Raw genomic sequence first — 57,417 nt, forward strand, 5'->3', positions numbered from 1 at the left:
TCCCGGCGCCGCTGCCCCGGCGACCCAGCGTACACCACCCCGATCATAACACCCGCTCCCCCTCGGGGGGGGGCCCCCCCCGCCCGCGGGGCCCCCACCACCTGCGGTCCCCCGTACCCACCCACCCGGGAGTACGCCGTGATCTTCGGAGGATTCAGTACCACCTCCACCGAGCAACCCCTGCCCGTCGGCGCGGCTCTGCTGGCGCCCGGATCGGCGGCCTGGCGACTCGGCGACGGCCCGGCCGCCGTGCTGGCGACCGCCGGCGGGTACCGCCGGGTCCTGGTGCTCGGCCACTGTGGGGCCAGAGACTTCGAGCTGTCGTTACTGGCCGAGGCCGGCCCACCCCCGGACGTCACCTGGCGCTGGCCCGGCACCTACACCGTGGTCGAGGAGACCCCGGCAGGGGCGGTGGTGCACACCGACCCGGCGTCCGCCCAGCCCGTATACGCCACCCGCTGGAGGGGTGGCTGGGCCTGGTCGACCTCCTCCCGGCTGCTGGCCTCCCTGATCGGGGCCGCCATCGACACCCAGCGCCTGGCGTGCGCGGTGTTCCTGCCATCGGTGCCCGCCCTGGCTGCAGGCCGCTCGTTCTTCGACGGCGTGGACCAGCTTGCGCCAGGTGCCCGGACCGAACTGCCCGCCGACGGCACCGCCTGGCGCGTCACCACCAGTTGGCGGCCCGAGCCCGTGCCCGGTTGGCCGGCCGACATCCGGCTTCGCGAAGCCCTGGCCGCCGCGGTCGCCCTGCGGACGGCTGCCGACCCGGCCCTGTCGAGCGACCTGTCCGGCGGTCTGGACTCCACCAGCATCACGGTGCTCGCCGCCACGGCCCTGCCTGCCGGGCACCGGCTGAACGCCGTCACCGTCCACCCCGACGGCGACCTCGGCGGAGCCGACCTGCACCACGCCCGCCTGGCCGCGGCCAGCCACCCGTCCCGGATCGCCCACCATCTGCTGCCGCTCACCGACGAGCACTTGCCGTACACCGCCATCACCCACATCCCAGTGACCGACGAACCGGCGCCCTCCACGCTCGCCCGGGCCCGGCTGACGGGCCAGCTGGAGTGGATGCGCGACGCGCTGGGCACCCGCACCCACCTGACCGGCGACGGCGGTGACAGCATCCTGTTCCAGCCCCCGATTCACCTCGCCGACCTGATCCGCCACCACCGCTTCCGCCGCGCGGCGGGCGAGGCGTTCGGCTGGGCGAGGCTCCGCCACACCCGGGTCGGCCCGCTGCTGCGGGACGCGGCCTGCACCGCCCGCACCACCCGCGACCAGGCCTTGGCCGCTCTCGCCCACGCGGTTGGGACACCCGGGCGCAACGACCACGGAAAGGTCGCCTGGTTTCCCCTGCTGCCGCACCCCGCCTGGGCCGGCGACCAAGCCGCCGGGCTGCTGACCGAGGCAGCCCGGCAGGCCGCTGCCGTTTCCGATCAGCTCCCGGGCCTGGACTTCGCGGTGCGGGTGCTGGTGGACGAGATCCGCGAGGTTGCCCGCACCGCCGCCGCCGACGCCCAGCTCGCCGCCGCCTCGGGTGTCGCCCTGTACAACCCGTTCCTCGACCCGCTGGTGGTGGACGCGGTGCTGGCCACCCCGCTGGGGCGCCGCCCGCCGCTGCACGTCTACAAGCCCGTCCTGGCCCGCGCGATGTCCGGCCTTCTGCCGCCGGAGACCGCCGCCCGCGCCACCAAGGGCAGCTTCGACGCCGACCACTACACCGGTCTGCGGGTGAACCAGAGCGACCTGTCCGCCTTGGCCGACAACTACCTCGCCGCCCTCGGCCTGCTCCAACCCGGCCCGTTCCGCAGGCACCTGGTCCAGGCCGCCGCCGGGCTGCCGATGCCGCTCGCCACCCTCGAACAGGCCCTCACTGTCGAAGCGTGGCTGACCGCCCATCACCGCGACCCCGCCCCCACATGGACTGTCCCCGCAGGGAGTGAGTTCCGTGGCTGATCTGCCCGCCTTCGCCGCCCCGCCGCCGCACGTCCGCGCCGCCGACTTCGGCCACGTCCTGGTCCTCGTCGACTATCGCACCGGCCACGTCCAGGGCCTGCTGCCCGCCACCGCCGAGCGCTTCCGCGACGCCGCCCGCACCGGCGGCACCGGCCACCTGAACGAACGGCTTGCCACCCAGCTCCTGACCGCCGGGCTCCTCGCCCCAGCACCAGCCGCCACCCAGTGGCCGGTGATCCGCGCAGCCACCACCAGTGCGAGCTGGGGCACCACCGAACACCTCGCCGGCATCACCCGCCCCGCCTCCGTCCCGGCCCGGGCTCTGCTCGGCGCCGCAGCAGCCCTCACCGCGATCACCGTCGTCGAGGCCGCCGGCGAGCGCCGCACCGCGATGTTCCGGGTGATCAATGTCGTCCACCGGGCCGCGTCAAGCTGCCGCCGCCCGGCCACCCCCGAACAGGCGGCGGCCGCCGTCCTCGCCGTCCGAGCGGCTGGATGGCACTCCCCAGCCCGAACTGCCTGCCTGGAGGAGTCCGCCGCCACCGCATTGTTGCTGGCCTCCCGCCGCCTCGCCGTTACCTGGTGTCACGGAATCGCCGCCGACCCCGTACGGCTGCACGCCTGGGTGCAGACTGAGGACGGCGCCCCGGTCGCCGAGCCACCGTCCACCGGGGCCTACACGCCCGTCCTCACCCTCGGAGCCCGCCATCACCGCCAGCCCTGAGCCGACCATCTGGGTCCGCGACGACACCTGCGGCCTCGGTCCCTACCGCGCCGACCTTGTGGAGACCTACTGGCGCTGGGAACAGGATCCCGCGCTGCTCGTCGGCTACGGACGCCAGCAGCCCGAGTCGCTGGAGGTCCGCACCGAGGGCATCGCCCGTCAGCTTCGCGGCGACAACATCCGTTTCACCGTCTACGACCTCACCGGCGAACAGCCGGTCCCGACCGGAGTCACCACCCTGCTGCCCGATCCGTCCGTCCGCACGGCCGAGTACGTCGTAATGCTCGCGCCCGAAGCCCGCGGTAAGGGCCTGGGCACCGCCGCCACCCGCCTCACCCTCGACTACGCCTTCCACATCACCAATCTGCGGATGGTCTGGCTCAAGGTGCTGGCCCCCAACAAAGCCGGCATCCGCGCCTACGAAAAGGCCGGATTCCACACCGTTGGCGCCCTGCGCGCGGCCGGGTACTGGCTCGGCGAGATCTGCGACGAACTGATCATGGACGCGCTCGCCAGCGAGTTCACCGGCCCCTCGGTGATCACGCGCCTGCTGCCGGAGTAATCACTCGGGGGGCGTGATCACGTTCCCCGGGCAGCGCCAGACCTACGCTGTTTCGCCCTCTGCGCGACGCGTGCCCGCTGGCGGGGCGTCTGCCGCCGGGCCGCGGCGGAGCGAGCCCCCGCGCGCCATGTGTACTTCTCCCCAAAGGATTTGACGGGCGGCATCCGGTTGCCGATAGTCGTCGGGGCGGCCGGCCGCCCGACGTGGCGGTCCGGGCCGGGGCGGCAAGTGCCACGAGGGGAGGGCGTCGTGAACGTCGGGGGTTGGATACCACTGCTCGTGCTGGTAGCCGCAGTGGCGGTCGGCTGGCAGCTCCACCGGTATCCGGGCGGCTGGAAGTACGCCTTCGGCAACGAGCACGATGCTGCGCGTCGCGATCTCCAGACCGCCCGAGGTGCCCTACGCGGTCTGGAACGGACCGCGCAGAAGGAACTGTCGGGCGCACGGGCCGCCGTCGAAGCCGCCACCGCCTCCCACCGGCGCCGGGTCCGCGACGCCGAACTGCACGTCGCCCACCTCCGGGAGCCCGGCCGCGGGGGGTACCGCGCCGAACTCGGCCCTCTCGCCCTCTACGAGTACGTCCTCGACGTGCAGACCGACGAGTGGCGCGCCGATCTTCCCCTGCACGAGATCGCCGTTCGCGCCGAGCACTCCCCGACGGCCGGCCACGTCTACCTGGTCGGTCCGGACGGACGTCAGCACCTGATGACCTACCCGGTCGCCGAGGTCGGCGAGGAGCAGGTCCGCACGTTCGTCGTCGACGTCCACAACGCCATCGCCGGCGCCAAGGCGTTCCAGCGGGAACGGCCTTCCCTACTCCGGCAGGCCGAGGCCGACCTCCGGCGTGTTCGGACCGACACCACCGAGCAGACGAAGGCCCGGCTCCACCTCGACGCGGTCACCGCTCGGCAGAGCGGCGACACCCGCATCCCGCAGGCACGGCAAGCCCTCGACGCCGCACACGACCGCTGGCACGCACTCACCGGTAGCCGTCCCAGCTGAACCGGCCGATCTTGTCGCCCGGCCCAGGCCATCGCGATGTCGACCGCGCCCTGTCGTCCGGGCTTGCCTCGGTGGCGCCGAGGCAAGCCTGACAGCGCGTACGGCAGTCAGGTCAGCCGCTGGGCGGTCGAGGCGGCAGGGTTGCCTCGGGTCTGCGCTCGTGGTGCCGAGGCTGGGCGGGGCGGCCGGGTGAGGTAGGTCTCGAAGCCGGAGACCCGGCCTGTGTGGGTGAAGCCGGCCTTCACAAGGACGCGGCCCGAGGCCGGGTTGTCCGGGTGGTGCTTGGCGTGGACGATGGGCAGCCCGAGCTGTCCGAAGGCCAGGGCGAGGAGTCGCCGCAACCCCTCGGTGGCGTAACCGCGTCCCCATGCGTCCGGCCGCAGGATATAGCTGACCGTGGCCGGTGGGCGCTCCAGGTGGAGCTTGACCACCCCCAGCAGGTCGCCGGCCGCAGTGAGACCGAGCATGTAGAGCGTTCGCGGGCTCTGGTCTGCGGACGCCGCGGCATTGCCTGCGTGGAACCGGGCCTCGGGGGCGTCCATCGGGGCTCGACCGAGGTACTTGGTCGACTCCGGGCTGTAGATGAGCTGAAGGGCCTGGGCGTCGATCGGGGTCAGCTCCCGTAGTTCGATCACCCGCCGACCTCCCCGACGAGGTCGGCCAGTTCACCGGCGGTGGGGCGGTCGGCGTCCTCCGCGAGGAGGACCCGGCGCAGGACGGTCTGGAACTCGGGCCAGGGCGTCTTGGCCGCGACGGGTACGACTCGGGCGGCGATGGCCTCGCGGATCGGCGCCACGCCGTCCGTACGGTCGATGCCGGCGGCCTCGTAGTCGAGGGGCCAGTCACCGGTGGTGCAGGTCCACAGGGTGCCCGCGAGGGCGTAGACATCGGCGGTCTGCGTCGTCTGCACCGGCTGGGGGCCGGTGGAGATCCGGGCGGCCAGTTCGGGGGCGGTGAGGTGGATCATCGTTCCGTCGAACGTGACCCACGGCGTGCTGCCGAGCCGGCGGGACCACGCGAAGTCGAGGAGCCGGACGCCGTCCTCGGTGTGGACACCGTGTTGGGGCTGGAGGTCGCCGTGAATCCACCCGTCGTCGTGGAGGTCGGCCACCGCGCGGCACAGGTCGACCGCTGCGGCCCGCGGCCGGGTTCGGTCCAGCGCGCCCCTGCGGAGCGGCTGGAACACCTTCCAGGTGGACGGACCGGCCAGCCACGGGGTGACGCACCAGACGCCGTTCACGCAGCGGCCGGCGGTCACGGTGTAGCCCGGGAGCTGGTCCAGCACGGCGGCTTCCCGGGCGGTGACCTCGGCGGCCTCCCCGGTGCCCAGCTTGATGCTGACGGTGGGCGCGTACTGGTGGGTGCCGGGCGCGACCGCGTAGACGGTCCACCCCGTCATTGCGCGATCCGTGGACGGGGCGAGGAAGGGACAGTGCTCGTTCAGCCCGGCGAGGTAGCCGCCCACGTCGACGCCGGTCGGGTTATCCGACCGGCCCTCGGTGAGACGGAGCGCCCCGGCGGTCGGCCGAGACGCTCCGTCAGATGGGACGGTGATCACCGGGTGGACTTCTCCGGCACCATGTCGTCGCCGTCACCGGGGCCGGGCCTGGGACCACAGTCCCATTCGGCGACGACGATGCCGCTCTCCCGGTACCTCGCGAGGGCCTCGGCGTTCACGGTGCCGTCGATGTCGGTGAACCAGATCTCCGGGAGCGGCCCGTACGCCGCCTCGTACGCGGCCACCCAGGTGATGGGTCCGTGGCCCGCCATTTCGACGTGGGCCAACTCCCTGCCGGCGTGCTGCAGGCCGAAGGCGCGGTGGGCCGCGGGGTCCGCGGCGAGGGTGTGCCACGCGGTGTCGATCGCGGTGGAGAACATCTCGGGCGCGGCCTGACCGGCGTCGAACCGGCGCGCGGCGATGGTGAAGAATTTGCCCAGCTCGTCCAGTTCGACGTCGGGCTTGGTGGCGGTGCTCATCGGCTCCTCCAAACAGGGTTGGCGATGCTCGGCCGGGCGGCTGGGCAGTGGTGCCAGGTGGTGCCGGCCCGGCCCGGGAACGTGGCGGGGTGGCGAGTGAGACCGTAGGAGTTGCGATCAGTCTCTCTCCAGTGAGTTCTACCGAGTTGCACACCGATCACCCGAGCGTGTCGAGGGCTCTCGTGATCAGGTCCCGAGCGGCGGCACCGTACACGGCGGACTCGGCCAGATCGCGGAACCGGCCGGCGTACAACGAGACCTCGGACGGCTGTGTGATGGTGAGGTAGCCGGAAACCAACTCGACGTTGACCTGGGTGTTGTCGAAGATCCAGAAACCCTCTACCTGCATCGATACACGGTTCCGCCGGTGCGGGACGATCCCCAGGCTCAGGCTGGCCAGGGATGAAACGACGACCAGGTGGTTGAGCTGATCCGCGGCCACCTGAGGGCCGGCCAGCCCGGAGAGCAGGACCGCTTCCTCGATCAGGAACGCGAAGGTTCGTCCGGGATCGTGGAGGAGCTGCTGCCGCTCCATCCGGACCTGTACGGCAGCGTCCACGTCGTCCACTGCCACGCGGCGCTTCTGGGTGGCGCGGAGCATCGCTGTCGTGTAGGCCCTAGTCTGCAACAGGCCGGGAACGATGCCCGGTTGGTAGCAGCGAAAGCGAGCCGTTCGTTCGAACAGCGGCAGGACGGCCTCCTGCGCGTGCTTGAGACCGGTGCGCTCCATGCGCTTCCACTCCACGAACATGCCTTCGACGGACCTGAGACTCGCCGCCAGGTCGTCGGCCTGCCCCTCCGCGTCGCAGGCGCGGCACCATGCGCGGACGTCCGGCTCTGACGGTGCGGTGACCGCGTTCTCGATCCGGGAGACCTTCGACTTGTGCCAGCCGCAGAGCGCCGCGAGGGCATGCCCGGTCAGCCCGGCTTGCCGGCGGAGTTCGCGCAGCCGATCAGCCAACACCTTCCGGGCCTGCTGGATGCTCGATGAGCGAGATGTACGCATGCCACTCTGCTACTTGGGCTCGTACTCCTGATGCGGAGTGCCGAGTTCCCAGAGTGGGTCGAAGGCCGTGTGGAGGAATCCGACCGTCTCCGGCTCCGCGGTCGCATCAAACGCTTCCCGGTGGTCGATCTCGCCATCGCCGGTGAAGTGGTTGAGAACGGCGAACGCGCCGTCGAACAGCCAGAAGTCGTTCGCGGGGAGCGGAGTGCTCCTGATCCGGGCACGCCGAAGCCAGCGGACCTGTTCGCCAGCGGCCAGATTCAGATATGTGACGTGGTGTTCGTACTTGATGTAGTCGGTGACCGGTTCGGAGACGATGCGGAGCCGCCGCACGACGACGCCGCGCGACACGGCGTCCCGAACGGCGTCGGCCCAGCCCTGGAACCAGTCCGGCCGGTCCTCGGGGGCGTAGCGGTGCCCCTGCTGCCATCGGACGAACTCCGGGTCACTCGCGCCGTAGGCGTCGCGCAACTCCAGGTGGACGGCCGATCGAACTGCCTTGGCCAGCCCTTCACGGGTGGGCGATGTCACGTCACTCCTTCGCGTCCTTGCCCAGGGCAAGGACGAACTTGATCATGACCTCGGGGAGCCTGATCACGGTCTCGTGCGGGGGGACCTCAGTGGAGTGGCCGGGAATCGAGCCGACCTCCTCGCAGCGCCTCAGATCCTCTTCGCTGGCCTTGTACGACTGAATGAGCAGGTCCCCGTTCTCGGGGTCTCGCCAGATGGTCGGCGAGTCTTCGGTCGGGGTGTTCGGGATGATCCCCAGAAACTGTAGAGGCTGCACGATGCTCCCTGTGAACGCGGTGCCGCGCAGGTGCGGACCGGTGGGCTCCATCGTGGCGTGTGTACGACCGACCTGTCAGGGTTTTGCCTTTTGACGAATCATCAGCTCCAAGGTGGGTGTGAGAGGTTCCGGCCCGGCCAGGTCCCGGGCGGTGGGTGGGATCCTGTCAAGCACGCGACCGGGCCGGGCTCCTGGGGAGCCCGGCCCGGGGTCGGTGGTGCGGGGTGGGACCGGTGTATCAGTCGGTCACGGCGACGAGGCGCAGCTCCGAGGTGTAGCGCCGGCCCTGGTCGTCGGTGAGCCAGGCCTGTTCGGGGGTGGGGAACATCTCGGTGACGGTCAGTCGGGCGTCCGGGTCCTTGCGGGCCAGTCGGCGGGCGGCCTTGGCGAGGATGTTGACGTAGACCGGGCTGTCGAAGTCGACGAAGAACGGCCGCGGTTCGGTGGGCGAGACCACGAAGACGAAGCGGGGCAGCTCGTGGGCGTCCCGCCAGTGCCGGGCCCGGACGAACCGGCGGGGCTCGGTCTTCTCGTCCGCGAAGTCCAGCGTCGAGCCGACGAACCGCCAGGTCTCCCGGGCCACCACCATGCGGTCGATGGTGATCCGGGGGGAGTGGTCGGCCTCCGGCAGGAGCCGGAAGCGGTCCATCACCAGGGTGGTCAGCACGTGCGAGAACACCTCGATCGCCGGGAACACGGCGCCGTCGGGCAGCACCACGACCAGCCGGCCGTCCCGCTGCTCCACCACGGTGTCGGCGCTCGGCGTCGTCCGGTCGCGGTGCGGGTCGGCGGTGTTGTCGAGCAGGGCGACCTGGTAGTCCTGCGGGCGGACCAGCGCGTGCCGGATCCGGGCGGAGAGCCGGGCCTTGTGCTCCTTCGGCAGCAGCGGCATCAGCCGCGGCGCCGGGTGGTCGCGGTCGGTCCGGTCGAACAGCTCCCCGGGCTCGGGGTGCTGGTTGACGAACAGCTCGTTGCCGAGCGTGTTCGAGGCCAGGTGCAGCTCGCCCAGCGCGAGTTCGAACTCGCCGCGGTCGATCGCCGCGGTGTCCTCCGCCGCGATCATCATGTCCGGGCTGATGTACCGCGCCGCCGTCCAGCCCGCGGCGGCGGCCGGGCCGAAGGCCTCCGCGACCCGGTCGGCGAGGTCCGCGGCCGCGACGTTGACCCGGCGCACCCCGTCCGAGGAGGGCAGGATCCGCTGCCAGTGGCGCTCGAACTCGGCCTGGAGCTCGGCGGCGTCGGCGCCCGCGGCACCGTGCAGGACGGGCATGCAGGCGAACCAGAAGGTGGCGAGGTCCACCGGGCGGCCGGGGTCGGTCTCGGCGCGCAGCTTCTCGTACACCTCGGCGACGCGGCCGGCCACCCGGGCGGCCAGGGCGGAGGCGAGCCAGGCGGCGCCGTCCATCAGCAGGTCGAGCGGGGCGAGCGCTGCCAGGACGTCGCTGCCGAGCGTCACCCGGGCCGCGCGGCGGCAGTCCTGGTAGACCACGGCGCGGCCGGGCGCGGTGGTGCCGCTCTTCTCGCGCTTGGCGGCCGCGTCGGTCACCCGTTGGAAGGTCTGCTCGACCTCGGTGAGGGCGGCCACCAGGCGCTCGGGGTCCTCGGCCGCGGCCCGGACGGCGTCGCGGGCGCGCTCCAGCTCGTCGAGCCGGGCGAGGGCGGCGGCGCGCACGGTGGGCTCACCGATCCGCTCCAGGGCGGTGCGGAGCCGGCGGTCGGGGCGGATGTCGGCGGGGACGTCGAGTTGCCAGGTGATCCAGCGCAGCCGGACGAGTTCGTCGAGCAGCGCGGGCACGTCGGTGTCCGGGCCGATCTCCTGCTGGACGGCGTGCGCCGAGCGGGTGCCGTCGCAGAGCCGCAGCACCCGCAGGGTGTGCGCCGGTACCGGGCGCGCCGGGCGGCCGGGGAGGCGTACGGCGTCCTCCTCCAGCCGGACGAACGGCACCCGGCGGGGGGCCGTCCAGGCGCGCACCGCCGGATCGGCGCCGATCTCGCGGGCCAGCGCGTCCATCGACCAGCTGGACCAGAAGACCTCCGAGGAGGAGGTCAGCCCGGTGCCCGGGTCCACGGTGATGCCGGGCCGGGTGGTGTCGAAGGTGCCCCAGCCGACCGGGCCGAAGAAGCCGATGGTGTCGTTCTTGACGCAGAACCGCTGCCAGTAGTGGGCGACGAACTCCTCGCGCTGGCGCTGCTTGAAGGTCCGGCCCTCGGTCGCGGGCGACCAGTTGAGGAACGGTCGGATCGCCGAGTCGAGCACACTGCGGTTCTGCCAGGCGACGGCGGCCCGGAACGACCCGGAGGCGGCGATCTCCTGCGCGTTCCCGGCCGCCCGCACGGCGGCCTGCGCGAACTCCTCCTCGAAGGCCTGCCAGGCGGCTCCGGAGAGCTTGTCCCGGGCTCCGAACTTGTCCGCGGCCGCGCCCAGGCCCTCCGGCGCCAGCCGGAGCACCCCATCGGCCGGGAACCCCGGGCCGCGCACCGCGACCTGGTCCCACAGCCGCCACCGGCCGCTCAGGGAGACGGATTCCTCGTGCATTCCGGTGCCCCCTAGGCCGACGCGGAGGCGAGGGACAGGTCGTCGACGACGACCTCCGCGAGCTCCGCGGGGGACGGGTAGGTGAAGACCAGGGCGACGGCGATCTCGGCGCCGAGCAGCTCCTGGAGCCGGTCGACGATCTGGAAGGCGGCGAGCGAGTCGCCGCCGGCCTCGAAGAAGTCGCTGTCGGTGTCGAGGCCGTCGTCGCCGAGCGTCTCGCGGTAGAACCCGGTGATCCGCGCGGTGAGTTCGGCGGTGTCGATGGTGGTCATGGTCGGTCCTTCCGAAGGGGTGGGTAGAGGGGAGAGGAGGGGCGCTCAGCGCTTCGCGGCGGCGGCCAGGACCGCGGCGGAGTTGCCGCCGGAGACGACGACCGCGCTCCGGCCCGCAGCGCCGGACCGCAGCGCCCCGGCGAGGGCCGCGGCGCCGCTGGGTTCGGCCGCGATGCCGGCGCGGTGCAGCAGGTCCATCGCGCGCAGGACCGCCGCGTCGTCGACGCCGATCAGCTCGTCGACCCGGTGCCGGACGATCGGGAGGGTCAGCTCACCGGGCCGCTGGCCGCGCAGTCCGTCCGCGACCGTGTCGCTGGGCGGGAGTTCGACCGGCCGGCCGGCGGCGATCGAGTGGGCGTAGCGCCGGGCCTGTTCGGGTTCCACGCCGATGACGCGGACCGGCCTGGGCAGGTGCGCGGCCGCGAGGCAGACGCCGGCCAGCAGGCCGCCGCCGCCGACCGGGACGAAGATCGTGTCGAGTTCGGGGGCGTCCCGGAACACCTCCAGGCCGACGGTGCCCTGTCCGGCGATCACCAGCGCGTGGTCGGAGGAGGGCACCAGTGCCGCTCCGGTGCGGGTGGCGAACTCCTTGGCGTACCGGTCGCGTTCGGCGACCCCGCCGGGCACCCGCAGGACCCGGCCGCCGAGCGCCCGGATCGCCAGCTCCTTGGCCTCGGCGGCGCCGGCCGCCATCACCACGGTGACCCGGACGCCGAGGGTGCGGCCGAGGGTGGCGACCGCGATGCCGTGGTTGCCGGAGGAGCCGGCGACGACCTCGTCGGCGCCGAGGGCGAGCATCGCGTTGGCCGCGCCGCGCAGCTTGAACGACCCGCTGTGCTGGAGGTGTTCGGCCTTGACGAGCAGGCCGGGCAGACCGGGCACACCGGGACGACCGGGCAGCCCGGGCAGGGTGTCGCAGCGCAGCAGCGGGGTGTGCCGCACGTGCGGGGCGATCCGCTCGGCGGCGGCCAGCACGTCGGCCGGCCCGACGGGCGTGTCCGTGGCGGTCGCGAGGCGGGTGTCGGCGGCGCTCACGCGACGGCCTCCGGCACGGGCGCGCGCAGGGCCCGCCGGTCGGCCTTGCCGCTGTGCGTCACGGGCAGCCGCTCCAGCCGGGTGAACCGCCTGGGCATCATGTGCGGCGGCAGGGTCCGCGCGAGGTGGGCCCGCAGCCGGGCGTCGGTGGTGCCGTCGAGCGGGCCGGTGACGTGGGCGTCGAGCCAGGTCCGGCCCCGGTCGTCGGTCTCGGCGGTCACCACGGCGCCGGTGACGTCGGGGTGGGTGAGCAGGGCGCCCTCGATCTCGGCCGGGTCCACCCGGTGGCCGCGGATCTTGATCTGGCGGTCCGCCCGGCCGAGGTAGTCGAGGGTCCCGTCGGTGCTGCGCCGGGCGAGGTCGCCGGTCCGGTAGAGCCGGGTGCCGGGCGGGCCGTACGGGTCGGGCGGGAAGCGGTCGGCCGTCAGGCCGGGCAGCCCGCCGTAGCCGCGGGCCACTCCGGCGCCGCCGATGTGCACCTCGCCGACCTGCCCGGCAGGGACGTCACGCCCCTGCGGGTCGAGCAGCCGCACGACGGTGCCCGCGATCGGGGTGCCGACGGTGTCGGTGGCGGTGTCCGGCTCGGCCGGCACCTCGTACCGGGTGGAGGTCATGGTGCACTCGGTGGGCCCGTACTGGTTGACCAGGCGGCCGCCGACCAGGGCGCGGCCGCCGGAGGCGAGGAAGGGGCGCAGCGACTCGCCGCTGGAGCAGAGCAGGCGCAGGGTGCGCAGCCGTTCGGCCGCGCGGGGGTGCTGGGCGAGGAAGGTGAGGAAGGAGGGGGTGGTGCTGAGGACGGTGTCGACGCCGTACTCGGCGACGGTGTCGGCGAAGGCGTCGGCGCGCAGCAGGCGCGAGCGTTCGACCAGGACGACGCAGCCGCCGGCGGCGAGCGGTGCGAAGGTGTCCCGGATGGACGCGTCGTAGCCGGGCGGGGCGAGTTGGAGGGTCACGGTGCCGGGACCGAGGTCGTTGTCGCGGGCGACGGCGCGCAGGTAGGTGTCCAGGCCGCGGTGTTCGATCAGGACGGGGTTGGGCGTGCCGGTCGAGCCGGAGGTGTGGCTGACGTAGGCGAGCGAGCGCGGGTGCGGGGCGGGGTACGCGGGGGCCGGCGGTGCCTCGGCGGGCAGCCGGTCGAGCAGGAGGGCGGGCGCGTCGACGAGCGGGCCGAGGCGGTCGGCCAGGGCCGCGGTGGTGAGCAGGTGCGCCGCGCCGCCGCCGGCGGCCAGGACGGAGAGCCGTCCGTCGGGCAGTTCGGTGTCCAGGGCGAGGAACGCCCCGCCGGTCCGGACGACCGCGGCGGTCGCGACCACGGCGTCGGTGCCGGGGGGCAGTGCCAGGGCGCAGACCCGTTCCGGTCCGAGGCCGTGGGCGGCGAGGTGGGCGGCGAGCCGGTCGATCCGGGCGGCGAGTTCGCCGTAGCCGACCGGGCCGTCGGCGGTCAGCAGGGCGGGGGCGTGCGGTGCGCGGTCGGCGTGGGCGCGGATGGCGTCGACGAAGGTGGCCCCGGCGGGGGTGCTCATGCCGGCTCCTCCGTCCCGGTCGTCCGGTCGACGGCGACGAGGCGCAGTTCGGAGGTGTAGCGCCGGCCCTGGTCGTCGGTGAGCCAGGCCTGTTCGGGCGTGGGGAGCATCTCGCTGACGGTCAGTCGGGCGTCCGGGTCCTTGCGGGCCAGCCGGCGGGCGGCCTTGGCGAGGATGGTGACGTACACGGGGCTGTCGAAGTCGACGAAGAACGGCCGCGGTTCGGTGGGGGAGACGACGAAGACGAAGCGGGGCAGCTCGTGGGCGTCCCGCCACTGCCGGGCCCGGACGAACCGCCGGGCCTCGGTCTTCTCGTCGGCGAAGTCGAGGGCGGCGCCGGCGAACCGCCAGGTCTCCCGGGCCACCACGGTGGAGTCGATGGTGATCCGCGGCGAGTGGTCGCCGTCCGAGCGCAGGGTGAAGCGGTCCATCACGCGGTTGGTGAGCGCGTGGCAGAAGACGTCGAGCAGTTCGAAGGCCGAGCCGTCGGGCAGCACCGCCGCCAGTCGGCCGTCGCGCTCCTCGACCAGGACGTCGCCGGAGCGGACGGTGCGCGGGCGGTGCGGGTCGGCGGTGTGGTCGGTGAGGGCGACGTAGTGGTCCTGCGGTCGGGAGAGCGCCTGCCGGCTGCGGGCGGACCACTTGAGCGGTAGCTCCTTGGGCAGCATGGGGAGCAGGCGCGGGCCGGGGAAGTCGCGGGTGGTCTCGTCGATCAGCTGCTCGCGGTCGGGGTGCTGGTGGACGAAGAGGGACTGGCCGAGGGTGTTCATCGCGATGTGCAGCTCGCCGATGACGAGCTCGAACTCGCCGCGTTCGACGGCGCCCAGGTCCTCGGCGATGATCATCAGGTCGGGGCTGATGTACCGGCTGAGCGACCAGCCCCGGCCCTCGTCCGGGAACGCCTCGTGGACCTGCTCGGCGATGTCGGCCGAAGCGAGGGTGACCCGCCGGGCGCCGGCCGGCGCGTCGATGATCCGCCGCCAGCGCTCGCGCAGGTCGGCCTGGATCCGGTCGGCGTCGGCGATCGACTCCGGGTGCGGGGCGGGCAGGCAGGCGAACCAGAGCGAGCCGAGGTCGACCGGGCCGCCGCCGGCGCGCTCGCGCAGGGCGAGGTAGGCCGCGTGGATGCGCGCGCCGACGGACTCCGCGTACCGGTTGGTCAGCCAGCGCGCGGCGGTCATGCACAGCTCCAGCGGCGCGAGCTGCTCCAGGACGGCGGTGCCCACGGTCGCGGTGGCGGACCGGCGGGTGTCGGAGTAGACCAGGGCGCGGTTGGGCGCCGTCCGGGCACCCTTCTCGCGGACCGCCGCGACCTCGGTGATCCCGGCGAAGTCGGCCTCCAGCGCGGCGAGGGCGGCGGTCAGCTCCTCGGGGTCGGTGCCGGCCCGCTGCACCCGGTCGCGGCCCTGTTCGAGCACGGCCAGCCGGGCCAGCGCGGGTTCGCGCACGTCGGCGTCGCCGATGCGCTCCAGCATCGCCCGCAGTTCCTGCTCGGGGTAGGTGCCGGCGGGTACGTCGAGCCTCCACAGCACCAGCCGGCGGGCGACCAGCCACTCCAGGGCGGCGGTGACCTCCGCGGCGGGCAGCGGCCGGCCCAGCTCCCGGGCGGCCAGTTCGGTGATCTCGGCCGGGGTCCGGCGGCCGTCACAGAGCCGGAACACGGTGAGCGCGGGCTCGGCGGCCGGCTGCGGCGGGCGGCCGGGCAGGTGCACCGTGCCCTCGGCGGCCCGGACGAACGGCACCGGGCGCGGCGGCGTCCAGGCGCGGACCCGGGGGTCGCGGTCGATCGCCTTCGCCAGCGCGTCCATGGACCAACTGGAGAAGTACACCCGGGAGTCGGCGACCAGGCCGGTGCCGGGGTGGACGTCGACGCCGCGTCGGGCGGTGTCGAAGGTGCCCCAGCCGACCGGGCCGAAGAAGCCGATGGTGTCGTTCTTGACGCAGAACCGCTGCCAGTAGTGGGCGACGAGCTCCTCGCGCTGGCGCGGCATGCTGGTGCGGCCTTCGGCGGACGGCGTCCAGTCGAGGAACGACTTGATGCCGGTGCCGAGCACCGCGCGGTTCTGCCAGGCCACCGCGGCCCGGAACGGCGCCGAGGCGGCGATCTCCTGGAGGTCCCGCGCGGTCTGCACGGCGGCGGCGGTGAAGGTCTCCTCGAAGGCCTCCCAGTCCGCCGCGGCCGGGGTCTCCCCGGGGGTGAACTTGTCGGCGGCCGCGGCCAGGCCCTCCGGCGCCAGCCGGAGCACCCCGGCGGCGGGGAAGCCCGGCCCGCGGAGCGCGAAGTGCGGCCACAGGCGCCACCCACCGCCGGGCATTCGTATGGTGTCGGACATTGCTGAGGTACCTCCCTGGGAAACGTGCGCCGGGTCGTCCGCCGGTGGCCGGCCGACCGTCTGGCCTGTTCGACCGTCAGGCCTGTTCGACCGTCAGGCCTGTTCGACCGTCAGGCCTGCTCGGCCGGGATGCCGCCGAGGCACCACTCCAGGACCGCGCGGGCACTGTGGTACTTGTTCTCGGCCTGCTGGAACGCGATGCTCGCGGGGCCGTCCAGCACGTCGGCGGTCACCTCGTCGCCGCGGTGCGCCGGCAGGTCGTGCATGAAGACGGCGCCGGGGCAGGCCGCGAGCACGGAGGCGTCCACCCGGAACGGCTCGAAGGAGCGCCGCCAGTCGGGGTCGGCCTTGGCCGTGCCGGTGGTCTGCCAGCGCGTGGTGTAGACGACGTCGGCCTCCGGCAGGTCGGCCATGTCGTGCCGCTCCTCGACCAGGGCGCCGGACTCCTTGGCGAGGGTGCGGGCGCGGTCGAGGTAGACCGGGTCGAGCCCGTAGCCGGCCGGGGTCCGCAGGTGCAGCTCGGTGCCGGGGAAGCGGGCCAGTGCGAGGGCCAGCGCCGAGGCGGTGTTGTTGCCCTCGCCGGCGTACAGCACGCTCAGCCCCTCGATCCGCCCGAAGCGGCCGAGCATGGTGGTGAGGTCGGTGAGCGCCTGGGTGGGGTGCTCGGCGGCGCTCATCGCGTTGACGACGGCCATCCGCTGCTGGGCGGCGTAGGCGCGGAGCTCCTCGGTGCTGCCGGCGGTGCGGGCCACCAGCACGTCGAGCATCCTGGAGAGGACGTCGCCGGTGTCCTCGGCGCTCTCGCCGGTGTTCTCCTGGAGGTCGCCGGGGCCGTAGGTGATCAGCTTCGCGCCGAGCCGGAGCGCGCCCGCGGAGAACGCCGTCCTGGTGCGGGTGGACGTCTTGCGGAACAGCACGCCGACGACGGCGTCGGCGAGCGGCCGGGCGCTCTCGCACTCCCCGGCGGCGTACTGGGCGCCGCGGTGCGCGATCCAGCGCAGCTCGCGGTCGGTGAGGTCGTCGACGGAGACCAGGTGGCGGCGGGGCGGTCGGGGCATCGGGGGTTCCTCCTCGGGCGGCGGGTGACAGGCGGCGAGTGGCGGGTGACGGGCCGTCAGCCCGCGCGCAGGGCGTCGTGCAGGATGCCGAGGCCCTCGTCGAGCAGCTCGGGCCCGATGGTCAGCGGGGGCATCACCTTGAGGACCTCGTCGTACCGGCCGCAGCGCTCGACGATCAGGCCGTGGTCGAAGGCGTACCGCTGGACGCGCTCGGCCCGGTCGGGGCCGCCGGTCCGGGCGGTGTCGATGCCCAGCACCATGCCCCGGCCGCGCAGCACGAGCTCCGGGTCGAGCGCGGCGAGGTCCGCCCGGAACCGGTCGAGCCGGGCCGAGTTCTGCCGCAGGCCGGTCAGGAAGGCGTCCTGCTGCCAGAGTTCGCACGCGGCGGTGGCCGCGACGAAGGCCAGCTGGTTGCCGCGGAACGTCCCGGTGTGCTCGCCGGGCTGCCACAGGTCGAGCTCGCGGCGGAACAGCGTGAGCGAGAGCGGCAGGCCGTAGCCGCTGAGCGACTTGGAGACGGTGACGATGTCCGGCACGATCCCGGCGTCCTCGAAGCCGAAGAAGGTGCCGGTGCGGCCGCAGCCGGACTGGATCTCGTCGAGGACCAGCAGCACGCCGTACCGCTCGGTGACCGCGCGCAGGCGGCGCAGCCACTCCCGGCCGGCCGGGTAGACGCCGCCCTCCATCTGCACCGGCTCGACGACGACCGCCGCCGGCGGCTCGGTGCCGGAGGACGGGTCGGCCCAGAGCCGCTCGATCAGGTCGATCGAGTCGAACGGGCCGAGCGGGCCGTCCTCGAAGGGCACGAAGGTCACGTCGCCGCCGGCGACCCCGCCGGCCCGGCGGGCGCGGCGGCTGCCGGTGATCTCCAGCGAGCCGCGCGACATGCCGTGGTAGCCGCCGGTGAAGGCGGTCAGCCCGGTGCGGCCGGTGGCCCGGCGGGCCAGCTTGAGGGCGGCCTCCACCGCGTCGGTGCCGGTCGGGCCGGTGAACTGCACCTTGAAGTCGAGTCCGCGCGGCTGCAGGACGACCTCGTTGAACCGGGTGAGGAACTCGCGCTTGGCGACGGTGTGCATGTCCAGGCCGTGCATCACGCCGTCGGCGGCGAGGTAGTCCAGCACGCGCTGCTTGACCGCGTCGTTGTTGTGCCCGTAGTTGAGGCTGCCGGCGCCGCAGAAGAAGTCGATGAAGGCCCGGCCGTCGTCGGTGTGCAGCAGCGCGCCCTTGGCACGCTCGAACACCACGGGGAAGGTGCGGCAGTACATCCGCACCTCGGATTCGAGCTTCTCGAAGACGGAGGTGTCGGTGGTGGTGGCGGTGGTCATGGCGCTTCCTTGGGGCGAGGAGGGCGAGGAGGGCGAGGAGGGCGGGTTCGGGCCGGTCAGCGGCCGGCGGTCGCGCGGTCGCCGCGCGGGCGGGCGGTCAGCCGGGGCAGCGGGCCGGCCGCGGCCAGCCGCGGGTAGGCGTCCAGGGCCGCGGCGAGGGCGGCGACGGTGGGGTGGTCGAAGAGTGCCCGCACCGGCACGTCCACGCCGAGGGCGGCCCGCAGGCGGACGGACACCCGGGTGGCGAGCAGCGAGTGCCCGCCGAGCCGGAAGAAGTCGTCGTGGGCGCCGATCCCGGTGGCGCCGAGGACCTCCTCCCAGACCGCGGCCACGGCCCGCTCCTGCGGGGTGCGCGGGGCGGCGGTGGCCGGGGCGGCCGTGCGGGGCTCCGGCACCGGCAGCGCGTGCCGGTCGACCTTGCCGCTGACCGCGGTCGGGATCGCGTCCAGCAGGACGAACGCGGCCGGGACGAGGTGCTGGGGCAGCGAGTCGAGCAGCGCGGCGCGCAGGCCCTCGGGCGTGGGCGGCCGGTCGGCGTCCTCCGCGACCAGGTACCCGGTGAGCTGCCGGCCGCCCACGCCGTCCGGGGTGGGGTGGACGACCGCGGCGCGCACGCCGTCCAGGGCGAGCAGCGCGGCCTCGATCTCGCCCGGTTCGATCCGGTGGCCGCGGATCTTCACCTGGTGGTCGCTGCGGCCGAGGATCTCCAGCGAGCCGTCCGGGCGGAGCCGGCCGAGGTCGCCGGTGGTGTAGAGCCGGCCGCCGGGCGTGGTGGCGTGCGGGTCGGGGAGGAAGGCGCCGGCGCTCTGGCCGGGCCGCCCCCGGTAGCCCCAGGCGAGGCCGTCGCCACCGATGCAGACCTGCCCGGTGCCGCCCTCGGCCACCGGCTCCAGCCGGTCGTCGAGCACCCGGACGCTGGTGTTGTCCACCGCGGCCCAGGTCAGCACGTGTCCGTCGGCACCGTGGCGGGCCACGCTCGTCCAGATGGTGGCCTCGGTCGGACCGTAGAGGTCCCACACCGGGGCGCCGCCGGCGGCGAGGGTCGCGGCCAGTTCGGTGTGCAGCTTCTCGCCGCCGGAGAGCACGGTGAGGTCGGGGCCGGGCGTCCAGCCGGTGTCGGTCAGCATCCGCAGCATCGAGGGGGTGGCCTGGATCACCTGCGGGCGGGCCTCGCCGATCAGGCGGATCAGGCGCTCCGGGTCGCGGGCCTGTTCGGTGTCGGCCAGCACCAGGCGGGCGCCGGTCAGCAACGGCAGGCACAGCTCCAGCATCGAGGGGTCGAAGGAGGCGGTGGTCAGCCCGAGGACGGTGGCGCCGGGCGGCAGCTCCAACCGGGCGGCCATCGAGTGGAGGAAGTTGGTCAGCGCCCGGTGCGGGATCTGGACGCCCTTGGGCATGCCGGTCGAGCCGGAGGTGTGGAAGACGTAGGCGAGGTCGTCCTGGCCGGTGGTCCGGGCGGGCCGGGTCGGCGGGTCGGCCGGGGCGCCGGCCGGTTCGCCGCCGTCGAGCAGCAGGGTCGTCGCCGCGGTGCCCGCCACCCGTGCGGCCAGCGGCCCGGAGGTGACCACCACGGCGGCCCCGGTGTCCTCGACCAGGTAGCCGATCCGCTTCACCGGGTGCATCGGGTCGAGCGGGACGTAGCCGCCGCCCGCCTTGAGGACGGCGAGCAGGGCGGTGAGCAGGCCGGTGCCGCGCTCCAGCAGGACGCCGACCCGCACGCCCCGGTCGACGCCGAGACCGCGCAGCCGCTGCGCCAGCCGGTCGGCCCGGGCGTCGAGTTCGGCGTAGCTCAGCTCGCCGTCCGAGGACCGGACGGCGGGGGCGTCCGGGGTGCGGCGCGCCTGCTGCTCGAAGAGGTCGGTGACGGTGGGGGAGGGCACCGCGCGGGCGGCGCCGAGGCCCAGCGCGAGCCGGCGGCGGCGCTCACCGGAGGGCAGCGGTGCGATCTGCGCGGTGGCGAGCGCCAGCGGCTCGTCCGGGGCGGCCAGCACGGTGCGCAGCAGCCGGACGTAGTCCTCGGTGAGGCGGGCCGCCGTCTCGGGGGCGAACAGCGCGGTGGCGTACTGCAGGCGCAGGCCCAGGCTGCCGTCGGGGCGTCCGAGCAGGTCCAGCGCCAGGTCGAACGGCGTCCCCGCGACGGGGGTGGGCACCAGCTCGACGTCCAGACCGGCCAGGGCGGGCGGTTCGGCCTGCGCGTCGAGGGTCAGGAAGGAGACCTGGAAGAGCGGGTTGCGGCTGAGGTCGCGCTCCGGGGCCAGCTCGGTGACGACGCGTTCGAACGGCGTCTCGGCGTGCGAGAGGTCGGCGAGGGAGCTGCTCCGGACCCGGTCGACCAGCTCGCCGAAGCTCGGCCGGCCCGACAGGTCGGCGCGCAGCACCACGGTGTTGACGAAGGGGCCGATGAGCTCCCGGGTGGCGGCCTGGCCCCGGCCGGCGACCGGCGTGCCGACGGCGAAGTCGCGCTGCCCGCTGTACCGGCCCAGTTGGGCCTGGAAGGCCGCCAGCAGCACCATGAAGCGGGTGGCGCGCCGGGACCGGGCCAGCCGGTCGGCCTGCGCCACCAGGTCGGCCGGGAGGGTGAACCGGGCCACCGCGGCGGCGCCGTCCCACTCGGCGGGCCGGGCGCGGTCGGTGGGCAGCTCCAGGGGCGGCAGGCCGGCCAGCCGGGAGCCCCAGTAGCCGAGCTGGCGGGCGAGCCGGTGGCCGGTGGTCCGCTCCTGCTGGCGGGCCGCGAAGTCGGCGTACTGCGACGGGAGGTCCGGCAGGCCGGCGGGGCCGCCGGTGCTCGCCGCGCGGTAGGCCGCCGCCAGGTCGCGGGTGAAGACGTTCCAGGAGGAGAAGTCGAAGGCGATGTGGTGCACCACGACGACCAGCAGGTGGTCGTCGGCCGCCAGCCGGGCCAGGGTGGCGCGCAGCGGCGGCGCGGTCGACAGCTCGATCGGCCGGCCCAGCACCCGGTCGAGGACCGCGGCGATGCCGGCCTCGCCGGGGGCGGGCGCCTCGACGGTGTCCAGCGGGACCTCGACGGAGGGCGCCACCCGGGCCACCGGTTCGCCGTCGGCGGCCGTGTACCGGGTGCGCAGCACCTCGTGCCGCTCGACCACGGCGGTCAGCGCGGCGGCGAGGGCGGCGGCGTCGAGGCCGCCGCGCAGGCGCAGGGCCAGCGGCAGCAGATGATCCGCCGTACCGGGCCGCAGCTGGTCGAGGAACCACAGCCGCTGCTGCGAGAAGGATGTCGTCCGGACGTCACCGCGGTCCACCGGCTCACCTCCAAGGGGTAGTCGATACGTCGCGCGCCCCGGGTGGTCGGGGCACAACCGGAGCTTGCCGGTCGGGTGCGGCGGGGCAGTAGGGAAGGAGCGGCAGCGCGGGGCGCCGCTTTTGCTGCGTCAATGTCTCTGGTCGGCGGCGGGCCTCGGCGGCGCCGTCGCGGCGGCCCTGCGCGGGCCCGCGCGGGGCGGTGCCGGGTCAGATCAGCCCGGTGCGGACGGCGTGGGCCACCGCGTGCGCCCGGTTGCGGACCTGGAGCCGGGCCATCAGGTCGTAGATGACGTTCTTCACGGTGTGCTCGGAGCAGGAGAGTTCGCGGGCGATGGCCGCGTTGCCGTGCCCCTCGGCGACCAGGCCGAGCACGGCGGTCTGCCGGGCCGTCAGCGGCGAGTCGGGGGCGGGTCGGTGCGGGGCCGGGCCGTCGTCCCGCGCCGGTCCGAGCAGGCCGACCAGGACGCCGTAGGGCATCCGGCCCTCCCCGTGCCGGGCGCAGCGGACGGCGGTGAGCAGGCGTTCCGGGGTGGCCTCGGTGGACTGCAGCATGGCCACCGCCCCGGCCCGGACGGCCCGCCGGACCCCGGCGGCCGTGAAGGTGTCGGCGACCAGCAGCAGCGGGCCGCCGTCGGGCTCCGGCCAGCCGTCGAGCGCGGCGCCGGGGGTCGGTCCGGCGGCCACCCGGACGGTGGCCCCGGAGCGGGCGGCCGCGAGTTCGATGCCGGCCCGGCGCAGGTTGGCGGCCACCGCTTCGCGGGCCGGTCCGCCGGCCGGGCCGAGGTGGACGCGCAGTCCGCCCGGCCGTCTCCCGGTCTCGGGCCTGGTCCCGAGGGCGAGGGCGCTCACAGCAGGCCCGCCCGGAGCGCGTAGGCCACCGCGTGGGCGCGGTTGCGGAGCCGGAACCGCTGGGTGATGTCGCGGACCACGGTGGTGACGGTCCGTGCGGAGTAGCAGAGCTCCCGGGCGATCTCGTCGGTCTCGTGGCCGTCGGCCACCAGCCGCAGGACGGCGCGCTCGCGTTCGTCCAGGCCCCAGCCGGGTCCGTGGCCCCGGGCGCCGGGGTGCGGATCGAGTTCCGTGCCGTGGTCGAGGAGTCCGTCGATCAGGTCGGGCGGCACCGTGCAGTCGCCGCCGGCCACCGTGAGCACCGTCCGCGCCAGGCGGTCGGCGTTGACCTCGCGCCGGCGCAGCAGGCCGCGGGCCCCGGCGTTGATGGCGTCCGCGGCCTCGGCCGGGGACAGGTCGGCGGCGATCACGACGATGGCGGGCCGGTGCGGGCCGGTACGCGTCGCGGTCACCAGGTCGAGCTCCTGGCGGTCCACCCGGTCGACCAGGACGACGGCGACGTCGGCCTTCTCCTCGGGCTGGACCAGGGCGATGTCCGGGTTGCCGGACAGGGCGCTGACGGCGCCGGCTTCGAGCACCGGGTCCAGGGCCACGACGCAAAGCGGCAGGGGGTTGCCCATGTGCACTCCTCGGTCAGCGTGGGGGTGAACCTCTCGGTGAGGAGTCTTCGGGTCCGGCGTGCCGTGCCGCATGGGGCGCGATCACCCGCTTTCCCCGCCGCGCGGGGCCGTACCCGGCCGTGCCACGGCCCCCGCCCGCGGCGTGGCCGGATCCGGCCACGGCCCCCGGGCACCCCGGAGCCCGCTCCGCCGCAGCTCCGCGCCCCTGCGGCGGCCCTCGCGGCCGACCCCCGCCACCCGTCGGACCACCCGGTCCCGCAAACCTGGGGCACGGCGGGTACGGCGTCTGGGTAGTCCGCGACGAAATCTACGGGTGGTGCTCCCCTGTACGGACGGGTCGTGCCGCTGGAAGGGTGGCGGACGTGACCACAACCGACACCGCCTCCCACGCCTCCGGGCCGGCGCCCTCCTGGTGGGCGCCGGCGGCGACGCTGCGCGAACGGCTGTCGGCCCCGCACCTTCCGGCGGCGCCGACGGCGGGCCCGACGGCCGGGGCCCGCACCCGCTCGGCGGTCGAGCGGGCCTGCGAGTCCGTCCGGCTGGCCCGGCTGGGCGTCGACGCCGGGCAGGCCGCGGCGCTCGCCGCCGAGGCACCGGAGCGCCTGGCCGGCCGGCTGGCCAAGCCGTCGTGGGCGGAGTTCGCGGAGCAGGCCCTCGCCGCGGCGCCGGAGCTGCCCGGCGACGTCCCCGCCGAAGCGGCCGAGGGGGCGGCGGTGTTCGCGCCGCTGCTGCGCCCGCTGGTGACGGCCGCCGTCGGCGAGCTGACGGAGCGGGCCCGGGCGGGCGGCGCCGAGCCGGGCGACGTGGCGGTCTTCGTCTCCGAGTACGCACGCAGCCTGGCGGAGCGCCTCGCCGGTGAGGCGGCCCGGACGCTGGTGGTGGAACTCGCCGCCGCCCGGGCCGCGGGCGGCCTGGCCGGCGCCACCGGCGCGGCCCGGTTCGCCGACTTCGCCGCCCGGACGGGCACCCGCGCCGGGCTGGCCCGGCTCTTCACCCGGTACCCGGTGCTCGCCCGGGTGCTGGCCCGGATGTGCCGGAACACCGCGCGGTCCGGCGCGGAGCTGCTGACCCGGCTCGCCGCCGACCGGCCGGCGCTCACCGCGGAGCTGTTCGGCGGGCGCGACCAGGGCCCGCTGGCCGCCGTCGAGTTGGGCCACGGGGACTTCCACCAGCAGGGCCGGTCGGTGGCGGTGCTGCGGTTCGCCGGCGGCGTCGGCGTGGTCTACAAGCCCCGGCCGATCGGCCAGCACGCGCTGCTGGACGAGATGGCCGGCTGGCTGGACACCAAGGCGCCGGGCCTGGGGCTGCGCACCCCGCGCTGGGTCGCCGGGGACGGCTACGGCTGGCTGGAGTACATCGACCACCGGGCCTGCCGCTCGCTGACCGAGATCGACCGGTTCCACCGGCGCCAGGGCGCGCTGCTCGCCCTGGCCTACACCCTCGAAGGCGTGGACCTGCACTGCGAGAACCTCCTCGCGCACGGCGACCAGCCGGTGGTCGTCGACGTCGAGACGCTGCTGCACCCCGTCCTGGGCGAGGGCAGCACCACCCTGCCGGACCCGGCGGCCGCGGCGCACGCCGCCTCGGTGCACCGGACCTGCCTGCTGCCCCAGCTGCTGGTGGGCGAGCTCGGCGCGGTCGACGTCTCCGCCCTGGGCGCCGCACCGGGCGGGGAGTTCCCCAACTCCCGGATGGTCTGGGAGGCCGCCGGTACGGACGAGATGCGTCTGGTGCGCCGGCCGGCACCGTTCACCGGCGCGCAGAACCGGCCGTACGGCACCGTGCCGGGGGCCGCCTGCGCGGACCGGCTGTCCGCGACCCTGGCCGGCTTCCGCGCCGGGTACGACGCCGTCGTCCGGCACCGGGCGGAACTGGCCGACCCGGCCGGGCTGTTGGCCACCGGCGCGGAGGCCGTCGGCCGGCTCGTGATCCGCCCGACGATGCTGTACGCCACCCTGCTGGCGGAGGCCACCCACCCGCAGCTGCTGAGCGACGGGCTCGACCGGGACGCCCTGTTCGCGGTGCTCTGGGCCGAGTCGCAGGGCGACCCGGCCCGGCAGGCCCTGATCGAGTACGAGATCGCCGACCTGTGGGACGGCGACACCCCGGTCTTCTTCCACCGGCCTGGCGCGGCCGAGGTGTTCGCCTCGGACGGCAGCCCGGTGCCCGGTGTCCTGGACACCTCCGGCCTCGCGACCGCCCGGGCGAAGCTCGACGGCATGAACACCGTCGACCGCCACGACCAGGAGTGGATCATCGCGGCCACGCTGGCCTCGGTCGGGCCGGACGCCGCGGGCCCCCGGCACCGGTCCGGCGGCCGCACCCGCCCCTCGCCCGCCGCCGTCCCGGAGCCGTCCGCGCTGCTCGCCGCCGCCACCGGGATCGCCGACGAGATCGCGGGCCGTTCCGTCGAGGGGCACGGGCGGGTCAACTGGATCGGCCTGGAGGCCGTCGACGAGCACTGGACGGTGCTCCCGATGGGCGCCGGGCTGGCCCAGGGCTACAGCGGAGTGGCCCTGTTCCTGGCCCAGCTCGGGGCGCTCACCGGCTCCGCCCGGCACACCGGGCTGGCGCGGGCGGCGATCGCCCCGCTGCCCGAACTCGTCGCCGCGATGGCCGCCGACCCGGCGCTGAGCCGGGCCGTGGGCCCCGGCGGCTTCGAAGGCCTGGGCGGCCTCTGTTACGCCCTCGCCCGGCTGGCCGGCCTGGTCGACGACGGCCTCGCCGGATGCCTGCCGGTCGCACTGGACGCGCTGGCACTGGCGGCGCTCGACGAGGACGCCCCGGTCGGCGTCTCGACCGGCCTGGCCGGCGCGCTCGCCGCCCTGCACGCGGTGCACCGCGAGCGCGGGCTGGCGCGGGCCGCCGAACTCGCGGACCGGATCGCCGAGCGGCTGCTCCGCCTGCCGCCGCCCGGACCGCTCGGCGGGGCGACCCCGGAGCAGGCCGGCTTCGCCTTCGGGGAGGCCGGCATCGGCTGGGCGCTCGCCCGGCACGCCCGGTTCACCGGCGGCCCGGAGGGCGCGCGGTTCGCCGCCGCCGGCCGGGCCCGGCTGACCGCCGCGCTGGCCGCGGACCGGCGCACCGCCGGCTGGTGCTCCGGCACGGCCGGCACCGTGCTGGCGGCGGCCGACGCGGGCCTGTCCGCCGGGCCGGACGACAGTCCGCTCGGGGACGCCGTCCGCCGGCTCACCGGGCAGCCGCCGGTGGCCGACCTCAGCCTCTGCCACGGCGAGTCGGGCACCGCGGAGGCGCTGGCGGCGCTCGCCGAGCGCGGCCACGGCGGTGCGCGGATCAGCCTGACCGGCCGGGCCGGGATGATCCTCGGACAGCTCCATGACTGGGGGCCCCGCTGCGGGACGCCCGGGCAGGTGTCGACGCCCGGAATGCTCACCGGGCTGTCCGGTATCGGCTACGCCCTGCTCCGGCTGGGCTTCGCCGACACCGTGCCCGCCGTCCTGCTGCTGGACCCGGCCCCGGGCAGCGGGCGGGCCGACCGCGCCTGAACCCCTGCCCCACCCTCCGACCCCCCGAACACAACCGAATAGAACAGAAACACCCTGTAACACCCGTAACACGCGCAACACCTGAAACAGAATCAAACAGCAGAGAACAGCAGAGAACAGCGCGCGACTTATCACCACGCATCGCTTCCCGAATGGAAAGGAAAGCCCCATGTCCCACTCCCTGCACAACGGTGCTGTCCGCAGCGAGGCCGTCGACCAGGCCGCGACGATCCCGGACCCGGCCGGCGAGATCCGACTGGTCCGCTGGAACGGGGCCTGCGCCCGGACCCGTGCGCTGGCCGGAATGACCCTCGGCAGTGGTGTTGTCGTGGGCCTCGGCTCCATCACCACCACTGTCTCGGTCCCCTTCTGACCTGCGCTCACACAGAGGCCGCCCGAACAGGAGCGCGACGCTCCGTTGGGATAGCGACTACTATCCGGGGCTATGCGTGTGCGGGCAGCCCATCTCATCGGCCGTGATGCCGAAGTCGCCAAACTCGGCGAATCACTGCGGGATCTCCGCCGGTCATTCGGCTGTACCACATTTCTGGTCGGCGAGGGCGGTATCGGCAAATCCCGGCTGGTGGCCGAGCTGATCGGCGAGGCCGTCGACGCCGGAGTCCGCGTCCTGCGGGGCCGGAGCAGCACCATCGGACCGATGGTGCCGCTCCGGCCGCTCACCGAGGCGCTGATGCCGCTCTCGCGCGGCGGGGAGTCACCGGACGAGGCGAGCCTCGGCCCGTACCGCCCGGTGCTCGGCCGGCTCATACCGGACTGGGGCACCGGCACCCCGGACCAGGGGTCGACGGTGGTGCTCGCCGAGGCCGTCCTGCGGCTGCTCGCCTCCGCCGGCCGCGACCAGGGCTGCCTGCTGGTCCTGGAGGACCTGCACGACGCCGACACCGAGACGCTGGCCGTCGTCGAGTACCTGGTCGACAACCTCGAACAGCAGCCGGTCATGCTGGTGGCGACCGTCCGGTCGGAGCCGGGCGAGGCCCTCCTGCTCGCCGAGTCCGCCGGGCGACGCCGCAGCGGAACGGTCTTCCGGCTGGCACCGCTGGACGGCGGCGAGGTGGACCGCCTGATCGCCTCCTGCCTGGACACCGAACCCGGCCTGGTGCCCGCCGAGGTGCTGACCCAGATCCGCGAGGACAGCGCGGGCATCCCGTTCCTGGTCGAGGAACTCCTCCAGGGCGCGGTCACCGGCGGCGCGCTGGTCCGCGAGAACGCCGTCTGGCGGGTGGCCGGCAACCTCCGCCGCAACGTGCCGAGGGCGCTCCTCGAAGGCGCCATCCACCGCATCGACGAACTCGGCCCGCAGGGGCGGACCCTGCTCTCCGCCGCCGCCGTGCTCGGCCGGCGCTTCCCCCTGTCGGTGCTCCAGCTGATGACCGGCGCCGACGACCGGAGCCTGCTGAGCCACCTGCACGCGAGCGTGACGGCCCGTCTGGTCGCGTCCGACGAACCCGCCCCCGACTGGTACGCCTTCCAGCACCCGCTGACCGCCGAGGCGCTGCTCGCCCAGCTCACCCCGACGGCCCGGGCCGCCCTGTCCCACCAGGCCGCCGACGCGATCGAGGCCCTCCACCCCGACCTGCGGGGCGACTGGTGCCCGCTGGCCGCGACCCTGCGCGCCGACGCGGGCGACCCGGTCCGGGCCGGCCGGCTGTTCACCGAGGCCGGCCGCCGCGCCCTCGCCAACGGCACGGTCGGCTCGGCGGTGGCGCTGCTCGACCGGGCCGAGCACCTGCTGGCGGCGGGCACCGACTCCGCCGCCCGCGCCGAGGCCCTGGAGGCCCTGCTGCCCGCGCTCGCCGAGACCGGTGAGCTGACCCGCGCGCTCAGCCTGGCCGGCAGCCTGCGGGAGCTCGTCGGCGCCGGCCTGGGCGCCCCCCGGCTGGCGGCCCTGCACACCCGCCTCGCCCAGGTCGCCTACATGGCCGGCCGCTGGGCCGACGGCAACAACCAGATCGAACGGGCCCGCGCCCTGCTCGGACCGGACCCGGACGAGGCGCACACCGCCCTGACCGACGTGGTGGAGGCCTACCTGTGCCTCGACACGCCCGGCCAGGACCGCACCCAGCGGGCCGAACGGCTGGCCCGCGCCGCGATCGACACCGCCGAGCGGCACGACCAGCCCCTGGTGGCCTGTCAGGCCTGGGAGCTGCTGGGCGTCGTCGCCCGCGAGCGCGACCCGGCGGAGGCGATCACCTACCTGGAGCGGGCGATGAGCACCGCCGAGCGGCACAGCCTGCCGCTCCAGCGGATGTACGCGCTCACCCGCCTCGGCGGCAGCCGCTGGCTGGCCGACGGCAGCACCGCCACCCTGGACGAGGCCCGCATCGAGGCCCGCCGCCTGGGCGCCGTCACCGTCGTCTACACCCTCGACGGGATCCTCGCCCTGCACGACGTCCTGCGCGGCCGGTTCGCCGAGGCCCGCACGCTGGGCGACGAGGCGCTGACCATGGCGGCACGGCTGCGGCTGACACCGGTGGCCCGCTACCTGCTGATGACCCGTTCGGTGCTGGCGGCCCACCAGGGCGACCGGGCCGCCATGGAGGAGGCGCTGACCGAGTTCGGCCGCTGGGGCGGCAGCGGCTCGCCCGAGGAGCCGCTGGCCCTCGGCCTGGCCCGGGTGTTCTGCGCCCTCCTGGAGGAGGACCGCGACCGGGCCGCCCGGGACATGGCCGGCCTCCAGGCCCTGGAGGACGAGAACCCGAGCACCTTCCACCTCGGCGGCCGGCACGGGCTCGGCCTGCTGCTCGACCTCCTCGACGGGCGGGCCGACCGCGACCGCCTCGACCGGGTGGCCGCCAGCTCGGCCGGCCGGATGCGGTGGAACCGGCACTTCGTCCTGCTCGCCGAGGCCGTGCTGCTCGGCCGGGAGGGGGAGCCCGCGGCGGCCGACCGGGCGGCCCTGCTCGCCCAGGAGGCCGGCGCGCCCTACCCCACCGCCCGCCACCTCGGGCGGCGACTGATCGCCGAGGAGGCCCACGCCCTGGGCTGGGGCGACCCGGAGGGGTGGCTGCGGGAGGCCGAGCACCACTTCCGCGAGACCTCCGCCACCGCCGTCGTCGGCGCCTGCCGCACCCTGCTCCGCGCGATCGGTGCGCCCGTCCGCCAGCACCGCACCGGCAGCAACCGGATCCCGGCGCAGCTGCGCCTCAAGGGCATGACGGTCCGCGAGTACGAGATCTTCCAGCTCCTGGCCGACCGGCTCAGCAACAAGGACATCGCCGCCCGGCTCTACATCTCGCCGCGCACCGTCGAGAAGCACGTCGCCAGCCTGATCGCCAAGACCGGCCTGCCGAACCGGGCGCAGCTCTGCGCGTTGGCGGCGGAGCAGTCCTGACGGAGGGGCCGTCCGGCGCGCGCCGTGCCCCGGGCGTCCCCGTCCGTGGTGCGCCCCGCCGGGTCCGGGGCCGCCACCGGCGGCCGGCTCCCGCGCGGTGCGGTAGCCGACCGGGGTGCCGACCGCAAGCGGTCAGTTGCTGCCGCCGGTTCCGGCGGGTCCCGGCGGGGCGGAAGCGGCCGGGTCGACCGGCGGGGGCCGGTTCGTGCCGGTGCAGCTTTCGGCCACCGGCCGACCCGGGACAGCGGCCCGTCCGGAGCAGGACACTGGCTGTCAGCCGGCTCCCACCGGGATCCGCCCGCCGAGCCTGCGCAGCGCGGGCACCACGACGGCACTGAGGAAGGGCCCGACGCCGATGACGAAACCCGCCGCCTGGCCGGAGCGGAACATGTGGACGGACTCCGCGCAGGAGCGGGCCCACGCCTACCTCGACCACGCGCGGGGCATCCGCGGCGAGGTCCGGTTCCAGCTCGTCACCCGCGCGCTGGCCCGGCACCTGCCGCAGCGCCCCTGCCGGGTCGTCGACATCGGCGGCGGCTTCGGCCGGCAGGCGATCCTGCTGGCGCGGGCCGGGCACTCGGTGACGGTGGTGGACAACGACGAGACGCTGCTCCGGGCCGCCGCCGACCTCGTCGCCGCGGAGCCCGCCGAGGTCGGCCGCCGGGTCCGCCTGGTCCAGGGGCTCGGGGAGGAGGCACCCGAGCTGGTCGGGACGGGATTCGACCTCGTCTGCTGCCACAGCGTCCTGCTCTACCTCGCCGATCCGGACCCGATGCTGGACGCGCTGGTGCGGCTGGCCGCGCCCGGCGGCCTGGTCTCGCTGCTCACCGTCAACCGGGACTCCCAGGCCATGCGGGACGGGCTGCAGGGCGACTGGCGCGGCGCGCTGGCGACCCTGCTGGAGTCCAGCGAGCAGGGCGGCCAGTACCTGCCGACCCGGCCGGACACCCCGCAGGACCTGGGCCGGCGACTGGCCGCGCTCGGGGCGCCGACGGTGGAGTGGCTCGGTGTGCGGGTCTTCTCCGACCACCGGTCCGGCGAGCCGTCGCCGGAGGAGTTCGCGGACCTGTGCGAGCTGGAGTGGCAGGCCGGACTGCGCGACCCCTACCGCGGGCTCGCCCGCCTCTTCCACCTCGTCGCCCGGCGCGGGGTCGGGCCCCGGTAGGGCCGTCCGCCGGGGGCCCGGGAGGGCGTCGACCGGCGGGTGGTGCCCGTGTCCCGGTCCCGGCCGTCCCGACCGTCCCGGCACGGCCCCGGTGCCCGCGGCCGCTGCGGCGCCGACCGCCGGTGCTGCGGCCGTGCGCCGGTTGCACAGGCGTGCGCCGGAGCGCGGGCGGCTGCGCCGGGCTCCGGCCGTGCGCCGCGGTCCGGCAGGATCCTGCCAATGCGAGCACGGCACCCACCCGGCCGCGCCGTGTCGAGGACGGGCCCCGACGGCACCGGGGCCGCCCGCGGAGGCCGCGCGACCACGGTGGCCGGGCGATACCTGGTCCGGCGCGGCCCGTGAGAGGACCCGCCGGCGGCCCGGAGGCCGGTGTCGGCGCCGCTGACCGGACTCCGCAGGCCCGCTTGTGGGGGGCCACGTCAAGTGCCAATCTGTGAGCGTCAATTGCCGGATCAGTGTGTGCATGGCGAAAACAGGCAGGAGTTGTTCGCCGACGTACGTCAGCCGCCGGGCCGATGCAGGGGGAGTGGTCAATGTTCGAAGGCCTTGGGCTGAGCAGCCTCGCCGAGTCCGTCTATCTCGCGATGCTCCAGCACCCGGACGAGAGCCTCGACGTCCTCGCCCGCCGGCTCGACGTGGACCACGCCCAGATCAGGGTCGCGCTCGACGAGCTCACCGGCATCTCGCTGCTCCAGGTGTTCCCGGGCCGGCCGGCGCCGAGAGCCGTCCGGCCGGAGATCGGGCTCTCCGCGCTGGTGGCCCGTCAGCAGGCCGAGATGGCCCGCCGGCACCAGCAGATCGAGGAGGGCACCGCCGCGCTGTCCACCCTGCTGGCCGAGCGCGCCGAGAGCCGGCCGGCCGAGACCGAACCGGGCATCGAGCGGCTGTCCGGCATCGAGGCGATCCGCGACCGGCTGAGCGAACTCGCCCGCAGCTGCGAGTGGGAGGCCAGCTCCTTCATGCCGGGCGGCGCCCAGTCCGAGGAGAACATCAGCGCCAGCCGGGAGCTGGACGCGGAGGCGATCGACCGCGGAGTGCGGCTGCGCACCGTCTACCAGGACAGCGTCCGCAACCACCGGCCGACCCTGGAGTACGCCCAGTGGCTCAGCGGGCTCGGCAGCGAGGTGCGCACCACCGCGTCGCTGCCCCTGCGGATGCTGATCGTCGACCGGCGGGTGGCCGTGGTGCCGCTCGACACGGCCGAACAGGAGGGCACCGCGGCGGTGGTGATCTCCAGCGTCGGGATCATCACGGCACTGACCGCGCTGTTCAACTCGGTCTGGCGGTCCGCGACGGTGCTCGGCGCCGCCCGCCGCCGTGACGACGACGGGCTGTCGAGCCAGGAGCGGCAGGTGCTCAGGCTGCTGGCGGCGGGCCTGACCGACGAGGCGATCGCCCGTCAGCTCGGCGTCTCGGTCCGCACGGCCCGCCGGGTCGCGTCGGACCTGCACACCAGGCTCGGCGCGCGCAGCAGGTTCCAGGCCGGGGCGCAGGCCGTCTCGCGGGCCTGGATCACCCCGGACGACCTGGAGTAGGGTGCTTCGCCAGGCGGCTCAGGGCCCCACCTCCGTGGAGCGGACGGCCCACCCGGGGCAGGTGCCGGCGCCGGCCATGGTCCGGCGGCAGAGCTGGACGGCGACCCGCGCCGCGTCCAGCAGGTCGCGGGCCTGCACGTAGAGGTTGAACACCACGAAGCCCTCGTGGACCTCGATCCGCGCGTGCTGGAGGCAGTCGGTGCCCGCCCTGCTGCACAGCAGGTGCCGGTGCAGCTCCCGCGCGGACTGCGGCGCGGCTCCGGGGGTGTCAACCGTGGTCTTGGTCAGGTACACGAGTCGACCTGCTCCCGGCCGGGGCGTGCGTTCCGGTCCGGGGGGCGCGGGCGCCGTCGCGCCCGTGTCCCGTCCCGGCCGGCTGGTCGGACTTCACCCGTTGCGCATTCACGCTGAACCCTTCGCTTTCCTCGTTGCGGGCCCGTCCCGAACCGGTGGCGCCGCTCGGCCGCCGCGGCTCCGGTGAGCGGGAGCCGCGGTGTGCGGGAGGCCTGGCCCGGTCCTCGGGGCAGGTGTCCGGGGGCCGCCGGTCAGGGCCCGGCGCCCGGGAGGGCCGGTCAGACGGTGATCGGCGGGTCCGGTGCCCACCGGGTCAGGGCCCAGCGGACGAGTTGCGGGCCGAGCGCGGCGGCCATCACCGCGAACGCGGCGATCATCGCCCACCGCGTCCCGAACGCGATGGCCAGCGCTCCGCCGACCGGCACCCCGATCAGGCTGGCGGCCTGCAACAGCACGAACGCCATGGCCATCACCTGGGCGATCCGGTCCTTCGGCGCCGCGGCCTGGAGGTTCCCGAAGACGGTGGCGACCAGCAGCGTCCCCCCGAAGCTGCCCGCGAGTTCCAGCAGGACCAGCCCGGCCATCGCGCTCGGACCGGCGGTGGTGAAGGGCAGCAGGGCCAGCGACAGCAGGCTGACGGCGGTGCCCAGGGCGAGCGTCCGGCCCGGGCCGAGCCGCTTCTGCGCCCGGCCGACCAGCATGCCGCCGGTCACGCCGCCGACCGCGCCGAGCGCCAGCAGCGTGCCGATCAGCGAGGGCCGCATGTGCACCGACCGCACGAGGAAGAGCACGAGCACCGGCGAGGTGACGCCGTTGACGAAGGCCACCGCGACCATCGCCCGGACGCCGGACTGCCGCGCCATCGCGAGCGCCAGCCGCAGGTTGGCGGCGGCGCCGAGCCGTTGCTTCGGGGGTTTCGAGGTGCCGCCGGTCGCTTCTTCGGTGCCGGTGCCGGCGTTGGCGGCGTTGGTCTTGGCGGCGTCGTCCTGATCGGCCGTCAGGCCCGCCTTCGTGCCGGCCCGGTCGTCGGTTCGGTCGTCGGCCCGGTCGTCGGTCGTCCCGGGCCGGACCCGGGTGAGCAGCGCCGCGGAGGCCAGGAACGACAGCGCGTCGACCAGGACGACGTAGGGCGCCGCGACCCGGGCCAGGAGCGCCCCGCCGAGCGCGGGCCCGCTGATGTCCGCGATGCTGCGGGTCGCCGAGATCTTCCCGTTGGCCTCCACCAGGTGCGCCTTCGGGACGATCTGCACCAGCAGCGGACTGGCCAGCGCGGAGTACACCCCCAGCGCGGCCGAGGCCACCGCGGCCAGCACCAGCAGCAGCACGATGTGCAGCACCCCGAACCACCAGAGCAGCGGGACGGCGCCCATGATGGCGGCCTGCACCAGGTTGCAGGCCGCCATCATCGGCGCGCGCGGGCGGCGCAGCCCGTCGGACCACGCCGCCGCCGGGAGCCTGATCAGCAGGGACGGCAGCACCTCGACCACCGCCAGCGAGGTCATCTCCAGGGCCGAGGCGCCCAGCGTGACCGCCGCGCACATCGGGATCGTGACGTTGCTGACCGCCGAACCGACCTGGGACAGGCCGGTGGCGGCCCACAGGGCCCGGAACGGGCGATCGGGGAACACCGGCGACGCCGAGGTCTGCTCACCCCCGCCGGCCAGGGTCGTCGATGTCACGTCGATCGTCCTTTCACAGGGTGACGATGCGGACGGCCGCGTCGGCGGCCTCCTGGGCGAACCAGGCCGGGAAGCTCTCCGGGTACCGCATGCGGGCGATCTCGGCCAGCCGGGGGATGAGCCGGGAGACGCCGTTCATCGTGCGCATCGAGTCCACGGCGATCTGGCTCAGGAACCGGTGGTTGTCGCGCACGTGGGTGCGGGCGTAGCTGAAGAAGACCCCGAACTTCTCCCGGCCCGGGTCCCGCAGGACGGTGGTGCTGGTGTGCATCAGACGAGCGTTCCACACCACGACGTCGCCCGCCCGGGTATCGACGCGTTCGCGGAGGTCGGACTCGCCCACCGTCCGCGCCGGGATGTCGAACTCCGGTTCGGTGGTGCCGTATCCGTCGAAGGACATCAGGTGGGAGGCGCGCACCACGTCGATCCCGCCCCCGCCGACCGGGTCGTTGTCCTGCAGGTACAGCCCGCACTGGACGTGTGCGAACCCCGGCTCCCACACGTACGCGGCGGTCGGTCCGACGAACGTCGCGTCGACGTGCCAGGGGACGTACACGTTCTTGCGCGCGGTGCAGTTCGGGTACAGCACCGGGTGGTCGTCGCCCAGCAGCTCCTTGACGGCGCGCACCACGCGCTCGCGCAGCACGATGCCGGCCAGGAAGTCGTCGGCCAGGAAGTCGCTGGTGAGCATCTCCTGCGAGCCGGTGCCCGTGAGGTAGCCGGAGCACAGGGCCCGGGCCCGCTCCACCTCCTCGGCGTCCAGGATCCCGCGCAGGATCACGTACCCGCGCCGGGCGAAGTCCTCGGCGGAGACCGAGGCCTCGGGGGCGGCCGTCGCGGTGCCGTTCGCCGCCGTCATCGCTGGACCCTCACCGGGCTGCCGGGGACGACGCAGGCGGCCAGGCCTTCGAGCTGGCCGTAGCCCAGGCCGCAGCAGTCGCCGGTGATGTCCTCGTCCAGGGCGTCCGCCGGGTGTTCGGCGTCGGTGGCGGTGAAGGTCTCCAGGTCGATCGGCTCCGGGTCGTCGTCGACCCAGACCAGCGCGCCGGCGGTGATCAGGTCGAGGTGGACGTCCGCGATGTACGGGACCTTGCTCACCCGCTGGTTGTGCTGGCCGAACCCCAGGTGGACGCCGCAACGCCGCTCGTTGATGTGCGAGTTGGCGGTGATGAACTCGTCGATGCCGCGGTTGGTGCCGAGACCGAACTCCCCGACGTTGCGGCCGTAGGGGCTGTTCAGGCAGAGCTGGAACATCGCGTCGAGCTGCGGGTCGGCGCAGGTCAGGTCGACCGCCTGGCCGTTCTCGATCTCCACCCGGACGGGGTTGGCGGCCAGGCTGGCGTTCAGCGGGGTGATGATGTTGGCGTTGAACGCCCCGTCCGCCACCAGTACGCCGTTCACCGTGACCGGGTAGGTCGCGACCTCGCCGGCCGGCAGGATGGTGAAGCCGCCGGGCCGCCAGACGCCCCGGTTGCTGATCCAGTGGTACTTGTCCGCGTCGAGCTCGACCGTCAGGTCGGTGCCGCCGCGGCTGGTGACCCGCACCTTGCGGGCCGGCTTCACCCGCTCCAGCAGCGTCGCGTTGAACCGGGTCAGCTGCGCGGGGGCCAGGTTGAGGGACTTGGTGAAGAACGCGGTGGAGGCGCTGATGATCCGCAGGATCATCGTGCGGTCGCCGCCGAACCTCTTCAGCGCGTTCTCGAAGACGTTGAAGTGCGACATGGTGTCGCGCTCCAGCGTGAGGACGACCAGGCGGCCCGGCAGCGTCTCCGGGTCGGGGAGCACCGCCTCCAGGCGCCCGGCGAACTCCGGGTCCTCCAGCTTGCGCATCGGGACGATCGGCGTCGCGAACCCCCGGTGCCGCAGCGCGAGCGCCAGCCAGGCCGCCGGGTCGCGGCTGTCCGGGGTGTAGGTGATGACGAAGGTGTCGGTGCTCTCGATGAGGACGTAGTCGTCCAGCAGGACCTTGATGCCCTGCTGGACCTTCTCGTCCGGAATGACGAAGTTCATGGTCGAGCTCCTCGGATCGACGGGGACCCGCCGGGCGGATCCGCGGGCGCACATCGCGCACGGACGGTGAGGGAACGGCGCGGCGGACGCGGCAGGGGCACCCGTCGCCCGACCGGAGGGGAGACCCTCCGACGCGGTACGACGAGTGCCCCTGCCGGCACGGCTAGTTGTTGTAGAAGGTCGAGTACGAGACCTTCCACGCCACGTCGCCGATGCCGTCCTCGTCGACCTCGGCCGGCTCGGCGGCGGCCATCGTGTTGACCAGTTCCTCAAGCTCCTCGAACGCAGACATTGCAGTCTCCTTCGGCTGGTGGTCGTCAGCGGGCTGCTGACTGGTCCCATGCTGTGGCCCCGGCCGGACCGGGCGGTAGTGGTCACTTCCTGCACCCCGCCGGGCGTGGCCTGAACCGGCCTCCCGGCGCCGGAACGGACTGTCCCTGCCATGTCGGCCCGAGGCCGGTGCAAGGTGCTGACCAGGCCGGAACGCCGCTGTATACAGGACTCCGACACCCACCCCGCAGACCCCGGAGGCAGCAGCATGAGCAACTACGCCGACACCAGGGCCGGTTCGGACCAGCACCGGTCGCCCGTCCGCCGCGCCGCCGCGGCCGTGACGGCCGGCGTCGGGGGCGACGACGACGGCTTCGGCTGGCAGGTCGCGCCGCGCTCCTGAGCGTCTCCGGTCCGCACCCGCGTCGCAGAGAGGAACGCACGGTGACTCACCCCGAACCCGCACCGGACGTGCCGCAGTACCCCTTCGGGGAGCCGCACCTCCTCGACCTCGACCACCGCTACGCCGGCCTGCGCGACACCGAGGGGCTCCGCCGGGTCGAGGTCCGGGACCTGGGCGAGGCGTGGCTGTGCTCCCGGTACGCCGACGTCCGCCGGATCCTGACCGACAGCCGGTTCGGGCTGACCCCGCCCGAGGCCTGCGCCGCCGACGCACCGCAGGAGGCCCCGGCGCTGACGTCCGCGCAGATCAACCGGGTGACCAGGGGAGGCCTCAAACCCCGGCGGATCGAGCGGCTGCGCGGGGCCACGGAGAGGATCGCCGACGAGCTGCTGGACCGGTTGGACCCGCTCGACCGCGATGGATCTCCCGACGGCGACCGGACCCCGGTCGACCTGATGACCGCGTTCGTCAAACCACTCGCCGCCGACGTCCTGTGCGAGTTGCTCGACGTCCCGGCCGGGGACCGGGCCGAGGTCCGGGCACTGCTGCTCGGCGCGGCCACCACCGCATCGCCCCCGTCCGAGGCCGAGCGGGAGGACCGGCGCGCCCTCGCCCGCCGGCTGGCCGACCTGATCGCCGCACGCGACGCGGCCGGCGCCGGCGCCGACGACCTGCTGAGCGCCGTGATCCGGGCCCGGGAGGAGGGCGACGACCGCCTCACCGACCGGCAACTCGTCACGGCGGCCCTACGGTTGCTCCTGCCGGGGCTGCAGAACACCGTCCTGATGCTGTCGAACTTCGTGCGCGCCCTGATGCACCACCGGTCCGACCTGGAGCGGCTGCGCCGCCGACCGGACCTCGTCCCGTCCGCCGTCGAGGAACTGATCCGCTTCACGCCGTTCCACAGCACCTCGACCTTCCCCCGCTACGCCGCGGCGGACGTCGAGATCGGCGGCACGCTGATCCGGCGCGGCGAGGTCGCGGTGGGAGCGCTCTGCGCGGCCAACCGGGACGAGCGCGCGTTCACCCGCCCGGACACCTTCGACATCGAGCGCGGCGAGAACGCCCACCTCGGCTTCGGCATGGGCGCCCACCACTGCCCGGGCGCCGCGCTGGCCCGGATGCAGCTCCAGGTCGCCATCGCCGCCCTGGCCCGCCGGGTCGACGGCCTGCACGTCGCGCCCGCCGCCGTCGCCGGCTCGGCCCACGACGGCAGCGGCCGCGTCATCGGCTGGTTCGACCCGCTGCCCGCGACCTGGTCCGCGATCCGGCCCTGACCTCGTCCGAGCGCCCCTGGTGCCGGCCCCGACGGGCCGGCACCAGGGGCGCGTCCGTGCTACCCGGCCGCCGGGCAGGTCACGGCGATCGTGGGGCTGACGCCCGGAACGATCCACTGCTTGCCTTCATAGGTCTGCGTTCCCTGGGCGTACTCGTAGTAGAAGTAGAGGACGCCGAAGGCGACGGTCGAGGTGCTGTGGCAGTTCGATTCGGGCGTGAACCGGTAGGAGAGCCTCACGGTGCGGCTCTCGCCCGGGGCGATGGGCACGGTGGGAGCGGTCATGTTGAAGTAGGACGCGGTCTGGTCGAACGCACACGTACTGGCGTCGCCGGTGCAGGAGACGAACTCCACACGCGTGTCGTAGGGGGTCGGTGTGGCCTGCTCCGAGCCGTAGGTGGAGACGTAGAGGAACTGCACGTCGCTGGACTGCTGGTTGGTGAAGGTGATCGTCAGCGTGCCGACCTGGCCGGGCGTCACGACGGGGTGGTCCACGCTCATGGTGATGGCGGGCGGCGCAGGCTCGGCGGCGGAGGCCTGGCCGAGGCCCAGCAGACTGATGAACAGGGCGATGACGGCGATGAGGCGCACGCGCCTCAGTGCCGGGGCGGGTATACGCATGATGGTAGAGCGTAGGGAAACGGTGCCCGTCCCGTCTGCCCCGCCCGGGATATCCGGCCATGATCCCGCCCCGAGCAGCGGCGCGCGTGGCCGGCCCGCCGTGGGCGGGCCGGCCGGGACGCGTCAGCGCCGGATCGGCATCAGCCCCAAGGGCGGTTGTTGTTCTCCGCGTCCTCACAGGCCTGGGCGCGCGCCTCAAGGGCGTTCGCCTGGGCGTAGTTGCCCTGCCGGCGCAGCTGGTAGGCCTGGTCCCGCAGCGAGTTGACGTCGCAGGTGATGGTCCCGGCGGACGCGCTCTGCGCGGGGGCGATGGCGAGCAGCGCGCCGCCGGCGATGGCGGCGGCCAGGGCGGCGGTCGAAAGGCGTCGAAGCATGGTTCTCCTTCGAAGAGGGATGGTGCGGGCTCGGTCGAAACTGACTACCCGTCGGTAGCTCTAGCTCAGATGATCTTGAGTCAATGGCCGCCGAGGGTTGGAAGGTGGGGCTCTGTCGAGCAAGAGCCTTGGAAAGCAAGGCAATTGACGCAGCATTTGATCTGATCGCTTGGCTTGGCCGTCTATGGCGACCGTCCGGCCGCCCATTCGTTGCGAGCGATGCCCCGGCTGCCTCGCATGTCTTCGTACACGATGGACATTTCGGTGGTACCACTGGTCGAGGACAAGTGGTTCGCACACTTCGGAATGGAGGGATCCGTGGGTGACCCAGAGGTCGTTCTCGATGGTCGGTACGACAACCTGTTTGCGCGCGTGGCCGGTTATCTGCCGGAGAGTCGGGAGGCCGTCGACGAGTGGCAGGCCGGTCTGGTCCTGCAACTGGCCGACGGGGAGCAGGCGTTCAGCCCAGGTGTACGTGAGCTGAAGCAGCTGATCGAGCGTGACGGGATCGTCCGGATGTACGTGTCCCAGATGATCGAGGAGGTTCTGCCCCCGCACCGGCACATCAAGGGCGTCGACGAGTTGCTCGCGGCCCTCGACCGCATCAGGGGGACCGCGCCGCAGTACAGCCCGAACCGCGAGAAGCGGGTGTTCTTCCCGATGTCGGCGCTCTTCGTCTACATGATGATGACGCCGGCCGGTGAGGCCCTGTTCCGCATCGAGAGGTTCAACCGGGCGCTCCAGAAGATCCTCAAGGAGTGGTGCGCCTACCTGGACAGCGACAGCAGTCTCGGTGTTCTGACCGAGAAGGAGGACGGTTGGCTGTCCGCACCCGCGGTCAAGGAGTTCGGCCTCGGGGACTACGTCACCGAGGCGGACCGGAAGAAGCAGCACTGGGGCTTCACGTCGTTCAACGCGTTCTTCCACCGGGAGATCCTCCCGGGGAAGCGGCCCGTCGACACGGATCCTTCGGCCGTCGTCTCGGCCAACGACGGCGCGGTGTTCAGGATCGCGCGGGGCGTTCGGGAGACCGACCGGTTCTGGCTCAAGGGGCAGCCCTACTCGCTGGTCGACATGCTGAACGGCAGCGCGTACACCAGCAGGTTCCTCGACGGGGACGTCTTCCAGTCGTTCCTCGCGGGTTCCGACTATCACCGCTGGCGCTCGCCGATCGACGGCGTCGTCAGGAGCGCCGAGGTCGTCGACGGCCTGATGTTCAGCAACGCGGAGTCCGCAGGGGAGGACCCGACGGCCGGGACGTACTCGCAGGGTTACCAGGCCTCCGTCAACACCCGGGGCCTGGTGTTCATCGAGAGCCCGGACCCGAAGATCGGCATGGTCTGCGTCATCCCCATCGGGATCACCGAGATCTCCTCGGTGACCATCAGGGTGAAGCCCGGCCAGCCGGTCAAGAAGGGCGACGAGCTGGGGTGGTTCAGCTACGGGGGCTCCAGCATGTGTCTGGTGTTCGAGCCGGGGAAGGTCCGGTTCGCCGACGACCTGAAGCCGGACACGAAGATCCGGGTGAGCGCGAGGATCGCGACCGTCGTGCGGTGACCGCGGGCGCCCGGGACCGGTGGACCGGCACGGCGGCCCACCGGTCCCGGGCCGGCTACCGCGTCCTCGGCGCCGCCCACGCCCCGGCCGGGCGGATCGTGCACTGCGCGTGACCCGGCCGGGCCTTCGTCACGCTGCGTCGGCGCCCCCCCCGGGCGGCCGGAACCCCCGACGCCGGCCGGCAGGTCAGGCGTCCCGTTTCACCGCCAGGAAGCCGGCCGTCTGGCCGGCCGGGGCGAGGTCCTCGCCGGTGCCGTGGGGCTCGGCGCGCAGGACGGTGCCGGCGAGGGTCGTCCGCTGGTTCACGCCGGTCTCCCAGTGGTGCAGGATGATGCCGTCGTAGTCGTAGTGGAAGTCCGAGATCGGGGTGCCGGGCCGGCCCTTGCCCGTCAGGGTGAAGGCCACGGGCGACGAGCCCGACACGCGGCCGGTCATCTCCATGGCCTCGGCTTCGGTGCCCGGCGGCGTCGGGAAGATCAGTTGACCGCTGACCGTCCCGTCCGGTGCGGCCGCAAGTCTCAGTTCGAACTGCCCGAACCGAAGCCTGTTGAAGTCCTGGACGGGATTGGGCACCTCAAGGAAGCTTCGGTAGGTGTAGGTCCCGGTCAGCTCTGCCGCGTCCATGTCTCCTCCTCGACGGAGCGGTGCCATCCATTCCTCCTTCCAGCCTGCCGGGGTCGGCGGGACTCCGCGACTGCGGCCGGAGGGCCGGGGAGGTGCGGCGGCCGACCCGGGGTGCCCGTCATCACGGAGGGTGGGCGACGCGCCGAGCACCCAGGTCAGCGGCGCGCGCTGCGGCGGGCGGGCGGGGTGATGCGGACCCGCTTCGCGGCGGGCGCGCTCTCCAGGTCGTCGAGCTGCGCGAGGATCGTGCCGCGCAGGTCGTCGTCGTCCTCGAAGGCGTGGTCGTTGAACAGGGTGTAACCCGTCCACATCAGGTTGGCGCAGACCCGCGCCGGCACCCGGCCGGTCCGGGCGCCCATGCCGACCAGGGCCACCGACCCGATGCTGCCCGGGGTCCGCGCGTTCTGCCGGTGGACCGCCTGGAACGCGGCGGCGCACGCCAGGGCCACGTTCAAGGTCTCGCTCACGTTCTGCGAGGACTCCTGCATCGTCGGAGCGGAGATCAGGAACTTCGGGTTGGTGGCCCCGGAGGGGACGCACACCGCGCTGCCCACCGGGAGCGCCCCCGCGAAGCGGTCGCGTATCGCCCGCTGCACGCGCAGCTGGATGCCCGCTCCGAGGTGCCGCTTGACGACCGCGTCGACCCCGCCGTCCATCCGGCCGCGGGAGTTGGTGGGGCTGACCCAGGCGTCGACGGCCTCGTCGAGGATCGATCCCTGGCGGATCTCGATGCCGGGGGTGTCGGCGAACGCCGCCCGCCAGGCCTCCACCACCGGTGCGTTGATGTCGGTCAGCACCACCCTGAGCGGCGACTGCGCGCGGTCCGTGGTCATGGCTCCACTCCCCTTCGAGACACGGTTCCTCTACTGGTCATGGCGCTACCGGGCCCCACTGACAGGCCGGTTGCGGCGGTCCCCACGGGTGCGCCGCCGGTGCAGCCGGCCGGGCCGTCGACTGTCGGACCCGGCCGGTACAACAGTGGAGTCCGTTGCGGACATGACGGACCTTCACCCGCCTCCGAGGTGTCGGCGGAGGTCCGTGCGGTCGTTCCGTCCTGTCCGCCGAAGCACGGCTATCCGGAGTCACACCACCATGAGCGATGCCAACGCCCCCGCCCAGTCCGACCCGAGCGACCCGCTGGCGCTCGCAGAACTCTTCAAGGGCGGCGGTGAACCGTGGCTCCCGCTGCTGAAGCCGGTCATCGAGGCGCAGCCGGACGCGGCCGCGTTCATCGGCCCGGGCCGCGGTCCGGACGTCGTGCCCGTCCGTGAACTGACCTTCCAGGCGCTCAAGCCCAACGCGCCGCACCGGTGGAAGGTCGTCGTCTTCGGCCAGAACCCCTACCCGAGGCCGGAGAGCGCCACCGGCATCGCCATGTTCGACAACACCTTCCACGACTGGAAGGACAGCCAGTTCGGCCGCGTGGTCAGCATCCGCTGCATCATCAAGGCGGCGGCGATGTGGAAGCACGGCATCCCCAAGAAGACCCCGATCGCCGACATACGCGCGCTGCTGAAGGAGCAGGACACCGTCCAGCCGCCGGAGTGGTTCCAGGCGATGCTCACCCAGGGCGTGCTGCTGCTGAACGCGGCCCTCACCGCGAGCGGCGACGGGACGACGGCGACCGACCGGCACACCGCGTTCTGGCGGCCGGTCGCCGAGCGGATCGTCGAAGAGATCCTCCGGGCCAAGCAGAACGCCGCCGAGGAGGACCGGGGCGTCGTCTTCGCCTGGTGGGGAGCGCACGCACGCAGTCTGAAGAAGGTCGTCCTCCGGCTCCAGGAGAAGTACCCCGAGGTCGAGGTCCGGCACATCGACCACGCCAACCCCGCGGCGCAGGGCGACATCTTCTGCGACGGCGACCACTTCGCCACGGTGAACGCGGCCCTCGCCTCACTGGGCGCCGACGAGATCGACTGGCTTCCGGCCAAGGGGTGGAACGAGCACGCGGCGCAGGGCGGCGGGGCGGGCGGCGACACCGCCGAGCGGATGGGCGCGTTCATCGCGTCCACCATGGAACTGCACCAGCTGTACCTCGAACGGCTCGCGAGCGTCAAGGACGAAGGGCTCGTCCTCCCCGCGATCACCGGTGTGTTCGACACCCCGCTGATGGACTTCCGCGAGGCCGTCGCCCCGGTGGCGGCACTGCTCTCCGGTCTGGACCGGCACATCGAGCGGTCGCACGCGTTCGGCACCGCGCGGGCGGACGAAACGGCCGGCGGGCTGACCGCCGAGGCGATCGCCGCCCTCTACCTCTACACCTGCGAGTCCGCGTTCTACCGGGAGATCAACGCCATCCTGCGCTCCCCGGACCGCAGCCGGATCGTCCCGTACCTGCCGTACCTGCGGCTGCTGTTCTCGGCGGTGTCACAGCTCCCCGCCCGCACCGAGCCGCTCTGGCGCGGGGTGTCGCTGGACCTGCGCGCGCAGTACCCGCTGGGGCGGACGGTGACCTGGTGGGGCGTGTCCTCCTGCACGCCGCAGCTCGGCGTGGCCCGGGGCTTCCTCGGCAGCCGGGGCCGGCGGACGCTCTTCCAGGTGCTCCCCGTCCGGGCCACGGGCATCCAGCGCTACTCCGCGTTCACCGGCGAGGAGGAGTACATCCTCCTGCCGGGCACCCAGCTCAAGGTGACGGACGTGAAGACCGAGCGCGGCGGTCTGTGCACCGTGACGCTGACGGAACTGCAGGAGCAGACCCTCGTCTCCTGAACGGGGCGGGCCGGGACGGACGATGGGCCGGGGTGGCCTGAGGGGCCGATGGGCCGGGGCCGCTCAGGTGTCGATGCGATGGGCGACCCAGAACGGGGCCAGGTCCTCGGCGGTGGCGGCCCCGGCCGCGGCCGTGAACGCGGCGGTGCTGCTCACGCCGTACCAGTGGGCGCGGGCGTAGCCGCGGAGCAGGCGGGCCATCGCGTCCGCTCCGATCAGCCGTCGCAGGTCGTGCAGCGCGCAGGCGCCGTAGTCGTAGACGACGGTCCCGTACCGGGCCGGGTGGTCGTCCCAGTACGCCATGCCGTTGGTGATCCGCTCCTGCGGATCCGACCACGCGACGGCGCTCCAGCAGCCCGCGCCGTCCCGGCCGAGGGCGAGGTCGGTGGCGTACTCGGAGAAGGATTCGTCCAGCCAGGGCTGGTGGTACTGGTCGTCGCCGACGATGCCGTACCACCACTGGTGCGCGATCTCGTGGACGAGTGCGCTCGTCTTCACCCGGTCCAGGACGAACCCCGGGTACTCCATGCCGCTGAACCAGAGGTCGTTGTCCAGCACGACGTCCAACTCGGCGTAGGGGTAGGCGCCGAACGCGCGGGCGTGCGCGTCCAGCGCGGACCCGGCGGTGGCCAGTATCGCCCTGGCGTCCGCCGGGGCGACACCGGCCACGGCGTGGACGGCGACCGCGACGCCGCCCGCGGAGCGGCCGGAGACGGTGAAGTACGGGCCCGCGGACCAGGCGAAGTCCCGCACCCGCCGGGCTGTCGCGGTGGTGACGGTTCGTCCGGCGGCGCCCGGGGTCTCGGCCGAGCTGCCGGTGGCCGGTACCCCGAGACCCGCCGGATGGTCGAGCACCACGGTGAAGTCGGCGGCCAGCGTGTAGAAGGACTCCCCGGTGTCGGTGAACGGGTCGAGGTGCCACCCGGCGGCGTCCCGCACCGCCAGCACCGGCAGGGCGTTGCCGAAGTGGCTGTACGCCCCGTGCCGACCGAACCTCCCGGCACTGTCCGGGAGTTCGGGAGCCCGGAGGTCGAGGTCGAAGCCGAGGGTGTGGCGCCCGCCGGGGCGCAGCGGCGCCGGCAGGACGATCCGCAGCACGGTGCACCCGGCCGACAGGACGGCTGCGGTACCCCCGAGCAGGTGCGTCACGGTGACGGGCGGCGCCGAGCAGCCCCTGCGGGCGTTGCCCCACAGCCGCAGGAAGACCTCCGGGAGCGGCTGCGCCGAGGCGTTGGTGAAGCTCACCCGCTCGTGCCCGGACCACTGGCCGCCCGAGGAGTCGCCGGTCAGCTCGACCGTGTAGGCGGCCGCCGCCGGCGTCCCGGCCGGCTCGGTGCGGCGCCCGCCGCCGGACGGCGTGAAGCCCGTCACGGTGGCGGTCAGCGCCAGGCAGGCGAGAAGGGCGGCCAGGAGCCGGGCGGCTGGGCTGCTCACGGGTGTTCCTCGGGAGTCGGCGGCAGGGCGGTGCGCGGGCCGGTCGGACCCGGGCCTCGGCCCTGTCGGCGGCCGGGACCGGAGCCGGGGCCAAGACCGGGACCAGGGCCGGGGCTGAGGCCCGGACCGGGGCCGGCGGCCGGGCGCTGGTTGGTCACCGGTGGCCGTTGCCCTCCCGCTGCCGCAGCACCGCCAGGTCCACCGCCCGGTCGAGGGCCGGCAGGCAGTCGGCGAGGTCGGTGTGGACCACGAACTCCACCGAGGCCACCGTGTGCAGGCCCTGGACCAGGAAGGTGTACTCCCTGCCGCGTTCCAGCAGCAGCACGATCGGCTTGTCGAAGGCGCTCGCCCACCCGATCTCGATGTGGGTGCCCGGGGAGGCCGGGTGGCCCGGCAGGGCGACGAAGACGTCGGCCTTGCGGATCTCGTCCTGGTCGAGCTTGGTGCACTGCTCCGGCCGCATCAGCTCCGCGCCCCACGCCTCCCGGCGGTGGGCGTTGTGCACGGAGATCCCCTGCGCCTCGAAGTGCTTGATCAGGACGTCGAACGGGGCCCGGGCCTCGGCCGGCATCTCTCCGGTCTCCGGGTCCAGGAGCTGGATGAACGGGCCGGCGAGGAACACCGAACGGATCCCCAGGTCGGGGCGGGAGCCATTGGTCAGCGTGATGGTCATCGGGATACCTCCGGAACAGCGCCGGTGCGCGGTGCGCGGTGTCGGGTGGGGGTCGGCCGGCGCGGTGGTGGGCCGGGCCGGCCGGGAGCTGGAGCGGTGGGCCGGGTCAGTCCTTGCGGAAACACTGGATGTAGGCGTCGCCGGTGGTGCCGCCGTGGGTGTACTCGGTGGTGTCGTACGCGACGAACGGGTGCCGCTCGACCCGGATCGAGCGGAAGTGCGGCAGGTACTGCCAGCGCAGCTCCGGCTTGGTGCTGAAGAACGGGAGGAACACCCCGCCGGGGCGCAGCACCCGGACGACCTCCGGCATGGTCCTGGCCCACAGCTCGGCGTCCGTCCAGACCTCCATGTCGAGGGCCGGGTCGAAGAACATCCCGTCGATGCTCTCGGAGGGCAGCTCGAAGACCCGCTGGAAGAAGTCGCCGCGCTCGATCGCGAGGTTGTCGGGCAGCTGGGGGTGCCGGGCCCGGAAGAGGTCCTCGACCTCGTCGAAGAGCTCCAGCACGGTGTGCTGCCGGGTCGCCGGGTTGCCGGCGATCCGCAGCGCGGACAGGCCGAGGCCCAGCCCCACCTCGTAGAAGTCCCGGCCGTACTCGCAGAGCATGTCGGCGCTGGCCCACATCAAGTCCCGCTCCCAGGCCTGCATGGCCTGCTCGCCGCCGATGCTGAGGGTCACCTCGCCGTTCTGCTCGATCAGTTCGATCGCGGGCTTGGTCTGGCTCTCCATGGTTCTCCCTTGGGGGTTGCGGGTGGGTCAGGCGCTCCGGGGGACGACCCCGAAGTGGCGCCGGGCCGTCGAGACGGCGAGGTCCTGCACGGCGAACACCGTGAAGTAGTAGGCCTGCGGGGCGGTGGCGGCGGCGAACCGCACACGGAACACGGCCTCCTCGGCCTGCCCGCCGGTGAGCCGGAGCCGGGTGGTGACCGGCTCCACCGTGGTGTCCTCGCGCAGGTAGCTCGGGACGAAGAGGCCCAGCCGGACCGGGCCGGTCCGGGCCGCGGTGACCAGGGCCCGGACCTCCAGCACCCCGCCCTGTTCGACCTCGTCCGCGGCGTGGGCGAGCAGCGTGGGGGCGTCCGGGAGCTGGAAGGTGACGTCGCCGCAGCGCATGCAGACGGCGCAGGTGGTGTCCAGGATGTGCGGGAGCAGGCCCCGTCGGGTGAACTCCTGGGCGGGGCGGCCGCAGTGGCAGGTGACCTCGCGCACCTGCCGGTCCAGGCTGCTGCGGTCGCCGAAGTGCGCGGGGTAGTTCATCAGTTCGTGCTCGGGGTTGGCCGCGACCTGCTCGGCGATCACGTGGTCGAGGGACTGCAGGTCGGCCGTCAGCGAGGCGTGGATCTGCTCGGGCGACTGGTCGGCGAGATGGGTCGGCCTGGCCACCCAGAGGTCGACCTTCCGGGCCAGTTTGGTCAGTCGGGGCCGCAGCGGATGGTTGTGCGGCAGCAGCTCCGAGCCCAGGTAGGCGGTGAGCCGGGCGCCCACGGTGAGCAGCAGCGGGTCGGGGCGGTGGTCCGCCGGGGCCGGGGGCGGCGGGGCGTCCTCCGGTGCTCCCGGCAGGCCGAAGCGCATGAACGCCGGGTAGGGGTGCGAACCGGCCAGGCTGGCGTTGAGGGTGTCGACGGAGTCCGCGCCGACCAGGGCGCCGTGCATCCAGGCGACGTTCTCCGGTCGGTCGGAGTCGTGCACCGACACGGCCGAGACCACCGTGCGGGCCGGGCCGTCGAGCGCGTTCAGCAGCAGCTGGTACTTCGGGTCGTACAGGGCGAGGTCCGCCAGCGGGCCGCTGTTGCACGCGCTGAGCACCAGCTCCACGGCCTCCACCCGGTTGAGCGGGACGAGCTTGTCCTCCGGCTTGTAGCAGGGCAGCCCGTAGGCGCAGCGCGGGCCGAGCAGCCCCGGCACGGCCGGGGCCGAGCCGTTGAGGCCGCAGATGGTGAACTCGCCGAGGTTGACGCTGTCGTCCTTGCCGTGGCCCTGGAAGGCCACCCGCCGCCACCGGGTGCCGAGGATCCGGGCCTGGATGTCCTCGCGGTCGAAGTCGCGGTCGTCGAAGACCTGGACGCCGGGCGGCCGGGGCGGCCGGTCGGTGTCGGTGAACAGGCCCACCGCGTCGACGTCGAGCGCCGGCTCCGCGTACTGCTTGGCGACGTTCCAGCCGACCGAGGCGTCGTCCCGGCCGCTCAGCAGGGTCAGCCCGTGACGCCGGCCGCGGTAGGTGGCCAGCAGCAGGGCCCGGACGGGGTCGAGGGTGAGCCGGTCGTAGCGGCCGACGAGCAGCAGCGAACCGCTGTACCGCTCCCGGAACGCCGCGACGTCCGCAAGCTCCTCCTCGGCGACCCAGCTCCGGGCGAGCGGGCGGGCCAGCTCCGCGAGCCCCTCGGGCAGCTGCGCCGCGCCGAGGACGATCCCGACGTCCAGCGGGTGCGGCTGCCGCAGGCCGCCGTACAGCCGGCCGGCGAGCTCGACGCTCTGCGCCAGGTCGGCGCGGTCCTCGGTCGGGACCGGCACCGGCAGGAGCTGCGGGGATGCCAGGAACTCCCGTACGGCCTGCGGTAACTGGTGCCGGGTCACCGGGCGGAACAGCGGGGCCGTCCCGGACGGCCGGTCGGGCCGCTGTTCGGTGGGGGCAGCGTTCATGGTGGACACCTCGTGTTGTCCGCGCCCGGAGCGCGGGGGAAGGGGGAAGGGGGAAGGGGGAAGGGGGAGCGGCTCGGCGCGCGAGCCGATGACGGGCCGACGTGGCCGACGGGTCGATGAGGCGGTATGTCGACGGGGCGATGGGTCTGCCGGGTGTTGCTCGACGGCGTGGTGCGCCGACAGGTCTCCGGTCCGGCGGGGGGTCTCGGGTGGCGGGCCCGGCCGTCATGCCGCGTACTCCACCACGGGCACCGCCCGCCGGGTCAGCAACCCCCGGCAGGCGAAGGCCAGTCCGGCGGCGGCCAGGGCGGTGCCGGTGGCCACGGCGAACACCGCGCGCGGCCCGAGCGGGTCCATCAGCAGCCCGCCGGCCTGCTGGCCCAGCGCGTCGCCCAGGACGGTGGCCAGCGAGGCCCAGGTGAACGCCTCGGCCAGCGACCGGCCGTCGGCGATGGCGCTCACCAGGGTCATCTCGCTGGCGGAGACCAGGGCGATGGGCGCGCTGCCCACCGCTAGGGCCAGCGCGAGGCCCACCTGGGAACCGGCGAGCAGGGTCAGACCCGTTCCGAGGGCGTAGGCCAGCAGCAGCCGGGGGAAGCGCACCTGGGGGGCCACCCGGGACTGGGCCCGACCCAGCCAGAGGGCGCCCAGGGCGCTGCCGACGCCCCAGCAGGCGTAGACCAGACCCGCCCCGCCCGGAGCCCCGTGCCGGTCGACGAAGGCCGGGATGGCCAGCGTCAGCAGGCCGATGGGCACCGCGGAGAGGGCCATCACGCCGGTCAGCGCCAGCAGGGCCGGCTCCCGCAGGGGTCCCAGGAGGTGACGGGTTCCCTGCCGGGCCGCGACCGCGGCGCCGGCGGAACCTTCGGCAGACTCGCCACCGGAGCCACCGGAGCCACCGGAGCCACCGGCCGCGTCGGCCCCGGCGGAGTCTTCCGCGGCTTCGGTGCCGGCCGGCAGCCGGGTGCGCGCGAGCCCCAGCGTGCCGAGACCGCCCACCACCGCGACCGTGGTGAGCGCCAGCCCCGCCGAGCCGACCAGCATCAGCGCCGCCAGCATCAACGGCGCGCCGATCACCAGGACCTCCGTGAGCAGGGCCTCCCAGAGGTAGGCCGTCTCGCGCTCCTCCTCCCGGAGCGGCAGCCGCGCCCAGAGCGATCGCATGCAGGCGTTCGCGGGTGGCAGCACCGCTCCGGCGACGACCGCAGCCGCGGGCTGCGCCCAGCCACCGGGGTGGGTGAACCACACGAGGACGGCGAGCGCCACCGGGTAGGCGACGGCGGTCGCCGTCAGCACCGCCGCACGGCCACGACGGTCGAGGTGGCGGGCGATCAGCGGACTGCCGAGGGCCATCCCCAGCGTGTAGAGGGCAGCGACCAGGCCGGCCTGGGCGTAGCTGCCGCCCTGCTCACGGACCGTCAGGACGAGGGCCAGTGACATCAGGTAGACCGGCAGCCTGGAGACGACGCTCCACCAGGCCGCCCCGGCCACCCGGGGGCGTGTGAGCAGATCGAGGAAGCGACGGGGCAGGCCGCTGGTCACGTGGTCGGTCTCCGTTCCGTGGCCGCACGGGGCGGCGGAGTCGGGTGCCGGGCCGCTGCGCGGGCGGGCGGCACGGCGGGATCAACTGGGGACGACGTCGGCCTCCCGCGCGGGCGCCACCTCGATCGTGAACCGGTCGAGCACCTCGCGCATACGGGTTTCCACCTCCTCCACCGACCCTCCCACGACGTGGGCGTACCCCGAGGCGTTGTGCGAGGCCCGGCGGGCCGTCACCCGGTCGCCGGTACGGACCTTGAGGACGGCGTCGACGACGCCGGGCATCCCCAGCAGCTCGTCCCGGGAGGTGATCCGCCGGATCGTCCCGGAGCCGGGCAGCGGCAGCAGCAGATCACCCGCACAGCGGCGCTCGCGGTAGTCCAGCTCGGGCCGTCGGCCGAGGTAGACCGCCAGGGTGGCGCCGAACACGTCGAAGCCGTACGCGTGGCCGTGGTTGGCGGGAATCTCGCAGCCCGCGAGCCGTACGCCGATCTCGCCCGCGTACACCTCGCCGTCGATCAGGAAGAACTCCATGTGGGCGTACCCGTGGTCGATGCCCATCCCGGTGACGATGCGCTGGACCAGCGCCCGCACGTCGACCGGCGGCCCTTCGCCGGTGCCGACGCTGATGTTGGCGTTCATCGCGCCGTCGACGATGTCCAGCGGGCGGCAGGGCATCGCGCTCGGCCAGGCGTCCAGGACCTCGCCGCCGAGGATGACCGCGCACACCTCCCACTCGGTACCGCCGAGGTGCTCCTCCACCATCCACTGCCGCGCGGTGAGGTCGATCCCGGCGAGGTCGCCCGGCCCGGCGAGCCGGTAGGTGTCCACGCAGGCGAACGAGTCCACCGGTTTGAGCACCACCGGCCAGCCGTGCCGCCCGGCGAACCGCTCGACCTCGGCGCCCGACCGCACCCGCGCGAACTCCGCCGTCCGCAGGCCGAGTTCCCGGAAGCGGGCCTTCATGGCGGCCTTGTCCCGGACCAGGGTCACCTGCTGCTCGGTCAGGTGCGGCAGGCCGGCCAGGGCCGCGAAGCGCTGGGCCACGGCCTGCCGCGGTTCCGACGGGTTGCAGAACCGGGTCGGCGGCACCGGCAGCCCGGCGGCCCACTCCCGGTACCGCTGCGCCTCCGCCGCCGGGGTGGCGCCCTCGCGCACCCAGAAGGCCGGCAGGTGCGCGGTTTCGAGGAGGTAGTCCTCCGGCAGGTCCAGGCGGTTCTCGGCGAACCGCAGCAGGACCAGCCGGTCGGCCAGCGCCCGGGCCGCGTAGCGGGTGAAGGACGACGGCCGGTCGTCCACCATCAACAGCACCTCGGTGTCGCTCACACCGCCTCCAGCACCTGGCGGACGGCCTTGGCGGCGAGGACCTGCTCCTCCTCGGGAAGCTCGGGGGAGAGCGGCACGCACAGGGTGCGGTCCAGGAGGTCCCTGGTCCGGGCGAAGCCGTCGCGGCTGAGCGCCAGTGGGGCGTCGGGGGCGTGGTTCCACGGGAAGCCGTCGCGGTAGAGCGAACGGCGGCCGGTGAGCACCGGGTGCTCGGGCAGCAGGTACTTCCCCAGCGTCCAGTTGGCGATGCCGGCCGCGGTGAGCGCGGCCACCGCGGAGTCCCGCAACTCCTTGCTCTCGCAGCGGAACCGCAGGCTGACCTTCACGTCGCCGGCGGCCCGGGGCCGGACCTCCAGGTCGGGCCGGTCGGGCAGCTCGGACATCGCGATGGCGTACATCCGCTCCAGGCCGGCCAGCAGTTCGTCGAGGTGCCGGAACTGCTGGCACTGGACGGCCGCGACCTGCTCGCTGGTCACGAAGTTCTCGCCGAAGTGGGCGTCCTGGTTCCACGTCGGGTAGTGGCCGGGGACCCGGGCCGAGCCGTGGTCGTGGTAACAGCGCATGGTCGACCAGGCGCTCTCGTCGTTGGTGACGACCAGCCCGCCCTCGCCCGAGGTGAGGACCTTGTTGTGGTGGAAGCTGAACGTCCCGGCGTAGCCGGCCGTCCCGACCCGCCGGCCGTCGGGGAAGCGGGCGCCGAGGGACTGCGCGCAGTCCTCGACGAGGTACGGCACCCCGGCCGGCAACGGCGCCACCGTGCCCTCCATGTGGGCCACGATCACCCGCTGCGCGTCGGACGGCACCAGCGTCGGGTCCATCGAGAGCGAGTCGTCGGCGTCGACCAGCACCGGGATCAGGCCGCACGACAGCACCGCGCCGGCCACCGCGACGAAGGTGACCGCCGGGATGTGGACCAGGTCACCGATGGCCGGACGGGTGGAGATCAGCGCGAGGCGTAGCGCCTCCGTGCAGTTGTGGACGGCCAGGGCGTGGCCCGCGCCCAGCCGTTCGGCGACCGTCCGCTCCAGCTGGGAGGCCATGCTCTCGGTCTCGGTCTGGTAGCGGAACAGGACCTGGTGCTCGATCACCTCGCGCAGCTCCGACATGTCGGACCAGTCGAGGTAGTTGGCTCCGTAGGGCAGGAAGCGCTGCCCGAGTCGCTTGTCGAGTGTGCTCATGGGGTGTCCGACTCCGTGATCGGCTGCGCCGAACCGTCGACGACCATCTCCTGGCCTCGGTGGTTGCGGAGCAGCAGGCCTTCGGGGATCTGGGTGAAGGAGGGCGGCGAGATGGGGATCTTGCCGATCTTCGTGGTCAGGACGTACTGGGGGACGCCGAACCCGGTGATGTGGCCCTGGAGACCGGCCATGATCTCCCAGCCCTTCTCCACCGACGTCATGAAGTGCGAGACCCCGGTGACGTTGTCGCAGTGGTAGAGGTAGTACGGCCGGACCCGGATCCGCAGCAGCTCGGTCATCAGCGTGCGCATGGTGTCGACGTCGTCGTTGATCCCGCGCAGCAGCACCGTCTGGTTCCCGACCGGGATCCCGTGCCGCAGCAGGCGGTCGACGGCCGCCGCGGCCTCCGGGGTGATCTCCTTCGGGTGGTTGAAGTGGGTGTTCAGCCAGATCGGGTGGTACCGCTCCAGCATCGAGCAGAGCCCCTCGGTGATCCGCTGGGGCAGCAGCACGGGGAACCGGCTGCCGATCCGGATGATCTCCACCGAGGGGATCGCCCGGAGCCCGGCGATGATCTCCTCCAGCTTGCCGTCCTGGTACGAGAGCGGGTCGCCGCCGGTCAGCAGGACGTCCCGGATCTCGGGGTGGTCGGCGATGTAGCGCAGGTCCTCGTCGTACGAGCCGCCCTCGTCGTCGCGGAAGTAGGTGCCGTCGACGTCGGTGGTGTGGAACTTGCGCGTGCAGTGGCGGCAGTAGACCGGGCAGGCCTCGGTGATCAGCATGATCACCCGGTCCGGGTACTTGTGCACCACCCGGTTGGTCTTGCGGTAGTAGGTGTCCCCGACCGGGTCGACCTCGGCGCCGGGGAACTCCATCAGCTCGCCGAGGGCCGGCACCGCCTGCTGCCGGACCGGACAGCCGGGGTCGTCCGGGTCCATCAGCGAGGCGTAGTACGGGGTGACGCTCCAGCGGTACTTGCCCGCCACCCCGGAGATGGCCTTCTCCTCGTCGGTGCTGAGGTTGATCCACTGCCGGGCCTTGTCGACGGTGGTGATGCGCCGACGCATGTGCCAGCGCCAGTCGTCCCAGTCACTCTCCGGGACCCTGGGACGGATCAGTTCGGGGCGGGTGACAGCCGTGGATTCGCGGACGGTGTCGGACATGGCGGCTCCAGCACGACGTGGTCGACGGGGGTGGGGTGGCCGGAACGGGCGGGGCCGGACCGGCAAGCGGACGAGGAGGGGGAACGGACGGGGGCGAGGAGCTCACAGCGGGGCGAGCGCGAGTTGGCGCAGCGTGCGGGCGACCCGCTGCGCGCCGCGCAGGTCGTCCAGGGCCGGGTCGAGGAGGTGCCACGGACCCGCCGCCGTACCGCCGGCGGCGGTCGTACCGCTCGCCTGGGGCGGCGCCCAGAGGCCCGGATCACCCGGGTCCTCGGCCGAGGGCAGCGGCAGGACCTCGGCGACCCTGTCGGCCAGGTCCCGCTGGGCGGGCCCGAGCGGTGGCAGCAGGGCCAGCGGTGCCCGCCGGGCCTGGGCGAGGGCGAGCGCCCCGAGCACCGGCGAGGCCAGGAACACGGCGGCGTCGGCGTGGAGCGCGTCCGGGTCGACCTCGGTGGCCCGGTGCACCCGGAGGCCCGGCCGCCCGGCGAGGCCTCCCAGGGCGGACCGCAGGAGTTCGAGCCCGGTGTCGGCGACCACGGTGCAGCTCCCGGTGCGCTCCAGCGCGGCGTCGGCCAACGCCGGCAGCGCTCCGGTGGCGAAGGCCTCGGCGTCGGCGTCGGGAACGTGCCAGAGGGAGAGCAGCAGGAGGGTGCCGGTGCGCCGCCGGCTCCTGCCGGTGCGCTGCGGTGCGAGGACCCCGGTCGGCCGTGCGCCTCGGGCGGCGGGCCCGGACGCCGGCAGCCACCCGGGCCGGTGGGCCCGTGCGAGTGCGCGCTCCGGTGGCGCCCCGGCTGCGGGCGGGCCCACCGGGTGACCGGAGGTCAGGTGCACCACCGGCACGCCCAGGCCCAGCAGCCGCTCGGTGGCCGCCACGTCGTCGCAGACCAGTGCGGCGACCGGGGGAGGGTCGAGGTCGGCGGGGCCGACCCGGCGGAGGTCGCCGAGGTGGGCGGCCACCCGGCGCAGGGCGAGCGTCGAGTCCAGCTGGTCCGCCCGGGCACTCAGCAGGACGGGCGGGCCGGGCACGACGGCGGCCGTGGCGGCCGGCCCGGCGGGTGCGCCCCGGGTGCCCGGTGCACCCGCGTCGAGGTGCGCCGGGGCCTTCTGGCCGGAACTCAGTAGTGCCATGGTCCCACCGCCCCGAGCCGGGCCACGTCGTCGCTGTATCCGGCGGCCGTGGTGGAGCACCCGTTGCACACCGCGGGGCCGCGCTCGCGGAACCAGTCGGCGTGGGACCGGAAGACCGGGGTGTCCAGCCGGATCACCCCCTGCTCCCGCAGCGGGGCGCCACCGGGCCCGTCGTCGCCCTCGCGGTGCGGGATGCAGCTGCACGCGTACATCCGCCCGTACTTGCCGTCGATGTAGATGACGTCGTCCGCGACGTGGCAGAGCGGCTCGGCGGCGCGCGGGGTGACGGACCGGGTGAAGTACCGCTCCTGCTCCTGCGGGGTGTCGCCGTAGAAGCGCTTGCCCATCGGGACCAGCCGCTCGGCCGGGTCGGCGTCGTAGATCGGATCGCAGACGCCGCGGACGTGATCGGCGTCGGGGTAGGTGATGCTGCGGTCGAGCTTGAGGGCGGACAGCTCCCACTGGCGCACCCCCGCCTCGGTCAGGACCTCCTGCAGCCTCGGCATCTCGGTGTAGTTGTGCGGTCCGACTACGGTGTTGACCCTGGGCAGGACGCCGAGCTTCGCGGCGTCGCGCAGGCCGGCCAGCCCACTGTCGAACATGCCGGGGGACCGCCGGTAGACGTCGTGGGTGGCGCCCGAGGCGCCGTCCAGGCTGACGATCACCTGGGCCAGGCCCGCCGCGGCCAGCGGGGCGGCCATTCGGGGCAGCAGCGAACCGTTGGTGATGAGGGACATCTTCATCCCGCCGGCGGTGCCCGAACGCACCAGCTCCACCACGGCCGGGTGCATCAGCGGCTCGCCGCCGGTGAACCGGACATAGCCCACGCCGGCCTCCCGGGCCTTGGGCAGCAGGTCGTCGAAGTCCTCCCGGGAGAAGCGGAAGGTGTCGCGGGAGAGGGCGAACTCGCACATGAAGCAGTCGGCGTTGCAGGCTTCCAGGATCCGGATGAAGAGGTAGCGATCACGTGCACGCACGGAGGGGGGACCTTCCAGACGACTCACGGGACGGGGGGCGGTGGCGGGCGGTGCGCCCGGGGCGGGCGGGTCAGGAGGGCCGGTCCGGTGCGCCCAGGACGCCGAGCAGTGCGTCGGCCACCTGGCCCGCCCCGCCGGTGCCGATCGTGGTGGTGAGCGCGCCCCAGTCGGTGACCCCGGTGGACCGGTGCAGCGCCGCCAGGACGCCGTCGCGCAGGGCGTGGCGGACGGCTCGGTGGTCGTCGCCGACCGCCGCCCGCCCGATCGAGTCGTAGATCAGTTCGAGGGCGTTGTCCTCGCCCTCGGAGCGGAGCGCCAGCGCGCCGTCCTCGACCAGCACGTCCTTGGGCCATCGCACCCGCAGCGGGGCTCCGAGCGCCTGGCTGTGGTAGCGGCCGTTGAAGATCTGGCTGAGGTTCTGCGGCGGCAGGCAGACGGTGGGGATGTGCAGGCCGCCCGCCTCCAGCAGGGTGGTCAGACCGGGTGAGGTGAGCAGGACGTCGCTGTCGGCCAGCCGCTCCAGGAACGCGCCGTGCCCGAGCGGGCCGGTGGTCGTCCGGGGCGGGGCGATCGACGCGTCGACGAGCCGGCCCGCCAGATCGGCGGGCAGGTTGCCGGCGACGTGCACCTCCTCCACCCCGTGGGCGGCCAGGGCCTCCAGGGCGGCCGGGACGACCAGGCTCGGATAGTGCTCCGGATCGCCGAGCTTCGGCGCGCGCAGACCGCCCAGGCTGACCAGCGCCCGGCGGTACGGGCGGCCGGTGCCCCTGCGGGCTCCGGCGGGCGCCGGCTCCGGGGCGCGGGGCCCGGCGATGACGGCCTCGACCCAGCGCAGCGCCCGGGCGTCGGCCAGGACGTCCAGGCACTCGGGTGGCAGCTCCACGCTCTTCTGGGCGCAGTACACCGTCGCGTCCAGTGGTAGCGCGGCCCGGTCGCCCTCGGACCAGAGGAAGGGCAGGCTGTCGACGAACACCGTGGGCACACCGGCGGCGAGCAGCGCCGTCGCGGCCGCGCCGTCCAGGACGACCACGGCGGCCCGTACCCCCTGGGACCGCACGAACTCCCGTACCGCGGGGGCCAGTCGGCCGGGGTCGTCCGGCAGGTCGTGCCAGGCGTCCACCGCGTGCTCGGCGAGCAGCGGTCGGCCCAGCCCCGAG

49 protein-coding genes (1 of these 49 cut by a window edge) are annotated in these 57,417 nt (G+C 74.0%); 13 read left to right on the forward strand and 36 right to left on the reverse strand.

Annotated features, from left to right (window positions below):
- Positions 1-138: 138 nt before the first annotated feature.
- From ACFVYI_RS00680 to ACFVYI_RS00695, 4 genes are all read left to right on the forward strand, one after another.
- Complete coding sequence (locus ACFVYI_RS00680) at positions 139-1,959, forward strand: albusnodin/ikarugamycin family macrolactam cyclase (protein WP_387879874.1); 1,821 nt, start codon at positions 139-141, stop codon at positions 1,957-1,959.
- On the forward strand, positions 1,952-2,683 hold the full coding sequence (locus ACFVYI_RS00685; protein WP_387879876.1) for a lasso peptide biosynthesis B2 protein: 732 nt from the start codon (positions 1,952-1,954) through the stop codon (positions 2,681-2,683). The genes ACFVYI_RS00680 and ACFVYI_RS00685 overlap by 8 nt, the downstream gene beginning before the upstream one ends.
- 7 nt (positions 2,684-2,690) lie before the next feature.
- The gene (locus ACFVYI_RS00690; protein ID WP_387880025.1) at positions 2,691-3,245 is read left to right on the forward strand and encodes a GNAT family N-acetyltransferase; all 555 of its coding nucleotides are present in this window, start codon (positions 2,691-2,693) and stop codon (positions 3,243-3,245) included.
- Between the two features lie 279 nt (positions 3,246-3,524).
- The gene (locus ACFVYI_RS00695) at positions 3,525-4,247 is read left to right on the forward strand and encodes a hypothetical protein (protein WP_387879879.1); all 723 of its coding nucleotides are present in this window, start codon (positions 3,525-3,527) and stop codon (positions 4,245-4,247) included.
- A gap of 107 nt (positions 4,248-4,354) precedes the next feature.
- Here ACFVYI_RS00695 and ACFVYI_RS00700 read toward each other — a convergent pair whose 3' ends face one another.
- The 16 genes from ACFVYI_RS00700 to ACFVYI_RS00775 all read right to left on the reverse strand — a co-directional run bounded on the left by ACFVYI_RS00700 (position 4,355) and on the right by ACFVYI_RS00775 (position 22,829).
- Positions 4,355-4,882 (reverse strand): GNAT family N-acetyltransferase, encoded by a 528-nt coding sequence (locus tag ACFVYI_RS00700; RefSeq protein ID WP_387879881.1) that lies wholly within the window; start codon positions 4,880-4,882, stop codon positions 4,355-4,357.
- The gene (locus ACFVYI_RS00705; RefSeq protein ID WP_387879884.1) at positions 4,879-5,646 is read right to left on the reverse strand and encodes a hypothetical protein; all 768 of its coding nucleotides are present in this window, start codon (positions 5,644-5,646) and stop codon (positions 4,879-4,881) included. Before ACFVYI_RS00705 ends, ACFVYI_RS00700 begins: the two co-directional genes overlap by 4 nt.
- A gap of 155 nt (positions 5,647-5,801) precedes the next feature.
- On the reverse strand, positions 5,802-6,224 hold the full coding sequence (locus tag ACFVYI_RS00710; RefSeq protein ID WP_387879887.1) for a hypothetical protein: 423 nt from the start codon (positions 6,222-6,224) through the stop codon (positions 5,802-5,804).
- Between the two features lie 157 nt (positions 6,225-6,381).
- Positions 6,382-7,230, reverse strand: a complete 849-nt coding sequence (locus ACFVYI_RS00715) for a helix-turn-helix domain-containing protein (RefSeq protein WP_387879889.1) — start codon at positions 7,228-7,230, stop codon at positions 6,382-6,384.
- Between the two features lie 9 nt (positions 7,231-7,239).
- A complete protein-coding gene (locus tag ACFVYI_RS00720; RefSeq protein ID WP_387879892.1) occupies positions 7,240-7,761 on the reverse strand; it encodes a DUF6879 family protein in 522 nt (173 codons plus the stop codon).
- Between the two features lies 1 nt (position 7,762).
- Positions 7,763-8,068, reverse strand: a complete 306-nt coding sequence (locus tag ACFVYI_RS00725; protein ID WP_387879894.1) for a hypothetical protein — start codon at positions 8,066-8,068, stop codon at positions 7,763-7,765.
- A 187-nt stretch (positions 8,069-8,255) separates the two neighbouring features.
- Positions 8,256-10,553: a lantibiotic dehydratase gene (locus ACFVYI_RS00730; RefSeq protein ID WP_387879897.1), complete on the reverse strand. Its 2,298-nt coding sequence runs from the start codon at positions 10,551-10,553 to the stop codon at positions 8,256-8,258.
- Positions 10,554-10,564: 11 nt separating this feature from the next.
- Complete coding sequence (locus ACFVYI_RS00735; RefSeq protein ID WP_387879899.1) at positions 10,565-10,825, reverse strand: phosphopantetheine-binding protein; 261 nt, start codon at positions 10,823-10,825, stop codon at positions 10,565-10,567.
- A gap of 45 nt (positions 10,826-10,870) precedes the next feature.
- The gene (locus ACFVYI_RS00740) at positions 10,871-11,860 is read right to left on the reverse strand and encodes a threonine/serine dehydratase (protein WP_387879901.1); all 990 of its coding nucleotides are present in this window, start codon (positions 11,858-11,860) and stop codon (positions 10,871-10,873) included.
- The gene (locus ACFVYI_RS00745; protein ID WP_387879902.1) at positions 11,857-13,383 is read right to left on the reverse strand and encodes an amino acid adenylation domain-containing protein; all 1,527 of its coding nucleotides are present in this window, start codon (positions 13,381-13,383) and stop codon (positions 11,857-11,859) included. Before ACFVYI_RS00745 ends, ACFVYI_RS00740 begins: the two co-directional genes overlap by 4 nt.
- Positions 13,380-15,716, reverse strand: coding sequence for a lantibiotic dehydratase (locus ACFVYI_RS00750; RefSeq protein WP_387879904.1), 2,337 nt, complete (start codon positions 15,714-15,716; stop codon positions 13,380-13,382). Before ACFVYI_RS00750 ends, ACFVYI_RS00745 begins: the two co-directional genes overlap by 4 nt.
- A gap of 110 nt (positions 15,717-15,826) precedes the next feature.
- A complete protein-coding gene (locus ACFVYI_RS00755; RefSeq protein WP_387879907.1) occupies positions 15,827-16,774 on the reverse strand; it encodes an ornithine carbamoyltransferase in 948 nt (315 codons plus the stop codon).
- Positions 16,775-16,830: 56 nt separating this feature from the next.
- Complete coding sequence (locus tag ACFVYI_RS00760) at positions 16,831-18,099, reverse strand: aspartate aminotransferase family protein (RefSeq protein ID WP_387879910.1); 1,269 nt, start codon at positions 18,097-18,099, stop codon at positions 16,831-16,833.
- A gap of 56 nt (positions 18,100-18,155) precedes the next feature.
- Positions 18,156-21,359 (reverse strand): amino acid adenylation domain-containing protein, encoded by a 3,204-nt coding sequence (locus ACFVYI_RS00765; protein WP_387879913.1) that lies wholly within the window; start codon positions 21,357-21,359, stop codon positions 18,156-18,158.
- Between the two features lie 208 nt (positions 21,360-21,567).
- Positions 21,568-22,209, reverse strand: a complete 642-nt coding sequence (locus ACFVYI_RS00770; protein WP_387879915.1) for a LuxR C-terminal-related transcriptional regulator — start codon at positions 22,207-22,209, stop codon at positions 21,568-21,570.
- Positions 22,206-22,829 carry a response regulator transcription factor gene (locus tag ACFVYI_RS00775; RefSeq protein WP_387879916.1) on the reverse strand — a complete coding sequence of 208 codons (624 nt, stop codon included), beginning with the start codon at positions 22,827-22,829 and terminating at the stop codon, positions 22,206-22,208. The genes ACFVYI_RS00770 and ACFVYI_RS00775 overlap by 4 nt, the downstream gene beginning before the upstream one ends.
- Before the next feature lie 362 nt (positions 22,830-23,191).
- Here ACFVYI_RS00775 and ACFVYI_RS00780 point away from each other — a divergent pair, with 362 nt between their 5' ends.
- From ACFVYI_RS00780 to ACFVYI_RS00800, 5 genes are all read left to right on the forward strand, one after another.
- Positions 23,192-26,335 (forward strand): type 2 lanthipeptide synthetase LanM family protein, encoded by a 3,144-nt coding sequence (locus ACFVYI_RS00780; protein ID WP_387879918.1) that lies wholly within the window; start codon positions 23,192-23,194, stop codon positions 26,333-26,335.
- A gap of 169 nt (positions 26,336-26,504) precedes the next feature.
- On the forward strand, positions 26,505-26,708 hold the full coding sequence (locus ACFVYI_RS00785; RefSeq protein ID WP_387879921.1) for a hypothetical protein: 204 nt from the start codon (positions 26,505-26,507) through the stop codon (positions 26,706-26,708).
- Positions 26,709-26,780: 72 nt separating this feature from the next.
- Positions 26,781-29,687, forward strand: coding sequence for an AAA family ATPase (locus ACFVYI_RS00790; RefSeq protein WP_387879923.1), 2,907 nt, complete (start codon positions 26,781-26,783; stop codon positions 29,685-29,687).
- Between the two features lie 355 nt (positions 29,688-30,042).
- Positions 30,043-30,852 (forward strand): methyltransferase, encoded by an 810-nt coding sequence (locus ACFVYI_RS00795; protein ID WP_387879926.1) that lies wholly within the window; start codon positions 30,043-30,045, stop codon positions 30,850-30,852.
- 533 nt (positions 30,853-31,385) lie between these two features.
- Entirely contained in the window at positions 31,386-32,387 is a 1,002-nt protein-coding gene (locus ACFVYI_RS00800) for a LuxR C-terminal-related transcriptional regulator (protein ID WP_387879929.1), read from the forward strand.
- Positions 32,388-32,405: 18 nt separating this feature from the next.
- On the opposite strand, the gene ACFVYI_RS00805 is transcribed toward ACFVYI_RS00800, so the two are convergent.
- The 5 genes from ACFVYI_RS00805 to ACFVYI_RS00825 all read right to left on the reverse strand — a co-directional run bounded on the left by ACFVYI_RS00805 (position 32,406) and on the right by ACFVYI_RS00825 (position 36,662).
- Positions 32,406-32,681, reverse strand: coding sequence for a hypothetical protein (locus ACFVYI_RS00805; protein ID WP_387879931.1), 276 nt, complete (start codon positions 32,679-32,681; stop codon positions 32,406-32,408).
- A gap of 278 nt (positions 32,682-32,959) precedes the next feature.
- Positions 32,960-34,360: an MFS transporter gene (locus tag ACFVYI_RS00810; RefSeq protein WP_387879932.1), complete on the reverse strand. Its 1,401-nt coding sequence runs from the start codon at positions 34,358-34,360 to the stop codon at positions 32,960-32,962.
- 13 nt (positions 34,361-34,373) lie between these two features.
- Entirely contained in the window at positions 34,374-35,219 is an 846-nt protein-coding gene (locus ACFVYI_RS00815; protein WP_387879934.1) for a phytanoyl-CoA dioxygenase family protein, read from the reverse strand.
- Positions 35,216-36,370 carry a hypothetical protein gene (locus tag ACFVYI_RS00820; RefSeq protein ID WP_387879936.1) on the reverse strand — a complete coding sequence of 385 codons (1,155 nt, stop codon included), beginning with the start codon at positions 36,368-36,370 and terminating at the stop codon, positions 35,216-35,218. Before ACFVYI_RS00820 ends, ACFVYI_RS00815 begins: the two co-directional genes overlap by 4 nt.
- A gap of 163 nt (positions 36,371-36,533) precedes the next feature.
- Positions 36,534-36,662, reverse strand: coding sequence for a hypothetical protein (locus ACFVYI_RS00825; RefSeq protein WP_360634607.1), 129 nt, complete (start codon positions 36,660-36,662; stop codon positions 36,534-36,536).
- Between the two features lie 246 nt (positions 36,663-36,908).
- Between ACFVYI_RS00825 and ACFVYI_RS00830 the strand changes: the two genes are divergently transcribed.
- Together ACFVYI_RS00830 and ACFVYI_RS00835 are read left to right on the forward strand one after the other, a co-directional pair.
- Positions 36,909-37,043, forward strand: coding sequence for a hypothetical protein (locus tag ACFVYI_RS00830; RefSeq protein ID WP_387879938.1), 135 nt, complete (start codon positions 36,909-36,911; stop codon positions 37,041-37,043).
- 41 nt (positions 37,044-37,084) lie between these two features.
- A complete protein-coding gene (locus tag ACFVYI_RS00835; RefSeq protein WP_387879940.1) occupies positions 37,085-38,320 on the forward strand; it encodes a cytochrome P450 in 1,236 nt (411 codons plus the stop codon).
- A 59-nt stretch (positions 38,321-38,379) separates the two neighbouring features.
- Here ACFVYI_RS00835 and ACFVYI_RS00840 read toward each other — a convergent pair whose 3' ends face one another.
- Complete coding sequence (locus ACFVYI_RS00840; protein WP_387879942.1) at positions 38,380-38,940, reverse strand: hypothetical protein; 561 nt, start codon at positions 38,938-38,940, stop codon at positions 38,380-38,382.
- 140 nt (positions 38,941-39,080) lie between these two features.
- Entirely contained in the window at positions 39,081-39,314 is a 234-nt protein-coding gene (locus ACFVYI_RS00845) for a hypothetical protein (RefSeq protein WP_387879944.1), read from the reverse strand.
- Between the two features lie 372 nt (positions 39,315-39,686).
- On the opposite strand from ACFVYI_RS00845, the gene ACFVYI_RS00850 reads away from it, so the two are divergent.
- Positions 39,687-40,871, forward strand: a complete 1,185-nt coding sequence (locus ACFVYI_RS00850) for a phosphatidylserine decarboxylase family protein (protein WP_387879946.1) — start codon at positions 39,687-39,689, stop codon at positions 40,869-40,871.
- 186 nt (positions 40,872-41,057) lie between these two features.
- Here the strand turns inward: ACFVYI_RS00850 and ACFVYI_RS00855 are convergent, their stop codons facing one another.
- Together ACFVYI_RS00855 and ACFVYI_RS00860 are read right to left on the reverse strand one after the other, a co-directional pair.
- A complete protein-coding gene (locus ACFVYI_RS00855) occupies positions 41,058-41,495 on the reverse strand; it encodes a hypothetical protein (RefSeq protein ID WP_387879947.1) in 438 nt (145 codons plus the stop codon).
- Positions 41,496-41,650: 155 nt separating this feature from the next.
- The gene (locus tag ACFVYI_RS00860; protein WP_387879949.1) at positions 41,651-42,328 is read right to left on the reverse strand and encodes a macro domain-containing protein; all 678 of its coding nucleotides are present in this window, start codon (positions 42,326-42,328) and stop codon (positions 41,651-41,653) included.
- A 259-nt stretch (positions 42,329-42,587) separates the two neighbouring features.
- Between ACFVYI_RS00860 and ACFVYI_RS00865 the strand changes: the two genes are divergently transcribed.
- Positions 42,588-44,204, forward strand: coding sequence for an ADP-ribosyltransferase domain-containing protein (locus tag ACFVYI_RS00865; RefSeq protein WP_387879951.1), 1,617 nt, complete (start codon positions 42,588-42,590; stop codon positions 44,202-44,204).
- Positions 44,205-44,267: 63 nt separating this feature from the next.
- Here ACFVYI_RS00865 and ACFVYI_RS00870 read toward each other — a convergent pair whose 3' ends face one another.
- From ACFVYI_RS00870 to ACFVYI_RS00920, 11 genes are all read right to left on the reverse strand, one after another.
- Entirely contained in the window at positions 44,268-45,638 is a 1,371-nt protein-coding gene (locus ACFVYI_RS00870) for a M1 family metallopeptidase (protein WP_387879954.1), read from the reverse strand.
- A gap of 154 nt (positions 45,639-45,792) precedes the next feature.
- Positions 45,793-46,311, reverse strand: coding sequence for a nucleoside 2-deoxyribosyltransferase (locus tag ACFVYI_RS00875; protein WP_387879955.1), 519 nt, complete (start codon positions 46,309-46,311; stop codon positions 45,793-45,795).
- 106 nt (positions 46,312-46,417) lie between these two features.
- Positions 46,418-47,038 carry a class I SAM-dependent methyltransferase gene (locus ACFVYI_RS00880; protein WP_387879957.1) on the reverse strand — a complete coding sequence of 207 codons (621 nt, stop codon included), beginning with the start codon at positions 47,036-47,038 and terminating at the stop codon, positions 46,418-46,420.
- 27 nt (positions 47,039-47,065) lie between these two features.
- Positions 47,066-48,949: a hypothetical protein gene (locus ACFVYI_RS00885; protein ID WP_387879959.1), complete on the reverse strand. Its 1,884-nt coding sequence runs from the start codon at positions 48,947-48,949 to the stop codon at positions 47,066-47,068.
- Positions 48,950-49,174: 225 nt separating this feature from the next.
- Entirely contained in the window at positions 49,175-50,491 is a 1,317-nt protein-coding gene (locus tag ACFVYI_RS00890; protein ID WP_387879961.1) for an MFS transporter, read from the reverse strand.
- Positions 50,492-50,572: 81 nt separating this feature from the next.
- Positions 50,573-51,814: an ATP-dependent carboxylate-amine ligase gene (locus ACFVYI_RS00895; RefSeq protein ID WP_387879963.1), complete on the reverse strand. Its 1,242-nt coding sequence runs from the start codon at positions 51,812-51,814 to the stop codon at positions 50,573-50,575.
- Positions 51,811-52,992 carry a DegT/DnrJ/EryC1/StrS family aminotransferase gene (locus ACFVYI_RS00900; RefSeq protein ID WP_387879965.1) on the reverse strand — a complete coding sequence of 394 codons (1,182 nt, stop codon included), beginning with the start codon at positions 52,990-52,992 and terminating at the stop codon, positions 51,811-51,813. Before ACFVYI_RS00900 ends, ACFVYI_RS00895 begins: the two co-directional genes overlap by 4 nt.
- Positions 52,989-54,155 carry an arginine 2,3-aminomutase gene (blsG, locus tag ACFVYI_RS00905; RefSeq protein WP_387879966.1) on the reverse strand — a complete coding sequence of 389 codons (1,167 nt, stop codon included), beginning with the start codon at positions 54,153-54,155 and terminating at the stop codon, positions 52,989-52,991. Before blsG ends, ACFVYI_RS00900 begins: the two co-directional genes overlap by 4 nt.
- Positions 54,156-54,257: 102 nt before the next feature.
- Positions 54,258-55,283 carry a CGA synthase-related protein gene (blsF, locus tag ACFVYI_RS00910; protein ID WP_387879968.1) on the reverse strand — a complete coding sequence of 342 codons (1,026 nt, stop codon included), beginning with the start codon at positions 55,281-55,283 and terminating at the stop codon, positions 54,258-54,260.
- Entirely contained in the window at positions 55,271-56,260 is a 990-nt protein-coding gene (blsE, locus tag ACFVYI_RS00915) for a cytosylglucuronate decarboxylase (protein WP_387879970.1), read from the reverse strand. The genes blsF and blsE overlap by 13 nt, the downstream gene beginning before the upstream one ends.
- 70 nt (positions 56,261-56,330) lie before the next feature.
- Positions 56,331-57,417 carry the 3' portion of a hydroxymethylcytosylglucuronate/cytosylglucuronate synthase gene (locus ACFVYI_RS00920; RefSeq protein ID WP_387879972.1) on the reverse strand. Its footprint extends 170 nt past the window's final position, so only the last 1,087 of its 1,257 coding nucleotides appear in the window; the start codon falls outside the window, past its right edge; it ends in the stop codon at positions 56,331-56,333.

It is taken from the genome of Kitasatospora sp. NPDC058218, from assembly GCF_042882445.1.
Taxonomy (GTDB): domain Bacteria; phylum Actinomycetota; class Actinomycetes; order Streptomycetales; family Streptomycetaceae; genus Kitasatospora.

Bases quoted from the DNA above. Each gene is read 5' to 3' on its own strand.
- ACFVYI_RS00725 (WP_387879894.1), bottom strand. From the start codon at position 8,068: ATGGAGCCCACCGGTCCGCACCTGCGCGGCACCGCGTTCACAGGGAGC.
- ACFVYI_RS00830 (WP_387879938.1), top strand. From the start codon at position 36,909: ATGAGCAACTACGCCGACACCAGGGCCGGTTCGGACCAGCACCGGTCG.
- ACFVYI_RS00800 (WP_387879929.1), top strand. From the start codon at position 31,386: ATGTTCGAAGGCCTTGGGCTGAGCAGCCTCGCCGAGTCCGTCTATCTC.
- ACFVYI_RS00785 (WP_387879921.1), top strand. From the start codon at position 26,505: ATGTCCCACTCCCTGCACAACGGTGCTGTCCGCAGCGAGGCCGTCGAC.
- ACFVYI_RS00735 (WP_387879899.1), bottom strand. From the start codon at position 10,825: ATGACCACCATCGACACCGCCGAACTCACCGCGCGGATCACCGGGTTC.
- ACFVYI_RS00845 (WP_387879944.1), bottom strand. From the start codon at position 39,314: ATGCTTCGACGCCTTTCGACCGCCGCCCTGGCCGCCGCCATCGCCGGC.
- ACFVYI_RS00730 (WP_387879897.1), bottom strand. From the start codon at position 10,553: ATGCACGAGGAATCCGTCTCCCTGAGCGGCCGGTGGCGGCTGTGGGAC.
- ACFVYI_RS00855 (WP_387879947.1), bottom strand. From the start codon at position 41,495: ATGGACGCGGCAGAGCTGACCGGGACCTACACCTACCGAAGCTTCCTT.
- ACFVYI_RS00760 (WP_387879910.1), bottom strand. From the start codon at position 18,099: ATGACCACCGCCACCACCACCGACACCTCCGTCTTCGAGAAGCTCGAA.
- ACFVYI_RS00790 (WP_387879923.1), top strand. From the start codon at position 26,781: ATGCGTGTGCGGGCAGCCCATCTCATCGGCCGTGATGCCGAAGTCGCC.
- ACFVYI_RS00715 (WP_387879889.1), bottom strand. From the start codon at position 7,230: ATGCGTACATCTCGCTCATCGAGCATCCAGCAGGCCCGGAAGGTGTTG.
- ACFVYI_RS00795 (WP_387879926.1), top strand. From the start codon at position 30,043: ATGACGAAACCCGCCGCCTGGCCGGAGCGGAACATGTGGACGGACTCC.
- ACFVYI_RS00745 (WP_387879902.1), bottom strand. From the start codon at position 13,383: ATGAGCACCCCCGCCGGGGCCACCTTCGTCGACGCCATCCGCGCCCAC.
- ACFVYI_RS00820 (WP_387879936.1), bottom strand. From the start codon at position 36,370: ATGAACTTCGTCATTCCGGACGAGAAGGTCCAGCAGGGCATCAAGGTC.
- ACFVYI_RS00775 (WP_387879916.1), bottom strand. From the start codon at position 22,829: ATGGGCAACCCCCTGCCGCTTTGCGTCGTGGCCCTGGACCCGGTGCTC.
- blsG (WP_387879966.1), bottom strand. From the start codon at position 54,155: ATGTCCGACACCGTCCGCGAATCCACGGCTGTCACCCGCCCCGAACTG.
- ACFVYI_RS00885 (WP_387879959.1), bottom strand. From the start codon at position 48,949: ATGAACGCTGCCCCCACCGAACAGCGGCCCGACCGGCCGTCCGGGACG.
- ACFVYI_RS00875 (WP_387879955.1), bottom strand. From the start codon at position 46,311: ATGACCATCACGCTGACCAATGGCTCCCGCCCCGACCTGGGGATCCGT.
- ACFVYI_RS00880 (WP_387879957.1), bottom strand. From the start codon at position 47,038: ATGGAGAGCCAGACCAAGCCCGCGATCGAACTGATCGAGCAGAACGGC.
- ACFVYI_RS00900 (WP_387879965.1), bottom strand. From the start codon at position 52,992: ATGAGCACACTCGACAAGCGACTCGGGCAGCGCTTCCTGCCCTACGGA.
- ACFVYI_RS00750 (WP_387879904.1), bottom strand. From the start codon at position 15,716: ATGTCCGACACCATACGAATGCCCGGCGGTGGGTGGCGCCTGTGGCCG.
- ACFVYI_RS00860 (WP_387879949.1), bottom strand. From the start codon at position 42,328: ATGACCACGGACCGCGCGCAGTCGCCGCTCAGGGTGGTGCTGACCGAC.
- ACFVYI_RS00815 (WP_387879934.1), bottom strand. From the start codon at position 35,219: ATGACGGCGGCGAACGGCACCGCGACGGCCGCCCCCGAGGCCTCGGTC.
- ACFVYI_RS00865 (WP_387879951.1), top strand. From the start codon at position 42,588: ATGAGCGATGCCAACGCCCCCGCCCAGTCCGACCCGAGCGACCCGCTG.
- blsF (WP_387879968.1), bottom strand. From the start codon at position 55,283: ATGGCACTACTGAGTTCCGGCCAGAAGGCCCCGGCGCACCTCGACGCG.
- ACFVYI_RS00710 (WP_387879887.1), bottom strand. From the start codon at position 6,224: ATGAGCACCGCCACCAAGCCCGACGTCGAACTGGACGAGCTGGGCAAA.
- ACFVYI_RS00825 (WP_360634607.1), bottom strand. From the start codon at position 36,662: ATGTCTGCGTTCGAGGAGCTTGAGGAACTGGTCAACACGATGGCCGCC.
- ACFVYI_RS00840 (WP_387879942.1), bottom strand. From the start codon at position 38,940: ATGCGTATACCCGCCCCGGCACTGAGGCGCGTGCGCCTCATCGCCGTC.
- ACFVYI_RS00755 (WP_387879907.1), bottom strand. From the start codon at position 16,774: ATGCCCCGACCGCCCCGCCGCCACCTGGTCTCCGTCGACGACCTCACC.
- ACFVYI_RS00705 (WP_387879884.1), bottom strand. From the start codon at position 5,646: ATGACGGGGTGGACCGTCTACGCGGTCGCGCCCGGCACCCACCAGTAC.